General features: G+C 47.9%; 33 protein-coding genes and 1 pseudogene. 12 read left to right on the top strand and 22 right to left on the bottom strand.

From position 1 onward, the window contains the following. A partial coding sequence (locus V6C93_RS13385) for a tetratricopeptide repeat protein (RefSeq protein ID WP_333477153.1) occupies positions 1-341 on the top strand: 341 nt, incomplete at its 5' end. A gap of 126 nt (positions 342-467) precedes the next feature. Here the strand turns inward: V6C93_RS13385 and psb34 are convergent. After that, positions 468-647: a photosystem II assembly protein Psb34 gene (gene psb34 / locus V6C93_RS13380; RefSeq protein WP_333477152.1), complete on the bottom strand. Its 180-nt coding sequence runs from the start codon at positions 645-647 to the stop codon at positions 468-470. A gap of 129 nt (positions 648-776) precedes the next feature. Continuing rightward, a complete protein-coding gene (locus tag V6C93_RS13375) occupies positions 777-1,244 on the bottom strand; it encodes a hypothetical protein (protein WP_333477151.1) in 468 nt (155 codons plus the stop codon). Between the two features lie 255 nt (positions 1,245-1,499). Between V6C93_RS13375 and V6C93_RS13370 the strand changes: the two genes are divergently transcribed. Next, positions 1,500-1,859, top strand: coding sequence for a carbon dioxide-concentrating mechanism protein CcmK (locus V6C93_RS13370; protein WP_333477150.1), 360 nt, complete (start codon positions 1,500-1,502; stop codon positions 1,857-1,859). A 163-nt stretch (positions 1,860-2,022) separates the two neighbouring features. Here the strand turns inward: V6C93_RS13370 and V6C93_RS13365 are convergent, their stop codons facing one another. Both V6C93_RS13365 and V6C93_RS13360 read right to left on the bottom strand, forming a co-directional pair. Beyond that, a complete protein-coding gene (locus V6C93_RS13365; RefSeq protein ID WP_333477149.1) occupies positions 2,023-4,647 on the bottom strand; it encodes a DUF3769 domain-containing protein in 2,625 nt (874 codons plus the stop codon). 195 nt (positions 4,648-4,842) lie between these two features. Then, positions 4,843-4,959 carry a photosystem II reaction center protein I gene (locus V6C93_RS13360; RefSeq protein WP_333477148.1) on the bottom strand — a complete coding sequence of 39 codons (117 nt, stop codon included), beginning with the start codon at positions 4,957-4,959 and terminating at the stop codon, positions 4,843-4,845. 450 nt (positions 4,960-5,409) lie between these two features. Here V6C93_RS13360 and glgP point away from each other — a divergent pair, with 450 nt between their 5' ends. Next, positions 5,410-7,971, top strand: a complete 2,562-nt coding sequence (glgP, locus tag V6C93_RS13355) for an alpha-glucan family phosphorylase (RefSeq protein WP_333477147.1) — start codon at positions 5,410-5,412, stop codon at positions 7,969-7,971. 74 nt (positions 7,972-8,045) lie between these two features. Here glgP and V6C93_RS13350 read toward each other — a convergent pair whose 3' ends face one another. The 3 genes from V6C93_RS13350 to recN form a co-directional block, all read right to left on the bottom strand. Next, on the bottom strand, positions 8,046-10,364 hold the full coding sequence (locus V6C93_RS13350) for a CHASE2 domain-containing serine/threonine-protein kinase (protein ID WP_333477146.1): 2,319 nt from the start codon (positions 10,362-10,364) through the stop codon (positions 8,046-8,048). Between the two features lie 643 nt (positions 10,365-11,007). Further along, entirely contained in the window at positions 11,008-13,635 is a 2,628-nt protein-coding gene (locus V6C93_RS13345; protein WP_333477145.1) for a GAF domain-containing protein, read from the bottom strand. Positions 13,636-14,049: 414 nt separating this feature from the next. After that, positions 14,050-15,852 carry a DNA repair protein RecN gene (gene recN, locus V6C93_RS13340; RefSeq protein WP_333477144.1) on the bottom strand — a complete coding sequence of 601 codons (1,803 nt, stop codon included), beginning with the start codon at positions 15,850-15,852 and terminating at the stop codon, positions 14,050-14,052. A 388-nt stretch (positions 15,853-16,240) separates the two neighbouring features. Here recN and V6C93_RS13335 point away from each other — a divergent pair, with 388 nt between their 5' ends. Further along, the gene (locus V6C93_RS13335) at positions 16,241-18,307 is read left to right on the top strand and encodes an AarF/ABC1/UbiB kinase family protein (RefSeq protein ID WP_333477143.1); all 2,067 of its coding nucleotides are present in this window, start codon (positions 16,241-16,243) and stop codon (positions 18,305-18,307) included. 367 nt (positions 18,308-18,674) lie between these two features. Then, the gene (locus V6C93_RS13330) at positions 18,675-18,893 is read left to right on the top strand and encodes a hypothetical protein (RefSeq protein WP_333477142.1); all 219 of its coding nucleotides are present in this window, start codon (positions 18,675-18,677) and stop codon (positions 18,891-18,893) included. Here V6C93_RS13330 and cobW read toward each other — a convergent pair. Then, positions 18,886-19,929, bottom strand: coding sequence for a cobalamin biosynthesis protein CobW (gene cobW / locus V6C93_RS13325; protein ID WP_333477141.1), 1,044 nt, complete (start codon positions 19,927-19,929; stop codon positions 18,886-18,888). The genes V6C93_RS13330 and cobW overlap by 8 nt on opposite strands. Before the next feature lie 211 nt (positions 19,930-20,140). Next, the gene (pdxH, locus tag V6C93_RS13320; RefSeq protein WP_333477140.1) at positions 20,141-20,785 is read right to left on the bottom strand and encodes a pyridoxamine 5'-phosphate oxidase; all 645 of its coding nucleotides are present in this window, start codon (positions 20,783-20,785) and stop codon (positions 20,141-20,143) included. Between the two features lie 99 nt (positions 20,786-20,884). Between pdxH and V6C93_RS13315 the strand changes: the two genes are divergently transcribed. From V6C93_RS13315 to V6C93_RS13300, 4 genes are all read left to right on the top strand, one after another. Next, a complete protein-coding gene (locus V6C93_RS13315; RefSeq protein WP_414644168.1) occupies positions 20,885-21,985 on the top strand; it encodes an AI-2E family transporter in 1,101 nt (366 codons plus the stop codon). 149 nt (positions 21,986-22,134) lie between these two features. Then, the gene (locus tag V6C93_RS13310; RefSeq protein ID WP_333477138.1) at positions 22,135-22,494 is read left to right on the top strand and encodes a LapA family protein; all 360 of its coding nucleotides are present in this window, start codon (positions 22,135-22,137) and stop codon (positions 22,492-22,494) included. 233 nt (positions 22,495-22,727) lie between these two features. Further along, positions 22,728-23,552: a segregation/condensation protein A gene (locus tag V6C93_RS13305; protein WP_333477137.1), complete on the top strand. Its 825-nt coding sequence runs from the start codon at positions 22,728-22,730 to the stop codon at positions 23,550-23,552. Between the two features lie 598 nt (positions 23,553-24,150). Next, positions 24,151-25,314 carry a sugar phosphate nucleotidyltransferase gene (locus tag V6C93_RS13300; RefSeq protein ID WP_190498520.1) on the top strand — a complete coding sequence of 388 codons (1,164 nt, stop codon included), beginning with the start codon at positions 24,151-24,153 and terminating at the stop codon, positions 25,312-25,314. A gap of 232 nt (positions 25,315-25,546) precedes the next feature. Here V6C93_RS13300 and speA read toward each other — a convergent pair whose 3' ends face one another. Continuing rightward, a complete protein-coding gene (gene speA / locus V6C93_RS13295; RefSeq protein WP_333477136.1) occupies positions 25,547-27,616 on the bottom strand; it encodes a biosynthetic arginine decarboxylase in 2,070 nt (689 codons plus the stop codon). A gap of 70 nt (positions 27,617-27,686) precedes the next feature. Further along, complete coding sequence (locus V6C93_RS13290; RefSeq protein ID WP_333477135.1) at positions 27,687-27,818, bottom strand: hypothetical protein; 132 nt, start codon at positions 27,816-27,818, stop codon at positions 27,687-27,689. 493 nt (positions 27,819-28,311) lie between these two features. Between V6C93_RS13290 and V6C93_RS13285 the strand changes: the two genes are divergently transcribed. Further along, entirely contained in the window at positions 28,312-29,031 is a 720-nt protein-coding gene (locus tag V6C93_RS13285) for a hypothetical protein (RefSeq protein WP_333477134.1), read from the top strand. A 110-nt stretch (positions 29,032-29,141) separates the two neighbouring features. Here V6C93_RS13285 and V6C93_RS13280 read toward each other — a convergent pair whose 3' ends face one another. From V6C93_RS13280 to V6C93_RS13250, 7 genes and pseudogenes are all read right to left on the bottom strand, one after another. Beyond that, positions 29,142-31,634, bottom strand: coding sequence for a CHAT domain-containing protein (locus V6C93_RS13280; RefSeq protein ID WP_333477133.1), 2,493 nt, complete (start codon positions 31,632-31,634; stop codon positions 29,142-29,144). Positions 31,635-32,010: 376 nt separating this feature from the next. Next, a pseudogene (locus V6C93_RS13275) lies at positions 32,011-32,343 on the bottom strand (CHAT domain-containing protein); the annotation flags it as partial. Further along, a complete protein-coding gene (locus V6C93_RS13270; protein WP_333477154.1) occupies positions 32,307-32,489 on the bottom strand; it encodes a hypothetical protein in 183 nt (60 codons plus the stop codon). The gene V6C93_RS13270 and the pseudogene V6C93_RS13275, both read right to left, overlap by 37 nt. A 209-nt stretch (positions 32,490-32,698) precedes the next feature. Beyond that, entirely contained in the window at positions 32,699-33,766 is a 1,068-nt protein-coding gene (locus V6C93_RS13265; RefSeq protein ID WP_333477132.1) for a hypothetical protein, read from the bottom strand. Continuing rightward, complete coding sequence (locus V6C93_RS13260) at positions 33,763-35,259, bottom strand: hypothetical protein (RefSeq protein ID WP_333477131.1); 1,497 nt, start codon at positions 35,257-35,259, stop codon at positions 33,763-33,765. Before V6C93_RS13260 ends, V6C93_RS13265 begins: the two co-directional genes overlap by 4 nt. Positions 35,260-35,363: 104 nt before the next feature. Then, positions 35,364-36,956, bottom strand: coding sequence for a polyprenyl synthetase family protein (locus V6C93_RS13255; protein WP_333477130.1), 1,593 nt, complete (start codon positions 36,954-36,956; stop codon positions 35,364-35,366). Positions 36,957-37,131: 175 nt separating this feature from the next. Then, positions 37,132-38,118, bottom strand: a complete 987-nt coding sequence (locus tag V6C93_RS13250) for an RICIN domain-containing protein (RefSeq protein WP_333477129.1) — start codon at positions 38,116-38,118, stop codon at positions 37,132-37,134. Between the two features lie 443 nt (positions 38,119-38,561). Here V6C93_RS13250 and V6C93_RS13245 point away from each other — a divergent pair, with 443 nt between their 5' ends. After that, a complete protein-coding gene (locus V6C93_RS13245; RefSeq protein WP_333477128.1) occupies positions 38,562-39,884 on the top strand; it encodes a glycosyltransferase in 1,323 nt (440 codons plus the stop codon). Positions 39,885-39,965: 81 nt separating this feature from the next. Here V6C93_RS13245 and V6C93_RS13240 read toward each other — a convergent pair whose 3' ends face one another. The 4 genes from V6C93_RS13240 to V6C93_RS13225 form a co-directional block, all read right to left on the bottom strand. After that, positions 39,966-40,523: a hypothetical protein gene (locus V6C93_RS13240; RefSeq protein WP_333477127.1), complete on the bottom strand. Its 558-nt coding sequence runs from the start codon at positions 40,521-40,523 to the stop codon at positions 39,966-39,968. Positions 40,524-41,174: 651 nt separating this feature from the next. After that, entirely contained in the window at positions 41,175-41,738 is a 564-nt protein-coding gene (locus tag V6C93_RS13235) for a hypothetical protein (RefSeq protein WP_333477126.1), read from the bottom strand. Positions 41,739-41,975: 237 nt separating this feature from the next. Continuing rightward, complete coding sequence (locus V6C93_RS13230; RefSeq protein ID WP_333477125.1) at positions 41,976-42,200, bottom strand: hypothetical protein; 225 nt, start codon at positions 42,198-42,200, stop codon at positions 41,976-41,978. Further along, the gene (locus V6C93_RS13225; protein ID WP_333477124.1) at positions 42,197-43,963 is read right to left on the bottom strand and encodes a S8 family peptidase; all 1,767 of its coding nucleotides are present in this window, start codon (positions 43,961-43,963) and stop codon (positions 42,197-42,199) included. The genes V6C93_RS13230 and V6C93_RS13225 overlap by 4 nt, the downstream gene beginning before the upstream one ends. 176 nt (positions 43,964-44,139) lie before the next feature. Here V6C93_RS13225 and V6C93_RS13220 point away from each other — a divergent pair. After that, positions 44,140-44,480, top strand: a 341-nt coding sequence (locus V6C93_RS13220; RefSeq protein WP_333477123.1) for a hypothetical protein, incomplete at its 3' end; no start/stop codon positions are given.

Genomic DNA, 44,480 nt, shown 5'->3' with positions numbered 1-44,480 from the left:
ATGAACTCGGGAACCATGATGCGGCGTTAGCCGATTATGAGAAAGCCATCTCTCTCAATCCCAACAGTGCTAGAGCGTTTTACAACCGGGGTTTAACGCGTAATCGCCTCAATCAGCATCAATCCGCGATTCAAGATTACTCTGAGGCGATTCGGCTGCAACCCACGTTTGCAGAGGCTTTTTACAACCGAGGGCTTTCTCGCTTCAACCTCAAAAACTACAAGGAAGCGATCGACGACCTGAACAAAGCCGCTGCTCTTTTCAAGCAGAATGGTAGGACTGAAAATTCCCAGAGTGCAATGGATGTGATTAAAACCATACAAGACCTGGGTAAATCGTAACTTCCGCCTATGTTTGCTTTACCTTCAGATACTCTTGTGAGTGTATTGAGCGATCGCCCCATAGCCACAGTTTCTCGAAGCCGCGATCGGCTGGGCTAGTGTACTAGGCGCAATCGCTTCGCTCCATCAGCTTACACCAGAGGCTGAGTAAGCGACGAACAATAAACCTCCAACGAGTGCCAGCGCTGCCATACCCATTACAAGGTAGTTTCTTTTTTGAGTTGCCGTCGGAGGCTCTGCCGTGTAAGTCTTAGTCTCCGGGGCAAAGTTATTGAGCAGACCGCCTTCTTCTTTGGTAAATGGCATGAATAGTAACCTTTTTTTACTTATTAAATATAAATGTAACAGAAATTAAGGATACCTACTCTCCCAAGTGAGTGATAAATCTTTATGACCACACCCCATTAGGCTTCCACTCTCCCCTCCTCTCATCGGTCAAGAGCTAACATTGACGCTATATTTGAGTGTAAACGGTCTGAAACGCGCTCCATTCTTCGCCGTTCCCCTCAGTTCCATCTCGTAAGCCCCAGCTTTAGGAAATACGAGTTCTACCCCTGGAATCCCTCGATACTGTTCCGCTGAAATCGCTCTCAAAGAGGGTGTCAGGAGGGGCTTGGCATTTTGAACACGAGGCTTCAAGTAGACAAAGAGTTGACAGTTACATTGTGATAAAGGAATAGAGCGCCCTCCTTTAAGGGTAAGCGCGAACCAAGCTTGAGTGGATTTTCCAGCTTTGGGATTATGATTCGGTGTAATGTGGAAAGTTGCTGCTACATCATCGGATACCTCAACTGTATGGGCAGCAACGGGGGTGGCAACTAAGGCACAAAGGAGAAGCAATCCCAATTTTTTTCCTGGGGTGAGACGGAGCATAGAACCTCTAAATTCAGTGAAAATAAACATAGCTGAGTAAGGATGGGCGGACTGAGAACTATTAAAGGATTTTTGGGGTTATTTTTCTAAGATTTCAGCCAAGCCAATTTTGAACAATGTGCTCCGACGGTGTCAAACGACAATCCGTCATATCAGGGTGTTTCAAGTTAAATGACTTTGGACGGAAAGGCGAAAATCAAGGGTCATTTCCGTCAGAAGGGGTGGGGAAGATTCGTAGAATAAATTGTTGGCTTCATATACTTCAACAGATTCAGGAGATTGGCAATGTCTATAGTCGCAGTTGGGTCGATTGAAACTAAGGGCTTTCCTGCTGTACTAGCCGCAGCAGATGCAATGGTCAAAGCAGGTAGAGTAACCTTAGTGGGATATATCCGAGTAGGTAGCGCTCGCTTTACAGTCAACATTCGCGGGGATGTTTCGGAGGTAAAAACCGCTATAGACGCTGGAATTGCAGCTGTAGAAAGGGTTTACGGCGGTGCGCTAGAGTCTTGGGTGATCATTCCTCGTCCCCACGAAAATGTTGAAGCTGTTCTGCCCATTGCCTATTCTCCAGAAGTCGAACAGTACCGAGATGCTGTCGAAAATCCGATCATGCACAGACCTGGAAATGGTTTTCCCAGGTAGTCGAACAGAGGTGAAGGGGCTTTAGCTGGTAGTTTCTCTACCAGCTAAGACCGGGAAAATCGATTCCTTGTTGGTGATGTCTGGTGTCTCCAGAAGGAAGTCCCAGGGTTAATTTTTGGAATCCTCTGCTCAATCGTTACTCCGATGAGCTGAGGTGAGGATGTCAACGAGTGACTCCTTGTATCACATTGGACCCATCGAAGGGTTGTGGATTTCCTATCCAGTTAAAGTCATTAATGCGCAAACTAAATGAACCAATTTGCTGAACTGGGTTGAAGCGCAGGAGGAGGCTGTAGGTGCGACGGCTATATTCCAGAAGGTAATCTGTGCTGATTTGTTGACCGGTGTCCAAATTAAAGTAAGTCTGAATCCCAAGTCGAAACGGCCCATAAATCTGCTGAGTGATACCAGCACCGAGAACTTTGGTATCTGCAACTCGGTCAAAGAGGAATGGTGATTTGTTACCTAGCGCCACCTGTGTATAGCTGATATTAAAACCGGTGTAGTCCAGATAAGGTCGGGAAAAATGACCGAATTGCCCGACTAACCCTATTGAACCGCTCAGAGATTCTTGAGTGTCGCCGTTACTGTAGGCACTGATCACACCTGTGGCAGATGTATTGAGGGCGAGGTAAGGAACCACTGGGGTTGGAGTATATCGTAACCCTTCGGTGGGGGTGGGGGGTAAGCCTTGACCCCGCCAGAGGGAAAATCCCTTACTCACAGTGGCGCTGCCTTGGTAACGTCCTAGACTGATTCGAGTATTGGTTGGGTTGGGTCCGAGTAAGTCTAATCTATCCGTATCAGCGGTGATATATTGAGCGCCTGCCTGATAGCTAAGGTTAATACCTGTATTTCCCAAGGGAATGATGGGCGAGGTGAGAACGGCTCCGATGCTACTCCGAACCGTCTGAAAGCCAAGTGAGCCGTTGAAAAGGCGATCGCGATAGCTATACTCCAGATTGAGGGTATGGGGGAGAGTGGTACCGATAATTTGCTGGAGTCGTAGACTACCTCGAAACTTTTCTTCCAAGTCACCGGGATCGAGGGTGGTGAAAACCGCACGACCCCTCAGGTTCGTTCGCGGACCGAGTGTTCCGTCTAATTTAGCTCTTAGCCCAAATACTGATGGGTCAATATAACTCCCATCCGAGATTGCCTTCTGAATAAAATACTGGGGTGTCACACTAAAGCGCAGATTTGACGTATTAAGAACCTCAAATGTGCGCTCAACAAACAGCCCCCCTCGATCACCGCCATCATATCCAAAGTTCAGCAGAGCCGGTTCCCTAGGACGGCGGTCAATTGTGATCCGATTACGCAACAGTGGCACCTCAAAGCCCTGATCGAGAACGAGGCGGGGTCGAGAGGCAACCACTTCATCCACCAACGGCTCTAACCGTGTAAAACGGGCTGTATCGGCTCGTAACTCTAGCTCTGGTGGGGAAAACGGGTCGTTGGTAATCCGTACATTCCGTGCGATCGCATTTGAGCCCTCAAAATCCACTCGTTCAGCCTGATACCGAAAGCGATTAATCGTTCCACCAGATTGCGGTGCAGACAAATTTTCCGCTGTCCTCCCAGCACCAACCACAAAGGCATAACCACCGGGATTACTGATGCCTTGTAACGGTTGATCGGTGGCGATGCGATCGCTTAAGGGTCGCTGAGGGGGTGGGGCAGTACTCCCCGCCGTTGGCGAGAATGAAAGATCGGTTCCGGCTGTGGGTGAATACAACTCACCACTAGCATTTAAAACGACCCCACTATCCTGGACAAAGTAATATTCAAATCGTTGACCCCGCAACACTTGCTGCCCTCGCGTCAGGGCGACATTGCCCTCAGCAACAATAATCCGATTGGGTAAATTCACTTCCACGCGATCGGCATTGAGTAAGGCTTCCCGAAACCGTAACACGACATTGCCTTGTGCGGTGATGACTTTTCGCTGATCGTCATACTCTTGGCGGTCTGACGTCAACTCAATTACACCACCAACGCCGAAAGGATTGCCGGGTACAGCCGTGCTTGGTGCTGGCGCTGAAGAGGGTTGAGGTGTTGGAGCGGGTTGAGGTTTAGCCCCATCTTCACTAGGTGTGGGTGTAACCTTCTCGGTCTGTGAAGTTTGAGCTTCCGACTTGGGGATACTAAAGTCAAACTCTCTGACCTCTCCCCCACGCTCTTGGGTCACTAGACGCTTGACATTTTCTGTTCCTAGCGTAACCCCCAAGGAGTCGGAGGGTAAGGAGTCATTTGATTGTGGATTGTGGATTGTGGATTGTGGATTGACCCTGTTCAGTAAAGCTTTGGGGATCAATCCGGGGGATTGTGCCCATTGTTGGACTGGGTCAGAAGAAGCCGAGGATTGAAGCGTTGGTGCTTCACTCACTAAAACAGGTGAAGAAGTACGGCTTTGTGAAGACGGCGAGGCGGAGGTTGATGTGGCGGAAGCTGCTAGATTTTGGGAGCGATCGCTGACACGATCGCTGCGATTTAAACTTTCCTCTTCTTCGGCTCCACTTGTCGGCGTCGCTTCAGCGGGATGCACAGAGTAACCGATGGAAATCGGAGGACCGAGTAAGGCAGCGCTTTTATACGCCCTCAAGGGGGAAGATTCAGGAGCAAACGCTTCTGGCGAAGTTGGTGTAGGAATTGACCCACTGGGAAGGGAACGACTCAGTCTGGCTCCAGGTGCCTCAATTGAGGATTGATCGAAATTGACTGCATCGTTAGTCCTTACGGATTGGATAATTGCAGGTGTTTCAGGCGGTTGAACTGGTTGGGGCATCTTTCAACAGTAAGAGTCGAAGGGACAGGTCTGAAACGTGACCGTCCACCGCCCTGAATACTGCCAGGGCAAGGCATGCCTCGCCCTTTCAGACTGAGGGATGAAGCGATAAGCTTTCTTCGGCATGCTAGACTGCCAACACCTTTGGTGCCGCAGCCATCCAGAGTACCATGCTACGCTTACCGAATGAGCGAATTACTCCAAATCCCGTCGATTGGGGTTACGAGCCGGATCGTTGGACAAAAAGCCAAACACAAATAGGCCAACAAAGATACTAACAACGATATACACCACAATTTTGAGGGTCACCATATTGATATCTCCCAGAGAGTATGAACAGCAGGATGTCGTAAGCGTTACAAAACGCGATAACTTTCTTAATCATACCCAAAGGTGGCTTCCTTTTTGGCTTGGGATCAAGGAAACGGCGTCGCTCTCAATCAGTCTGTGACTGTATTAGCTCGGCTTTAGCTATCTATGACGCCTCTTGGCTCTCTTGCGTTCCAGCAGACGATCAGTTACAAAAACTAGAGGCTACGGACTAAGATCTGGGTGAAAATCTCTTCTGTTCCTATCTCTGGGTCCCCGCATCTCCCATCTACCCCGTCTACCCTCCATTTTTTAGAGCAAGAAGGTGAGAAGATAGGGCGGTCAGATCAGTTCGTGAGCATTTGTTGACAAAAAGAGTATTAAAAGTCTCTCAATTTCAGCAGAAGTAAGTACACAATATGATCCGAGTAAGACTTGGAACTTTGTCGCTTTATGCAGCCAATTCGCACTTTTAACGTCTCTCCATCCCTGCCCAATCCGCTTGAACCGTTACGCAAGCTGGCTTACAACCTCCACTGGGATTGGAATGTCGAGACCAAGGATTTATTTCGACGCCTAGACCGCGATTTGTGGGAGTCCAGCCGCCACAACCCTGTCTTAATGCTGGGCACCATCAGCCAAGCGCGGCTTCAGGAAGTGGCTGAAGATGAAGGCTTTCTTGCCCAAATGGAAAGGGCATCTCGACAACTGGACGACTACCTTAACGAGCGGACGTGGTACCGTAAACATCGCGACAAAGGTGAGAAAACCGAATGTTATGCCTACTTCTGCGCTGAGTATGGTCTGACGGATTGCCTACCCATCTACTCCGGTGGCTTAGGTGTTCTAGCGGGAGACCACCTCAAATCGGCATCTGACCTAGGTTTACCTCTTGTGGCTGTCGGTTTGCTTTACCAGGAAGGCTATTTTGCCCAGTACCTCAATGCAGATGGATGGCAGCAGGAGCGCTACCCCGTCAACGACTTCTACAATATGCCGCTCCACCTAGAGCGGAACGCCGATGGTTCAGAACTACGGATCGAAGTAGACTATCCAGGTCGCACTGTCTATGCCCGTGTCTGGCGTGTACAAGTGGGAACCGTGCCTTTGTACCTGCTCGATACGAATATTGAACCGAACAATCCCTACGACCATGACATCACAGATGAGTTGTATGGCGGTGACCTGGATATGCGGATTCACCAGGAAATGATGTTGGGGATTGGCGGGGTGCGTGTACTACAGGCTTTGAAATACAAGCCTACGGTGTATCATCTCAACGAAGGTCACTCTGCCTTTTTGATTCTGGAGCGCATTCGCAAGCTGATCCAGGAAGAGGGGCTGAGCTTCGATGACGCCAAACAGGTAGCCCTAGCCACGCAAATTTTTACAACTCATACCCCTGTCTCTGCTGGGTTTGACTTGTTTCCCCCAGATAAGGCCATGTACTACGTTGGGCACTACGCCAACATCTTTGGTTTATCGAGGGAAGAATTTCTAGGTCTGGGACGGGAAAACCCAGTCGATATAGCATCACCCTTTAGCATGGCAGCGCTAGCTCTTAAGACAGCAAGCTATACCAATGGGGTCAGCTCACTGCATGGAGAAGTGTCACGGGTCATGTTCCAGGGGCTGTGGCCAAACCTGCCACTGCCGGAAGTGCCGATTACGTCGATTACCAATGGGGTACATGCTCGGAGCGTTGTGGCGAAGTCTATGCAGGAACTGTATGACCGCTACCTAGGGCCGAGTTGGTCGGATAAAGGGGCAGATGACCCCCTGTGGGATCGCGTGACTTCAATTCCTGATGAAGAGCTGTGGCGTAATCACGAACGTTGTCGCTCGGAATTGGTGGTTTATGTGCGGGAGCGAATGCTAAAACATTTGCGCGATCGCGGCGCACCGCCAACAGAACTTGCTCAAGCCCAGGAAGTTCTCGATCCCAGCGTCTTAACAATTGGCTTTGCCCGTCGGTTTGCCACCTACAAGCGAGCCAACTTGTTCATGCGCGACATAGAGCGGATTAAGAAGATCATGACGGGCAACAAAGACCGACAAGTTCAGTTTGTGATTGCCGGTAAAGCCCATCCCAAGGATATGCCGGGGAAAGAATTAATTCGCCAGATTATCCACCAGATTCGTGAAGCAGGGATTGGTGACCGTGTGGTTTTCGTTCCCGACTACGACATTTATCTAGCGCGGATGATGGTGTCCGGTTGCGATGTCTGGTTGAATACTCCCCGCCGCCCCCGTGAAGCGTCTGGAACCTCTGGAATGAAGGGGTCGATGAATGGTCTGCCCAACCTCAGCATCCTTGATGGCTGGTGGGACGAGGCGGATTATGTCCGCACCGGCTGGCCTATCGGTCATGGGGAAACCTATGATGACCCGGAATACGAGGATCAGGTAGAAGCCAACGCCCTCTACGAATTGTTCGAGGAGGAAGTTGTCCCCTTGTTCTACAATCGCGACAGCGAAGGAATTCCCAGGGGGTGGGTCGCGAAGATGAAAGACGCCATCCGCTTCAATACCCCGGTGTTCAATACAGCCCGGATGCTGCGGGATTACGCCGTACATGGGTATTTCCCAGCGAGCGATCGCAACTTTGCCATGACCGGCGATCATTACCAGCCAGCGAAGGAGTTAGCGAGCTGGAAGCGGCGGCTATTTGAACGTTGGTACGAAATCAAGATTGAAGATGTTGACATCGCTGCTTCCTCTGAGCTTGTGGTTAACCAATCAGTCGCCGTCAAAACCCGTATCAATCTCGCAGGACTAAGTGCTGATGATGTCCAAGTGGAACTCTACCAAGGCGCTGTCAATGCTGATGGGCAAATTGTTAACGGTCTGCCCGTTGTGATGGATTACCAAGGAACCGACGAACACCACTGTAGTATTTATAAAGGTGATGTGGTCTACGGTTCGAGTGGTTTACAGGGTTTGTCCCTGCGCGTGTTGCCTAAACACGACTATCTGTCAAGTCCCTATGAGCCCGGTTTAGTTCTCTGGGCTTAGATCGGGTTGAAGGTTTGAAGGTTTGAAGGTTTGAAGGTTTCAACTTTCAACTTTCAACTTTCAACTTTCAACTTTCAACTCATGATTCGCCGCAAATCCTCCAAAACCTCAGCCGCTGACTGGTATCTTGCCGCGAAGTGGTAGCGCACCATCTTCTCTAAAATGACGGCAAATTCTTCCCGTACAGTGACCAAATGCCGCCAGATGATATCGCCAGAGTCTGAATGTGATAGTTGGTAAGGTGGGATGCCAGTGAGGGCTTGAATCCCAATCATTCCTAACGCGTAAATATCACTGCACAACGCTGGGTGCCCCGCATATTGCTCTGCTGGGGCATAGCCACGAGTGCCAATGGCAACTGTGAAATTTTCTTGGTCAGTTTGCTCTAGGGGTTGAATCTGTTTAACAGCGCCGAAGTCAATTAAGAAAATTTGATTGTCGGATTGACGACGCATGATATTGCTGGGCTTGATATCTCGGTGGATGACTTGGTGTTCGTGGATAAAAGCCAGAATTCCTAAAGTGTCCTTCAGTAACTTGATCACTTGCGCTTCTGGGAGCTTTTTATCCACTGGCAATTCATCGGTGAGAGGATGACCATCCACATATTCTTGAACTAAGTAAAACTCCTGCTTTTGCTCAAAATATGCTAGCAACTGAGGAATCTGAGGATGTTTACCTAGCTTTTCTAAAATTTGTGCCTCAGTTTCAAAGAGCCGTCTGGCAACTTGTAAAAATTTGTCATCGCGACGAGCGGGTTTTAAATGCTTGACCACACAAGTCGGCGTACCGGGTCGATGCATGTCTTCTGCTAGATAAGTGAGACCAAACCCCCCAGCACCCAGAACACGATTAATGTTATAGCGTCCAGCCAGATAGTTACCTGATGCTGGATCTTCCACCTCATCAGTGGTGTGACTGATAAAATCTTCAGGGCTTGCGATCGCTGTTGCATCGGCCTCATCAACAGGTATCCCCGTTGCGCTACTCAGCGCCACACCGGAATCTTCTGTAGATGAACCCTGGAGCCTTTCTCTCAAGAGTTGCTGCAAAAGTGCCAGATTACTCTCTTGCTCACGCGCTTTTTGCTCAATGTAACGGCGCTCTTCCTCAGCTTGGTGCTTCTCTTTCTCAGCCTCGTAGGCATTGTAAGCCAGAACTCCGGTACCCGATAAAATTAAACCTAAAGTGGGGGCGACTACGGGAATCCATCCAGACCCCCAGAACAGGAACGCAGAGGTTCCTAACAATAAACTGAAGGCTCCAATCTCAACGAGTACTTGCTGTCCGGGGTGGCGGACAATTCGCAGAAGGACACCCCCCGTGAGAGCCCAAACCCAAATCCACAAGATTTCTCCCCACTCCGGAAAAAACCAAAACAGCGATCGCCCATCAAGGACAGTACTGAGCAGTTGACTGGCGATTTGAGCGTGGATCACAACTCCTGGTGTTCTCTCAAAGCGCTGCTGACCTGTACTATAGGGGGTATAGAGGAGATCGTTCAGGCTAGGAGCCGTAAGACCAATGAAGACGATACGGTCTTTGACCCAGCTGGAGTCAACTCGGTCTTGGAGAACGTCAGTTAAGGTCACGCTACGGGCAAGGGTACCACCAGAGCGGTAATTCAAGAGAATCTGGTAGCCCCCACTATCTGCCTCTTGGTAGCCTCCATCCTTCGCTCCAAGAGGCTTAAAAACGGTCTTTCCTAACTTAAGGTACTCTTGCGGGGTCAGTTCGGGCTTAATTCCCTTTTTTTCCAGGTAGCGTAGTGCTAGCTGAAAGCTGAAAGAAAATTGGCTCATGCAGCGAGAGTTTGGCGGCGGTTCCCCAAACAATAGAGCCCGCCGGACGACGCTCTTGGCGTCAACCGAAAAGTCACTGAAGCCAACACGCTCGATTGGAACCTTTGCAGGAGGAGGTGTACCCGGATTATCGGAATCGCTCAGCTTACAGACTGGTACGATGCGATCGCTCTTTTGCAGGTGAGTGGATAACTCAGCATGGCCTGGAGGATGAGGAATATCTCGATAGATATCCAAGCCAATAGCTGCCGGTTGATGCTGCTCCAATTTTGTTAAAACCCGCTCAATCAGATCATCTTTCAGTGGGAATCCATAGGACTGAATATCTGCCTCTGTTCCCTCGACAATCAGGATGCGGTTGTCGGGTGGTAATGCCGGCCGCAGCTGCATCATATAGTCAAACGCCGTCAGCTCTAAAGGCTCCAACATACGTAGCTGCCGGCCCGCGAACAGCAACCCGGTTACGGTCAGACTTGCTATCAATGCTGGATGTCCGAACACGGAGCGACTCAAGTGCCAAACACGCGCCCCTAACTTAGAGATTTTTTGAGGAACGGTGGCTGGACTTCCGCCTTGAGCTTGGTTAGTCAAGAGGGACGAAGTTTCTTTTGATTTTTGACTTAACTCCCCACTCGTCACTTTCACGTACCTGATCACTCACAACGAATAAGTAAAAACTAGCAGAATTCACCTTGATACCAAGTTGTTGAGGTTTTTCTGGGCTGCTACTGCTTTTTCAACAACGTTTTGATTGCTCTACACCCAACCCGACTTTTATGGCTGCCGTCGTATTCCCAGCACTTACTCTAACGTTTTGACAGGGGCGCAATCATTAGATTTTGCCGCCTGCCGAGCCGCTCGGATAAGCTTAGTGCGGAAGTTAGTTGCTTGTTAGAGCTATGATCCAGGTTGCTGTAGTTGAGTCAGAATGGGTGCATAGTCTCGACTGCACCCGAACTGTGGTAGCGTCAGTAGACGACAGCGACTAGATAATACATAAGCTCCATTAGAAGAAAACCACCCTTCCCTAGTCTGCACTTACCTGAAGATAGCTAGCTTCTAGCTGAGATTTTACAAGCTAGTCAATACCACTATAGAAGCTGCAACAGCATATTGAACCCAAAGTTCTGATTGAGCTCATCTTTACTCTCCCCACCCTACAGCTAAATAGGAGGATTGAAAAATGAAAAATAAAAAGCCCGCTTCTGCGGGCTGGAAACTTAATACCTTCCTGCTACTTCTCGGTCATTGTGTAGACACCATCCCAGTCATCCTTTGGAGGTTCTGTTAGAAAATTCCGACAGCGCTCCAAGTGTAATAGTGCAGCCTTATCATTTTTGTCAAATTCTTCGAGAATTGTGCCAAACGCACTCATCGCACGGGTAAACTTCCGATTCAGGTAATACTCGCGCCCTTTATGGTAAAGCTCGATTATCTCCTTCTTTTCATCAGAAATTGGCTCAGAACATAGCCCCACAACTTCATAAATCTTAACGGGGTCGTTCTTGCCTTTAACGCGAATCCAGTCAAGTTCCCTGTGCCAAATCAGATCCTTACAGGGTTTGAAGGTATATTCGCTGATGACGATATCACAGCCATATTGCTTACTGGCTCCTTCCAAGCGAGAACCCAGGTTCACACCGTCCCCAATAGCGGTGAACTCCATCCGCTTTGATGAGCCGATGTTGCCACTAATCACGCTATCAGAATTGATTCCAATGCCAATTCGGATCGGTATTTTGTTTTCCGCTTCACGACGAGCATTGAACTCTGCCAGACGCTTACGCATTTCTACTGATGTTTGCACCGCTCTCCAGGCATGGTCTTTCAGGGGTAATGGTGAGCCGAAAACGGCCATAATAGCATCACCGATGTATTTATCGAGCGTGCCTTTGTGTTTAAAAATCACCTCGACCATCGACTCAAAATATTCATTGAGCATACCCACCACCTCTTCTGCCTCTAAGCTTTCCGTTAAGGTGGTGTAGCCGCGAATGTCGGAGAAGAGGATGGAAACCTCCTTGCGATCGCCCCCTAATTTGGTGTCGTCAAGTTTGAGTAATTCCTCCGCCAACTCCTGAGTCATGTAGCGATACATGGTACTCTTGAGCCGCTTCTCATCACTGATGTCTTCCATGACCACCAACGCCCCCCGCACTTTAGTCTCATCGTTGGCATCGGCGATCGTATTCAGCGACAAATTCACACTGCGTTGTTGCTCAGGTCCCCCGGAAATTAATGTGCGATCGGGATAGTATTGCTTGCGCTCTTTGGCGCTCTTTCCCTTTAAAGCGTCCTCTAACCATTGGGCAAATTTGTTCTCGCCCTTTTTTTCTTGGCCTTCAATGCGGAGAATATCCTTGACCCATTCTCCTTCCACACGTCTTTGTGGATCTAATCCCAGCAGGTCTCTCGCCCTCTCATTCACCGCGATAATTTTGCCTTCTTTATCGGTCGAAACCACACCATCTGAGAGACTGCGCAGAATATCGCGCTGCATTCGTTCCTGCTGCTTCACAGTGTCAAACAACTTCGCGTTTTGTAAGGCTACACCCGCTTGGATATTGAACGCCTTCATGAACTCTTGGTCAACGCGATCAAAACTCGATTTCCAGCATTCCGGTGCTGTAGGCCAGTCTTCGGGGTTGTATGCCGGAAATTCACCCTGTTTCTTTTTATTAATTAATTGCGTGACGCCGATCAATTCCCCATCGGCGTTAAACACGGGCATACATAACAAGCTACAGGTACGATAACCCGTTCTCTTGTCCGTTTCTTTCGACGTTTCAGAACCTTCGTGGTCATATAGATCAAACCCTATATTGACGGGTTCACCTGTGAGGGCAACTTGACCCGCAAAGGATTGCTTGGAGATCGGGAGGCGGATTTCTTGTAAAACGCCATTGATGGGAATTTTTGTCCACAAATCATTGCGATCGCTATTTATGAGCCACAGGGTACTGCGATCTGCATTCATCAGTTGCTGCGCTTCATCCATCACCCTCTTGAGGGTTTCTTCCAAATCTAAGCCGCCCTTGCTCAGGGAGTTTGTTGCAGCAATCAACGCTTGAGCTGCTCGTTGTTTTTGGGTTGCCCGCCGTAGTGACCTAGATGATTCCATAATCAGGCGAATTGAGGGGGCAAATTCCTCAAAAACTCTCTCGTCTTCACTACTGAAGCCGTCAAGAGTAATTTTTTCTTCTAAAGGAGCGTTCGGGTCGTACTGGGATTTTAATTTATTCAGGAGTTGAACAACTGCGACTAACTCTCCCTGCTCGTTCAACAGGGGTAGAGCCAGCATCGTGTAAGTGCGGTATCCGGTTCTCTTATATTGCTCTTTGGATGCACCGGAGCGAGGATCGTCAAAGAAATCGTAAGGAATATTAATAACTTTCTTGAAGGTTGCTACCTCACCCGCAATTCCTTGATCGGCGGGAATGCGAATTTCTAGGGAGCCACCGCCTTTATCCTTAGCTACAATCGACCAGAGTTGATTTCGCTCTTCATCCAAGACAAAAATGGTCGTGCGATCGGCAGCCAGGAGTTCCCCCGTTTTTGCCGTAATGGAACGCAACATTTCATCCAGGATTGAGTCAAACCCTTGGGCGTCCAGCAGACTATCCAGCATGGACAAGGTTTGATTGACAACCTCTAGTCTGCCTTCTACTTCCGTAACAACTTCTTTGAAGCTAGCTTGGTTGAGGGGAGCTAGAAAAGCAGAGAACGTGCCCTTATTAGTGGCTAAGGCGCTCACAGATGAGGGTTGCTGTTCTTCTACACTGGGCTCGTCGGACTGAACAGGAACATCAATGGTTATGTCACGGGGTTCTAAAGCAGAGGAACGGGGAGATGCAGCTGTCATATGCTTTTCTCTACTGAAGCTCAAAATAAGAGATCTTTATTATCTGTGTGAGTCTTGATAAATTCCACTCACTCCTGTGCATTGCCCAGTGGCCTTGTCCATAAAGAAGTAAGTATATCCCACTCTAAATCCCAGTTTAGTGTTTCTACAACACTTAAACAGTATCTCAGCTGATGTCGTTGCCAGAACAACGGAAAATTAACCACCTTGCCCATAATCTTGGCATCAAAACAGAAAAGATATGTTGTCAGTTTTACCAAATTTTTAGGGTTTTGGCTGAAGACCTTGTTCAGAAGAGCTAAGAGGGGATTACAGGTTGCAGGTGGGAATGTTTCAGGTGGGAAGGTTTCAGGTTGAGAGGTTAAAATTTTCAGCCTGCTTTTTTTGTCAACCTTTAACCCTTCTACCCCATTCCTAGTTTTGACGGGAGTGACGGGCTTTGGTAAGAAGAGATTCCGCAAAGGTCATTGCTTCTTGAGCCGAGTGTCCACCCGCCAGCTGAGCAATTTCTTCGCGGCGCGTTCCATGAGTATCAAGGAGACTGACGCGGATAACCGTGCGTCGATCAGTCAGTTCATCGCTTAAAAGTGGGTCATTTAGTTCAGGCATTGCTTGACTTTCTGATTTATGGGATGCTTTGGGTTTAGAGGCATGTGATAAAGGTTGGTCGATTACTTGTTTATCAACTCGGAAGTGTCGGTCTGCCATAGCCGCAATTAAAGGTTGGTGAGTTACACAAAGAACTTGGTGTCGCTGACTGAGTTGATGCAGTTTTTCGGCGATCGCTTGTGCCACGCGACCTGACACCCCTACATCAATTTCATCAAAGATTAAGGTTCTCCAAGCCTCGTTCGTCATTGAGAAACAAGCTTTTAAGGCTAGCAGAAAGCGGCTCATTTCGCCACCTGAAGCTGTAGCCGACAGCGGTTGAAGGGGTTCACCTGGGTTGGGAGAGAAGTAAAAGGTCACTTGGTCAGCACCAGCAGCTGTAGCAGGAATCGGCGCAATTTCTACTTGAAACTGTACCTTTTCCATCGCTAGAGGCTTCAGTTCGGCGACTAAGCGCCGCTCCAGTTCTTCTGCGGCTTCCCGGCGAAGCAGGGTTAGATGAGTACAGAGATTTGTTAATTTTTCTTGACTTAAGGTGCAATTTTTCTCCAATTCTTCTAGAGATTGACCCTCACCACTAAGTTCTGCCAACTCGGCCTGGAGTTTTTCATAGTGAGCGATCGCATCGGCGAGGGTTGGCCCATATTTGCGGCAAATTTGTTTTAATGCCTGAATCCGCTCTTCTACAGATTGGAGGCGTTCTGGGTCACTTTCGAGTCCATCCCCATAGGTATTGATTTGATGGGATGCTTCCACCACCTGGGCTAGTGCTGCACTCACCATATCCAACAACGGTTGTAGTTGAGAATCGTAGCGCACCATGTCAATCAAAGTGGCCTCGGCTTCTCCCAACAAATCGGCAGCAGCGGTACCGCTTTCATTTTGATAAAGGGCTTGGTAAACTTCATAGCTCTGCTGCTGGAGGTCTACGACATGGCTCAGACGCTGGCGTTCTTGTTCAAGTTGTTCGAGTTCGTCAGAATCCTTGAGGTTAACGGCTTTAAGCTCTTGTGTTTGATACTCTAGCCAGTCGAGTCGTTGCAATCGCTGTTGTTCCGATTGCCGCCGTCTCTCCAGCGCTTGCTCTGCCTCCTGACAAGCGAGGTAAGCACCAGCTACCCGATCGCGCTGCTGGAGCAGAGAGGAGCCCCCATATAAATCGAGTAAGCCCCGTTGGTGCGCTGGAGCCATCAGATAGACAGTTTGACCTTGAGCCGTAATTTCCACCAAGCGATCGCGCAGGCGATCCATCAGAGAACGGTTGACTAACACGCCATTGACTCGCGATCGCGATCGGAGGTTGCCCTGATTGACCGCAATCTCTCGGCTACAAACTAAATCCGCCTCATCAAGCAAGTCTATCTCCTGTTCGCTCAACCACGCGACTAGAGAAGCATCTGCTCGGAATGTGGCTTCTACCAGCGCCCGTTCTTCCCGTGAGCGAATGATTCGCTGGCTAACCTTTCCACCCAAAGCCACATCAATTGCATCTAAAATAATCGATTTGCCAGCACCGGTTTCGCCAGTCAAGACCGTTAAGCCCACACCGAATTCCAGTTCCAGCCTATCAATCAAAGCAAAGTTTTGAATCCGCAGAGAAAGCAGCATAGCAAGTTTAAACGTTTATTTGGGGAGCTGAGTGTTAAATCGATTTGGATGGGATCGATTCAGATTGAGTCCTACAGCCAAAATCTCGAATTGATCAAGTAGGTAACAAACTTCTCCTAGAGGAAAGAGGCAATCTACGCAAACCCAACCCATACTGGTAAGAAAGCGTCAGTCGATGCAAACGGCATTTCTGCCGATTGGCTAGGGTAGCTACCAAAATTTAAGTGTAAATTTATTGTCAAGCGAACGGCGAAGGCGATTTTTGCCGAGCCAGGAAGATTGTGGGCATTGGAGCGAATCCCAGCCCAGAGCAACTGGGTTGAATCGTGTTCACAGCTGTTGTTGTTACAATACTTTACAGAGTCGCTCCTGTCGGTTCCTATTTAATATGAATCTTAAAACAGTTTCCCCAGCCCCCTCCGAAATAGACTCAAATCTCGTGCCGGAAAAGCAGATTGTGCCAGTGCAAGCTGAACCCATAGCCGTTGAGTATGAAGTCAGTCCAGCGCCCATCCCATCGGAAGCGTTAGCGAATCAACCCCCTGTTTTCGTGACCGAAGCGCTGCGTTACGATCCTGTAGCGATTACGGCTCAATACAGTAAGGCTCCCCTACAAGTGTTAGGGCGGATCTTCAATATTGCCTTCCCCTCTCTCTCTTTCGCCTTGGGTCTATGGTGGGATCGCGTCGTAGGACGCGATCCGATCAACAATCGACAGCGAGCGATTCAGCTGCGGAAAATTTTGACGAATCTAGGACCCGCCTATATCAAGGTAGGACAGGCGCTCTCCACGCGACCAGATTTAGTGCCGCCAATTTTCTTGGAAGAGTTGTCGCGGCTGCAAGACCAACTGCCGCCCTTTCCCAATGAGGTGGCTTATCAATTTATAGAGGAAGAATTAGGCGATCGCCCACAGGAAATTTATGCCGAACTCACACCCGAGCCCGTAGCGGCGGCTTCCCTGGGACAAGTATACAAAGGCAAGCTCAAGACAGGCGAAACCGTAGCGGTGAAGGTGCAGCGACCCGGACTAGCACGGCGCATTGCTCTGGATGTTTATATTCTGCGACGCCTCGCTCAATGGGTGCAAAACAATATCAAGCAGGTGCGGAGCGACTTGGTTGCCATTATGGATGAATTTGGCAGCCGCATCTTTGAGGAAATGGATTATGCCCACGAGGGGCACAATGCTGAGCGTTTTGCCGAGCTTTACGGTCACATTGAGGATGTCTACGTCCCTAAAATTTATTGGCAATACACCGGGCGTCGTGTGCTGACAATGGAGTGGATTACGGGCACGAAGCTAACCAACATGGAAGCGATTAAGGAGCGCGGCATCGATGCGCGGCATCTGATCAATGTAGGGGTTCAGTGTTCCCTGCGGCAGTTGCTGGAACATGGCTTCTTCCATGCTGACCCTCACCCCGGTAATTTGTTGGCGACGCCAGAAGGGAAGTTGGCTTACCTGGACTTTGGCATGATGAGTGAGGTCAAGCCCTATCAGCGTTACGGTTTGATCGAGGCGGTTGTTCACTTGGTGAATCGTGATTTCTCCGGTTTGGCTCACGACTACGTAAAGTTGGAGTTTCTCACGCCGGATACGGACTTAACGCCGATTATTCCCGCGTTGGCGAATGTGTTTAGCGATGCCTTGGGCGCGAGTGTAGCGGAACTGAACTTTAAGAGCATTACTGACCAGTTGTCGGCGCTGATGTATGAGTATCCGTTCCGGGTACCTGCTTACTATGCGCTGATTATCCGCTCATTGGTGACGTTGGAAGGGATTGCGATTAATGTCGATCCAAACTTCAAGGTACTCTCGAAAGCGTATCCTTACATCTCAAAGCGTCTGTTAAGTGACCCGGCACCGGAATTACGAGCTTCTCTGAAGGATTTGCTGTTTAAGGATGGTAGTTTCCGCTGGAACCGTCTGGAAAACTTGCTGCGAAATGCCGCTATCAGCCAGGATTACGACCTGAATAAGGTGTTGAATCAGGCGCTAGAGTTTCTCTTCTCAGAACGCGGTGACTTTATTCGAGAGCAGTTGGTGGATGAGATTGTAAAGGCGATCGATGCCTATGGGCGTCGGACGTTGGATAATGTCAGTTATTCTCTGCTCAAGCGAATTGGGTTGGCAGAAGAGAATCCATCACCAGTGACAACGGGAGCTAATGCTCAGACAGCGGAGCACGTTAAGCGAATTTGGGAAATTTTGCAAGATACACCCGGTTTTGACCCGATGCAGTTGGTTCCGGTGATTCCTCAGTTGTTGATGAAGCCAGAAACGCAGAAGATGGGTCAAAAAATTGCGGGAGGTTTGGCGCAACGGGTAATTGCCCGGATGATTCGCGAGGCTTTACTCCAGGATGCACCGCCGGAAGAGGCCCCAAAGGGTCGGAAACCAGCACCCGCACCTAAGTTAGTTCGACCTCAGGCTGCGATCGTTCAACACTAGGGAGAGTCTTTCGCTTCGGCTGCATTCCTTACATGTAAATTTTTGTGGAGCGGGCTGTCTTGCCCGCTTTTGGTTTTATGTAGGTTTTTTCAGTTGCATCACTGGTAAACTTTGTGCGATCGCTTCAATCTCTCCAAAAATCGCTGCACTACATCATCGGGGTATTTAAAGCATTCATTCGAGTCGAAGTGATGAACCCAGACACCGTGGTCTAGAAAAAAGCTATCTCGTTTGTGGTCTTCTGCGGCGACATAGCAGCACCCATTGTTAGTCGTAGTCTAAGCTGCTTCGCCTCTAGTTTACACTAGTGCTGTTGACAAAAATCTTGTGGGATGGGCATTTCGCCCGTCCCGACTATGTAATTTAAATGTGGAATAGCTTATTACCTAAGAAGACAGGTAAAGCAATAGCTGCTAAAAATCCAAACACGGGTGTCAGTCTGCGATCGCCTATGGTATCTTCCTGCGTCTTACCTCACATCACTAGGAGAGTCGGTTCAATTCATAGTAGGGGCAATCACAAGGGGATTGCCCCGTCAGGGTTAGGCGTAACCCTAACCCACCCGATACCTAAACAGGTCAATTAAGACTACCCACAATTACACGCTCAATTTGTGACTGATCGAGCGCACGACCAATCAGCACCAAGCGAGTCTGACGCGGTTCTGTTGCTTGCCAAGGACGGTCAAAGAAAGACTCTAAGCGATCGCCTACACCTTGCACAACCATCCGCATGGGTTTGTTGGGAATACTGACAAACCCTTTAATGCGGTAAATTTCTTCGTCTTGCACCAATTGTTTCAACGTTGCTGTTAATGCTTTCGGCTCGAAGGCTTGGTCTAAAATGATGTGAATTGAGTTGATATCATCATCATGGTCGTGGTCTTCCTCGGCGTCGTGATGACTGGGACGAGCCTCTAAGTTATCTTCCACCGCCGCATTGAATCCCAGCAACAAATCAGGGTTAATCTCACCATTACGGCAGGAAACCACCTTCACCCTCTCAGGCAATTGCTGGCGCAACCAGTCCTGTACCTTGGTTTGAGTCTCAGCATCCACCCGATCAACCTTCGTTAGTAGCACCAAATCAGCACAAGCCAACTGGTCTTCAAACAGTTCCTCAATGGGTGTTTCATGCTCTAGATTGGGGTCAGCCTCCCGTTGTGCTTGTAAGGCATCGAGGTCACCGACCAGAGTACCCGATGCGATCGCTTCACAATCTACAACCGTCACGACGCCATCCACCGTAGCACCCGTGCGAATCTCAGGCCAACGGAAGGCTTGAACAAGGGGTTTAGGCAAGGCTAGCCCAGACGTTTCAATCAGCATACAGTCAAGCTGTTCGCGACGATTGAGCAGTTCTTGCATGGTGGGAAGAAATTCTTCCTGGACGGTGCAACACAGGCAACCATTCGTCAGTTCCACAATGTTGTTAGCCGCTTCTTCTTCTTCACACACTTGACAAGAGCGCAACAGCTCTCCATCAATTCCAATTTCGCCAAACTCATTAACAATAACGGCGATTCGTCGTCCCTGGTTGTTTTGGAGTAAGTGGCGAAGCAACGTTGTTTTGCCGCTACCGAGAAAGCCAGTCACAACCGTAACGGGAATTTTGGCACCCATTGAGAACTCCTGCTGAAAGTTACCAAACTTACCATATTAGGCACCCTGAGCAGAAGCTTACAACGAAGGAATGAAAATTCTTAACTTACCCCTACCCTACCCCTTCGGGGAACGCTTTCGCGAACGGGTTCTCCTTGGGAGTACGGGGAACGCTACGCGAACAACCGTCTAACCTTCAACTCATTTTTCAGACAGACGTTTCCCACACCCTCTAAGGCGCTAAGCGTTGAATTGTCCAACTACCATCTTCACTCCGTCGATACAGTAAGCGATCGTGCAGGCGGCTGGGACGCCCTTGCCAAAACTCAATCTCGTCTGGAATCACTCTAAAACCTCCCCAGTGAGGCGGGCGCGGCACCGGCTTATTCTCGTATTCATCCTTGAGTTGCTCTAATCGTTGCTCCAGCACCTCCCGGCTTTCGAGTACTTGACTTTGATAGGACGCCCAAGCACCCAGCTGAGAACCTTTTGGACGGCTGTGAAAATACCGATCCGACTCAGCCTCTGATACCTTCTCAACCCGACCCTGAATGCGTACCTGTCGCTCTAACTCTGCCCACCAAAAAACGATCGCTCCCCAAGGATTCTCCTCCAACTGCTTCCCTTTGTAGCTCGTATAGTTTGTAAAGAATGCAAAACCCCGCTGATCGTACTCCTTGAGCAGCACCATCCGAGCAGAAGGTTTACCATCCAATGTAGCGGTAGCAATTGTCATTGCATTCGGTTCTGGTAACTCAGCTGTCAGTGCTTGGTCAAACCAGACTTTAAACTGCTCAAATGGATTAGGCTTTGCTTCCCTTTCCCTTAACCCTTGGAAGGTGTACTCTTTGCGCAAATTCGCTATTGTTGTTTCCATCTTTCGTTCCCTGCCGTTTTTTTTTACTCTAGTCAGTTGAAAAGCAAGTTTTGGTTATAAAATTTAACCCCAATGAGCCGCTACCCCAAGTTATTTTCCATGCACCGTTGGACCTACTTGCAACGCCTCCTGTTTTTTGGGCTTTCAGGTCCACTTTTGGCGCTCAATCTCTGGATTTTGTCTCAAATTTTCCGCTATTTCGAGCATCTGATTGCCCTGTTAACCATTTCAGCCATTCTTGCTTTTTTGCTCAACTATCCTGTCCAGTTCATAGCGCGGTTCTATCGAAGCCGATCACAGGCTGTGATTGTTGTTTTATTGTTAACCTTGGCAATCTTGGTCATTCTCGGAATCACTCTAGTCCCCGTTGTGATTGACCAATTCACCCAACTGTTAAACAATATCCCAGCTTGGTTAGAAGCCAGTAATGATAATCTTGAGAAATTGGATACTTGGGCAAAACAACGTCATTTGCCGCTCAACCTCAAATCTTTCGGCACTCAAGTCTATACTCGCATCGAAAGCCAAGTCCAAGTCCTAGCTACTCAGGTCGTTGGATTGGCTATAGGGACACTATCGGGACTATTCGACACGGTCTTGGTTATTGTCCTAGCCTTTTATATGCTGCTGTACGGCGCAGACCTTTGGCGAGGTCTAATTAACTTACTACCCCCTAAAATCGGGTTACCTTTTAGCGAATCCCTACGCCTGAATTTTCAGAATTTTTTTATCAGCCAAATCCTCCTGGGATTATTTATGGTTGCTACTCTGACCCCAATATTTTTGGTTTTAAGGGTGCCCTTTGCCCTGCTGTTTGCCCTGCTCATTGGCATGGCTGAACTGATTCCTTTCATCGGGGCCACTTTGGGTATTGGCCTAGTGACAATTTTGGTCATGCTCAACAGCTTTTGGCTAGGAGTTCGGGTGGCAGGTGCCGCTCTGCTCATGCAGCAAATCAAAGACAATATCCTTGCCCCTCGATTAATGGGTGAGTTTATTGGACTCAATCCCATCTTAATTTTCATCGCTTTATTAGTCGGAGCTCAGAGCGCTGGAGTCTTTGGCGTAATCGTTGCTGTCCCCATTGCTGGAACGATTAAAGGTACTCTCGATGCGCTCCGCCTACTGCATCAGCCCAAAGTAGTACCCACCGACATGGTGCCCACTAAACCCTCGATCCGAGTGAGCACAGAGGAGTGAAGTAGAGGGCAGGAGCAGAAAATAGGGAGATGGGGAGGGGCAGAGGGAGACAAGTTAAAATTCCAAAGTTACAACTGTAAAGAGGACGGATTCTCCATTTTCCCTCTTGTAAAATTAGCAAGCAATTGCAAGATTCAAGGATTCAGCTGATGCGACAGATTAATTTTTTGATTATTTTTGCTATGTGTTTGGCTTTGGTTTTATTTAGTTTGCAAAATACCGAGCCTGCTGTCATTCGCATTATCAATGGCGTTCAGGTACAAGCACCCCTTGCGATTGAACTGATTTTGGCAATGGGTCTGGGTGCTATCCTAGCTTGGCTTTTCAGCATCTGGGCGCGGTTGCAGCAGCAGCTAGACTCCCTGAAATCTAAACGCCAAATTCGTACCAAAGAACAGAAAATTGAGCAATTGGAGCAAGACATTGAACGCTACAAAGCAGAACTCGAACAGCTACAGTTACCTGCTCTATCGGCCTCTACATCCCTGACAGAAGAAGTGGCAGGTTGAAGAAGGTTAGAAGGTTAGAAGGTTGGCAGATTAGCAGGTTGTGAAGGTTGTCTGTTCACGTTCCAACTGACGCTATGGCTGCTAGGTTACTGTTCCACTTTCTAACCTTCCAACCTTCAACTTGCCAACCTTCCAACCTCCAACTTGTACAACCTTCCAACCTTCAACTTGCCAACTCTCCAACCTCCAACTTGCCAACCTTCCAACCTTCAACCCTCTAACAGCAGTTCGCCATGACTGGAACACCCGCTAATGAAGCGATCGCGCTCCTCATCGATTTGGCACAGCGAGGGGAAATTGACCCTTGGGATGTCCAAGTGATTGAGGTGATTGACCGCTATTTAAGTACTTTGACACTAGGGAATGATGCGGAACCCGGACGGCGTGATGCCGATTTATCTCAGTCGGGGCAAGCTTTTTTGTGGGCATCCATGCTCGTTTTATTAAAAGCTGATACTTTGATGCGTCTAGGGGAACCAGAAGAGCCAGAACTTACCGAACTACAGGAGGACCTCGACGCCTCAAACGAATCTCGGTTACCGCTACATCTCGAACGTCATCTGCGCCGTCGGAGAGCGGCCCCACCTCCCAAAAGACGACCAGTTACACTCTCTGAGCTGATTGAGCAATTGCAGCAGATGGCTACACAGCTGGGGGAAGCCCCTGTGCGCCAGAGAACTCTTCGCCCCCGCCCTCAATCTCGGACTCAAGCCGAAGCAGCGATCGCTCATTTGGCTCATGATGAAAATCTAACCGAACTTGCCATGCACCTAGAAGGATTTCTCTCCTCCCATTGGCAAGAAGTCTCAGCTGGAAAAGATTGGCTAAATTTAGAACAACTGCTAGAGTGGTGGACGTTGTCATCAGCCACGTCGGGTACTGCCGATTCCCTTCGGGATAGCTTGGCTTCCCACGAAGTGGTGATGGAGACAACTGAACCAAAAGCCAGTGACCGGGTTGGAGTCTTTTGGGCGCTGCTACTCTTGTCCGCTCAGTCCAAAGTGGAGTTATTTCAAGAGGAGTTCTACCAAGACCTACAAATCCGTGCGCTGAGGTAAATCACTTAGGGTTGCTCTCTTTGACTGGGGATTAGAAACTGGGTCAGCAGAAACATGAAGTATGAAGTACAACAATTGGACGCAAGGGTTGGGCGACTTACCTTTAATCTCGTTTAACTTTCATCCTTCAGGCTTCAGCCTTGTTTTCATCTTCAATTCCCTTTTTGATCAGGGTTTGAAGCTTGGTTAAGCTATATTTCAAGGGAGAAACTGTTTTCCGTTTCATAAAAGATAGAATTACCCGTTGCCGTCACTTTCTCTGAGGGAGTACGGTGGAAGTAAACTCGGTGAAAATGAGTTCAAAGACCTGTAAACTTCCTAATCAGGAAGGAACAGGGTTGTCAGTTTGGCCTTGGCTGCCGACAGCGCGGACTTTCAGAAGCTTCCCTTGGTGGCTCCCTAAAAGTGTCATTCTCTGCCGATAGTCGGTAAGCGTATAGCATAGTCTATCGTTTTGTTAACTGAGTGCTGTCACTTTTCCTAGTCAATAGGAACAAGCCTACAGACGAAAGTCCAACGTGTCAGCGACGGACTGGTTAAAATCAGACTCAATTCACCAAACTAAAAATTTGTGGCCTAGGTTGAGGAAGAAAAATTCATGAAAGCCATGATTCTGGCGGCTGGTAAGGGGACGCGGGTTCGTCCCATTACTTACACTATTCCCAAACCCTTGATTCCCATCCTGCAAAAACCAGTGATGGAATTTTTACTAGAACTGCTACGACGGCATGGCTGTGACCAAGTCGTCGTTAACGTCAGTCATCTAGCTAACGAAATTGAAAGTTATTTCCGCGACGGACAACGCTTCGGCGTCCAGATTGCCTACTCCTTTGAGGGTCGAATTGTAGATGGTCAATTGGTTGGAGAAGCCCTCGGATCGGCTGGCGGAATGCGGCGTATCCATGACTTTTATCCTTTTTTCGATGATACGTTTGTGGTTCTGTGTGGCGATGCCCTGATTGACCTCGACTTGACGGCAGCCGTGAAGTGGCACAAAGAAAAGGGTGCAATTGCTACCATCGTGACAAAATCTGTGCCCCTAGAGCAGGTACCTAGCTACGGTGTCGTTGTCACGGACGAAACCGGTCGGGTAAAAGCTTTTCAGGAAAAGCCCTCCGTGGAGGAAGCGCTCAGTACCAATATCAACACCGGTATTTATATTTTTGAGCCAGAAGTTTTAGATTATATACCCTCTGGTCAAGAATATGACATTGGTGGAGAGTTATTTCCGAAGTTAGTGGAAATGGGCGCTCCGTTTTATGCGGTGCCGATGGATTTTGAGTGGGTGGATATCGGCAAAGTTCCCGACTACTGGCACGCCATTCGCAGCGTCCTCCGGGGCGATATTAAGAACGTGCAGATTCCAGGCAAAGAAGTATTTCCAGGCATCTACGCCGGATTGAATGTGGCGGTTAATTGGGACAAGGTGGATATCCAAGGCCCGGTTTATATCGGTGGTATGACCCATATAGAAGATGGGGCCAAGATTATTGGGCCGACGATGATTGGTCCCAATTGCTGGATCTGTAGCGGGGCAACCGTTGATAACAGCGTGATTTTTGAATACTCTCGTCTGGGAGCAGGAGTACGCTTGGTCGATAAACTGGTGTTTGGACGTTACTGTGTGGACAAAACAGGTGCAACCATTGACGTTCAGGCCGCAGCCCTGGATTGGTTGATTACCGACACTCGTCGAACTCTACCATCCCAGGAACCCGCAGAACGACAAGCGATCGCAGAACTCCTGGGAACAGATGGGTAGTTTGAAAGCGATGCGATTGAGTGAGTTCCAAGCGGGCTAAACACTCGCCATTAAGCAGCCCCCATCTGGGACTGACTCCTATACAGCTACAGCTGAATTGACGATAGATGAGTTGGCGACTCATCGGGCTCTTCATGGATCAGCTACCGGATGGTCATGCTGTCTTGGCACTTAACCTTAACGCTATGTAATCAACCTTGCCTTCCTGAGTAGGACTCGTACACATCCGAAGTTAACTACTCAGATAAGTGTAACGGCTCAGGCTTTTCTCATAGTTTTGTAGCAGTAGTTGAGATTCTTCCAGCGTAATTCGATTCTCTTGCAGAGCTTGCTCGGTGCGGCGGCGGATACTCTCGACCAAGTCTTCGGCGTCGTACTGCACGTAACCTAGGACTTCTGTCATGGTGTCGCCTTTAACCACATGTTCAATTTCATACCCCCTAGGGGTTAATTGGATGTGGACGGCGTTAGTATCTCCAAACAGGTTGTGTAGGTTGCCCATAATCTCCTGGTAGGCACCGGCAAGGAATAAACCCAAGTAATAGGGTTCTTTGGATGTTGGCTTGGAGGGATTAGGGCTTGGGGATGAAGCCCTTTCCCCTCCCTCCCGGAGAGGGTGTAGTTCCAACACCGATTTCACATCTCGCAGGTCAATAAATTGAGCGATCTTGCCATCGCTGTCACAAGTGAGGTCAGCCAAAATCCCCCGGTGCGTCGGTTCTTCATCGAGTCGGTGGATAGGCAGAATCGGGAACAACTGGTCAATCGCCCAAGAATCCGGTACCGATTGAAAGACGGAGAGGTTGACGTAGTAAATCGACGCCATCGTTTTTTCCAGGTCTTCCAAGTCATCGGGGACGTAGTCCTGAGTTCTGGCAATTTCGAGAATCTTGTGGCAGCAAGCCCAATATAGCTGCTCAGCTCTGGCCCGCTGGGTGAGGCTGAGATAACCGAGACTAAAGAGGCTCTTCGCTTCTTCGTTGAACTGGAGAGCATCGTGGTAGGCTTCTTGGTAATTCTCGACGTTGATGGTACTGTAAGTCTCCCAAAGGTTGCGGATAATCAGATGCTCTTTTTCCCGCAGTGGTGCAGGTGTTTCTGAAGGGACATCGCTAGTACCCAGAACATCGAAGACGAGCACGGATTGGTGGGAGGCGATCGCGCGTCCACTCTCACTGACCAATACTGGCACGGTCAACTGACGCGCCTCACAAGCTTCCTTTACCTCGGCAACAATATCATTGGCATAATTTTGCATGTTGTAGTTTTTCGAGGCATAGAAGTTTGTTTTGGAGCCGTCGTAGTCGATCGCTAAGCCACCACCCACATCGAGGTACTGCATATTAGCCCCCAAAGCGCTCAGCTCAACATAAATTTGACTAGCCTCTCGGATGGCGTCTTTGATGACCCCAATGGCAGAAATTTGAGATCCAATATGGAAATGTAACAACTGTAAGGAACTAAGCATCCCAGCTGTTCGCAGTTGCTCCACGCAACTCAGGATTTCAGGAAGTGTCAGACCAAATTTTGCGCGATCGCCAGTTGATTCTCCCCAACGTCCTGTGCCTTTTGTACTCAGCTTAGCCCGAACCCCCAATACCGGTTCGATCCCTAACCGATGCGCTGCCTCAATAACCAACGGCACTTCTTCGAGCTGTTCTAGAACAATCACAGGTTTATGCCCAATGCGTATCGCTAATAGGGCTGTTTCAATATATTCCCGGTCTTTGTAACCATTACAAATGAGTAGGGAATTGGGCGTCTTCAACGTTGCCAGGGCAATCATCAATTCGGGTTTAGAACCCGCTTCTAGACCGAATTGATACGGTTGACCAAATCGCACCAAATCTTCAACCAGATGCCGTTGCTGGTTACATTTGACGGGAAAGACGCCTTGGTAAGTGCCGGGGTACTTGTAACGGGCGATCGCTTTGGCGAAACAAGCATTCAACCGCTCGATCCGGTCTTCCAAGATATCTGAAAAGCGAATTAATAGGGGCAGCCCTAGGTTGCGCTGTCGCAGGGACTCCACGAGTTCAAATAAATCGAGAGAACCGCCTCGATCGCCTTTGGGAGAAACTGTAACATGACCGGCTGCGTTGATCGAAAAGTATGGCTCACCCCACCCCTGAATCCGATAAAGCTTCTCACTGTCCTCTATAGTCCAGGATTTAGAGGGAGATGGCGGATGAGATTGATGGGTTTCAACACCAGCAGTGGATTTACTTTTGACTGGCGTCTCATCACCGTTAGCGCTGGCGTCTACGATGTTGCCGATTTTGGGCGTCAGCTTTGCCCCCATTCTCTTGAGTCCCTTACCAATTACTGTCTGCGATCGCCACTCTAGCGCATTTGCTGGTGAGCGAAGAATTTTAACTTAGCTTAGTTGAAAATCGTCTAAGTGCGATCGGGTTGTACACGATGCCGGAGGCAATCACACCTTTGGGCGGGGCTTCAGAGGCAAATGCCTCAGAAATAAGGAGATAGGTAGAAGGGAAAGCCATGCTAAAATTCCCAAAGTATGCGACCTGCACCCTGTCAAAGTACTATCTATCCCCCAAACACGGAACAAAGCTGAATATCAGCCCTGTTGAGTGGAAAGATAGCCAATTTAAGTTCCAACAGAACTAAATTATTTAGGTCACCACATCTGGGAGGGCTTTCCACCTTCAAGCTCTGTGTTGGGGCTCAAACAAGCTGATTGGGTCACCTTAGTGTCTCAAACCAGAAAAGCTTAGATAACATTGACAAGAGGACATTCTCCATTGGGAGAGTTAGGGAACAATCCTTGTTAGCTAGCTCACCCCGAGGGTCGAAATCAGTAACATAAGCCTTAAATCTAGAGTGCGACTAGGTTATGTCACAAAGTTGTTCCACTTTCAAGGCGAAAAAGGAAATTTGCTTTTTGGCATTATTATTTTAGGAATGTTCAGTCAATCTATGATTAGAGTGCCACTGAACGCCTCTCAAAGATTATCCTGACTGTTAAGGGCGTCAATGCTCAACTCATCTAATAATCCTTCTGAACTACAACACCGCTTACAGTCTTTCAAACTGTTACTCTACAAACATCCGTTTGTCTTTTGCGGTGGACTGTGGCTAGTACTAGTCTTGCTGGGTGGAGTAGCTACTTTGGGTCTTGTCAACGCAGGGCCAATGGAGGATGGGGGGTCTCGACGATTACCCTCTCTCACGACCTTTGAGAAGGTTACAGCAAAACCTCACACCCTCAAAATCTGGAAATCATCTACGCCAGCGCCAACTCCTCTTACGACTCAGAAGGAATCTACGCCAGAACAAGTCCCTTTTACGAGCCTTGAGGAATCCGCGCCGAAACAAGATTTACCCCTGTCGCTGTTTGCTGCAATTGCTTTGGGATGTGCAGGAGGTTCCTTATTGCTGACTCAAATTCTGAAATACTCCGCTCAGAGTGAACAAAATTCAAAGCGGCTAAAACCCACAGGAGCAATCCGCAGAAAACGGCGAACGCCACCGACAAAAAGCGGCTCTATTCCTAGGACGCCACAGCCCGTTAGTTCACAATCAAACGTGCAGGCTCTCAACCAGCCAATAACAACAACTAATAGGCACCTGGCTCAGATAACTGTGTTGCCCCCCGAACAGAGCCATCCTCTCGATGGGGGAAAAGAGAGCCTTGCTGACATGATGGATTTACGCAAGCGACACTCGCTTTCGTCGCTGATGCACCATAAATAAGTTATAAGTCCGAATAGGCCTGGAACGTTAACAGGTTAGGACGTTGGTCGATTGCCAAAAAGCTAGGAGTACAACCTTCTGCCTCCAACGTTCAACCCTTGAACCACTGCTTACTTTGCTCCTAAAAGCGATCGCCATTCTTGAATCGTTTTCTCTGTCCACAACCAGTTTTTGCTCAGGGCGTCGGGATTAAAGTTAACCGGGTCATTGCTCATGACGTATTGGCGCATATTCAGCGATTTACTCAACAGACTTGCCCGCTTATCCGCTGGCTGCTTTTGAGCCTCTTGCCGCAATCCTAGGGCAAACCCAGCATAGATAGTCAGCGTTTCTCCCTGGGGATTATCTTTTGCTAGAGTTGCCCCAGCTTGTGATTCTTTGAGCGCTTGCAGTGCCTCAAACCAAGCATTATTGGCACGAGCATAATTGCCTTCAGCGTAGTAGGCGAATCCTAGTGCGGTGAGGTATTTTACCGATTTCGGCTGCCCTTTCCGCGCGGTTTCCCAATAACGTCGGGCATCGCTCAAATCGTAATCCTTGCTCCCCTTTTTGATAGACTGCCATGCCAAGCGGCCTCTTAAGAAACTGACAGCTGGGTCATCCAGTCGCGATTTGGGCACAACAGCTAAGGCGGCATCGGCTGATTGTAAGGCTTCCCGGTTCAGCAATTCCTCTACGTTGTTTTGTCCTTGAGCAATGTTTCCCTGACTAAGTTGTTCGATCGCCATAGCTGTAACCTTAGAGGTATCAGCTTTTGTTGCATCGCCCGTTTTATCGGTTAAGGGTTGAGTTGGAGAGGGGGTTGGCTGTATCCCTCCGATTTGCGGATTACGGCTTTGGAACACCCAAAAACCCAACAGAGCGATCGCTAAAGCTCCAGTTGCCCCTAAAATCATCCACAACCGAGGGACAGCCTGTAACTTTTGCCACCAGATCTGGATACCTGTTGCCTTTGGGCGCTCAACCACTTGGGTGGTATTGGCAGAAGCCAAAGCTTGGGTAGCTGATGTCTCTGTTCTCCCAGGCGATGAACTGGTTGCTGATTCCTTCCTCGAAGAAGGTGTTGCCTCAGAGGAATGGGCTGGTAATTCCCAGCTAGCGGCCTGGGACCGCTCTCTTGAACCATTCTCTGCGTCAACATTTGGCGACGCCACTTCAGGGTTCGGTGGCAATGGATCCATCTGACTGAGTAAGCCCCTAATAAAGGCAGCGGGGTCATCCGCGTCTGGCTCGTCAGAGTCTAAGTCCCTAGGAAATCCGTCTAACTCCTCCTCATCCTCTGAAGGAAGGGGAGGTCTTGCAGAACGTGTGAAAATTACATCATCCGCTTTAGGAAGTAAGGACGTATCCGGCGGTTCAGGGATGAAAAACAACCCTTCCCGTTTCTCTGGATTGTCATTCGGTAGGAAACCATCGAACTCGGGATGGAGATAAAGAACAGGCAGAGCCCAATACAACTGGTTTGAGCCGTAAGCAGAAATCAATCCCTGCCGCGCCCGACTGAGGCTCAGATCGATGGGATAACCTTGATTCAGGTTACGGTACAGCAGTCGCGTTAGGGTCAGTGCGACTTCATCAGGAATGCGCTCAGCCATTGCCAAAACACCGGGAATCCCCCGCTTCACCACGGCTTCTGCCAGATTCCGCTCTTTTCCATTTTCCAGGACATTGGATGCGGCTGTATAGGCACCGCGACAGGAGTTAAAGACGGCTAGCTGGACGCCATTATTCACCAGTAATCCCGCTAAGTCATCACCGTTTAGAGTTTCTGTGAGACCTGTTCTGTTACTGACTAGGTAGACATCCCCACCGGAATCACCTAGGTTACTGTGACCCGCGTAATGGAAAACTTGATAATGGCCTTGTTCTAGGGCTTGAGTGAGCTGTTCGCGTCCTGGCTGTTCCAGAACAGTCAGTTGAATTGCGGGGGGACCATTGGGAGTACGCCTCTGAAGTTCTTCTTGTAGGTGGCTGGCCTCTTGCGCCAGTTCTAACATTTCCTGGTCACTCGGACCGGAAATCACCATGAGAATTTTCAGGGGTTGATTCGGTGAAGAGGGAAATGTCTGCCTAGGGTTCCAAACTCCTGGCCCCAACTGGTAGCGGGAGAAGGCGACATCGATACCTGTAGCCAGGGGGCGATCGCCAGCGTGCATCACTTCCCAAGGTAAGCGAGGTAAGCGTGTACCTTTGAGTCCCAAGCGCAACCGTAAAACCTGGCGTTGATTTTGAGCGATCGCTTGTGCCATCATCCAGCTATCTCTCAGGCTTCCTTGAAACAGAGCATTGTACAGTTCATGACCTAGCTCTACCAGGTTTCGCGTGGATGGATTAGCGGGTTCATCCCATTCCGACAAGAAAAAGACATCTTCAGTAAACGCCCCACCCCCCTGCAACAATCCCAAGAGCGGGTCATTCATCAATTGACGCGCCTGAGCTAACCAGTTCTCCATCGGCCAACGCACTTGTTCTTCTGCCAATGGGACTCCTGGGGCGACGCGTTCAATTCGCACCAAATACTCGTCTTCTCCTAAGGGAGTCACAGAGATGTGAAATTCCTGTGCCACTGCTACTTGGTCAATCCTGCTTAATTTCGAGGACATTTAGCTGAATCATGAAAAGGCTTGAGGATGCAATACCCCTATCTATATGTTAGATACCTTCAATTGTCTGAAAGTTTCCCACCTTTAAGTTGGGGTTTCCTGACAAACAACAGCCATTTGAGACTTTGAGGATTAGGGAGCAACTTTTCCAATTTTTCCGGATGACTACTGCCCATCTCGGAAGAGTGGAATGGTAGATGCACCCTGATTGACATTCCCTGGCTCACCGGTTTGAGTCGGGGATTTTTTTTTGAGAAAGCGGGAGGTAAGAACTGAGGGATTAAACTGAAAACGGTTATGGGTTTTTCGCCTAACACCTCGTTCACCATTGTAGGACGCAAAGAGGAAGCTGTCTGAGTGTACTTTGTCAAGTCGTCTACTCGGCTTCCCCAATCAGCGTGAATGCCGAGTCTTTGGGCATGGAGTATTGTTTTCGGGTGCTTAGCATAGCTTGATATAAGGCTTGAGCTTTGTCGGGGTATTGTTGCAGATTTTGAGCAAAATTGGTCATCAAAGAGGCTGTCGGGGCATCTGGCACTGCCTAAAGGGATACAATCACACTGGGTACACCCGCATTAATTCAGGCGCGAGACAGTCCAATAACGCCATCTCCGGTAGTGCGATCGCGTCCGGTGTCACACGCACTCAAAACGACTAATTCAGCATTCAATTTTAAATCAAGGATTTCTTCAGCGGTGAGAAGGCCATTAACCCCAGTTGACGATAGTAGTTGTCTTGTGCGGTGATGGCTGGTGTGAGTAACGCTTCTAGTTGAGATGCAAGTACTTCATCTTCCAGCATTGGTCTGGTCGTCTTTTTGGCGTTGTCTCGGTTCTTTTCTCGGCTGACACTCACGGTTAGTTGCCCACAATCGGTCAATTACTGAGTGGAACTGTCCCCACTTCGGATTAACCTGTCTGTATCCAATCATCTAGGTGGGTCAATGACCACTACAAGTGTAGCCAGATTATCACGCTCTGAACAAGGGGACTGAACGCAATTCATCTCAATGCTGACTCTTGCGAGTACAGCGTTGAGATGAATTGCGGATGAAGCTAAATCGGTCAAAGCACATATTCTCCATAAATAAATCCTTTTGCTCGCAGAGTTTCTCCGTGGAGAAAAAGGCTAACTTCAACACTGCCTGTAACTTCTTCAATAAAACTGTATTGACGGTCTTGATTATCAGGCACGACTAGCTCCATCGTTGTTTCAAAGTTGACGTTGACTAACAATCGATCGCGTTCATCGGCGGCTTCTACCTTCAAGCTAGAAGGGACTTTTAAGGTGCGATCGGCAAACAGGGAAGCCATAATTCCAGGCAGACGCACAGGCATGACTGGAGAGGACGACCAATCCCAATGAATAGCTAAAGTAGAGCCGAGGAAAATTTTGTGTATCTGATTATCCACATATACAAAAATATAGGGTAAGTACTTGATAGAATGGTCTTTGTTGGTACGTTGGTCTAAAACCAGAGTAATTTGCCTGCCGTCATCACAGGTGGCAAAAGCGACAAACCATTCCCAAGCAATATCTTCACCCCAACGAAAACGACCAAAGTTGTGATCGTGATAGACAAACCAATCGCGATCAATACTGAAGTTCTGTTCGCCGACAGATAACTCTCCCATTACTTGTAAACCGGGCACCAAACCCCAACCGATGAAACCACTGCCAAAAGGCGAATCCTCGCTTACTAACAAAGGCATGGCTTGCGCCTCTCCTTGGCAACGAATGGATAACTGCGCCCTTTCGTCTTGGACTTGCAGTATCGAGTGCTTGCCATCGAGTTCCAGCAAGACGCCGTTTCCCTCGATACGAAAGGGGTTTCGACGCACCATATCGGATTGCCATTCCAAGTTGCAAGTAGTGCCTAATGTCGCCATAGGCATATCCACCTGCTCCTCTGGCAGCAGGTGAGTGCTGGCTAAGTTTACCAGGAAGCTTACTTGAATCTCACCGTGCCCTGGTCTGCCCATCAAGTTTATGTTGACCAGTATCCGCACTTTTCCTTGTCTATCCAGGAGAATGAAGTGATACCAATCTTTCCAGTCAATGGGGGAGGCGGGGTCATCCAAGGGAATGCGTAGGGCTTCAATACGGGCTAGCAGTTGTTCGTCAATGATCATCGCTGTAGCGAACCTGCCTCGCAGAAAACATCGTTGACTATTGTCTGCCGGAACGGCGTTGGGAGGATAGAGGATACACCAATGCTTGAGGCGATCGCATCCCAGGTGGTGGCAATTCTTGGCAATACCAACGCCAGTCCCAGAACAAGGTAACTAAACCAGCGTTCTGCATCCATTCCCAGAGATGCTTTGAGCGCGTCTACCGCCTCAGCCGATACGGAAATGTCACTATTAGGCTGGCCTTCATTCAAGTCTGTTGCACCTAAACTCCACAACCACTGTGAGGCAAGGGTTAGCAAACCACCTTGGTTCTTGTCACCACCAACAAAATTCTGATAAGCAGAGGCGGCTTCCTGAGTGATAACTAACCAACGGGGGGCTTCTGCTGCGGCAAAAGCGAGTACCCCATTCTGATAGAAACGGGTGCTACTCAACTGAGTCAGTAATTCTCTACCAGCTTCGGTGCGACCGTATTTGTCACCTTCTTGGCATAGGAGGAGCAACAATTCTATAACTAGCCAACGAGCCGGAAGTGTATCTAAACCGGGTAGTACAGCAAGCAAACTTTTAGTTGCCTCGGTAGCGCGATCGCTAAGCGGGATGCGTTGCCACGCATCGCTATCTAACGTTGCTTCTTTTGAGGCGATATCTTGCAATTTTTTAGCAATGACTGGGGATATCTGCGCCAGTCCCAAGAGGATGCCAGCGAACCAGCGATCGGCAGAGCCTCCTAGTTTGGCAACGAATTTTTCTGCTAAAAAACCCGGAACTGAAGTTTCTCTTTTTTTCTCTAGAGTTTCTTGATCAGCGGGAACCAAGTTTAACAGCCATTTTTCCCAAATAGCTAGCAAACTCTGACCCCCTAAAATTGTATTCTCACTTTTGATGCTATCGCTTATCCAGGTGGGAATTTGTGCGGAGGCCAAAGCGATAACTCCATTTTGAAAGAAGCTAGTTGATTTAATTTGATTGAGTAACTGTGTGCCTGGTTCAGTTTGGACGTATTCCTCCCCTTTCTTACTTAAACTGGCTAAAAGTTCAGCTACTAGCCAGCGAGATGGTATTTTATCTAGGTCTATCAAACCTGATATCAAACCAAACATTCCGGCTGTTGATTGGTCTAGGGCATTCGAGAACAAGTTTCCGTCACGAGAAGGGAAAGGCAAAGTAACTGGCAAGGAAACTTCGACAACCTGATTTTGATTTTTTTCGGTCTCTGGCAATACAATTTCCAGTTGGATAGGAATAGCTTCTTCCTGAATTGCTGGAAAGCGTAACCAACTTTTAACTTTCTGTCCTATTTGCAGTATAGAAGGAATTGAAATTGTAATTTTTTGGCTGAATTGGCTTCCCTGAACTACATAAAGATAAGAGGGAGAAATACTACTAGATATAGAGATAACTTGACCGTTATCTACTAACCAATCATCTAATGTAGGACGGAATAATAAATTTTCAGCTATCCAGCTATCAATTACTAAATGTAGAACCAAGATTGAACCTGGATAAACTTTTATATTTTTATATATAAAGCTTTTGATAATTTCTGGCCTTTCACTCATTTAATTTTTCTAGCTCTTTTCCTACTGATGCAGGCTTACGCATTTCTGTAAATCACGTAGTTGATTATTTCTTTGATAAATCGATGATCGTGGACGGGACATCCCCATTTTTCTTCTGAGCGTAGCGGAGTTTCTGGCTGAAGAAAATCTAGGCTATCAAAAATTTCTGCTGCTTTGTTGGCAAGCGATCGCGCAACTTTCCAGCCGTGTTCGATGCTGCCGCAAAGCTCCATTTGTTCCCTAATAAAAGCGACATCCTCTGGTGTTTTTTTATCGCGAGGTAAGGCAAGAATTTTCAATATATTCTCAGATGCTTTGCCACTATGTGACAAAACATGATTCAGCATTAAGGTGCGTTTTCCTTCGTAAATATCACCGTCAATCTCTTTTCCATAATCTTTGAGTTGACCTTGTAAATTCAATAAATCGTCTTGGATTTGAAAGGCAATTCCTAATATCATACCAAATCGAGATATACCTGCCAAATGGTTAACCAGTTCCTTATTACTTGCTGATGGATGTCCGACGATCAAACCAATTCGGCAGGGAGTAATAAACGAATACCAACAGGTTTTTTTGACGCACATTTTAAAATAATCTTGGTCAGTTAGGTGGGAAGCATTGGTAGCCACCCAATCTAATTCCATTGCCTGTCCTTCGACAGATTGCTGCGCCATAAACTCGATTTCATGTAAAACATTGAGAGCTTTGGAAACTCCAATAACTGACATATTCTCTAACAATAAACCTACAGCCAAGACGTTGGTGGCATCTCCTACATTAATAGCGCGGGGAATTCCAATCATTTGGTGCAAAGTTCCCTTACCCCGTCGAGATTCGGAACCGTCTTCGATATCGTCGTGAATTAGAAAGGCATTGTGATAAAGTTCAAGAGCTGCTGCTGATGTCAAGGCATCGTGTCCCTTACCTCCTATTGCTCTGGCAACACTAATACACAGAGTTGGTCGTAGCATTTTGCCGAGACGGAAGGGGTAATCAGTTAACAATTCATATAATGGTTTATAAGCCCCTTTAATATCACTTTTAGTTGCAACAAATTCTTTGATTGCTTCGCTCACTGCTAACCGGGATTGGTGTACTGCTTGATTGATAATGTTTTTGTCATACATTAACTGCTCTTCGGCAGTGTTTGTGACTTCCTCAACTTTATAGTTTTCTACGAGAGCTTCACTCGATCCATTGGTAGCGATGTTAACTGCTGAGGCGATCGCGTAGTGGTGTGGATGCGTGTTCGCCACTCCCCTTTCAGCTGCTAATGGCACGTTTGTAAGGTGTTGAGCAAACGTGGGCAGCGCTGTCGAGGAATTTTCCGCGTATTCCTCTGTGTTTATCTTCTTATTGGCATTCTCTTCAAAATCTGGTCTATAAGCAGGCAGAGGGAACTGCTGCTCGTTTGTAAAGTTGTTTTTAATACTGTTGCCTAGATTGACTTCTACTGCGAGTACGGGTTTATTTTTCTGTTGTTCCTTTGGTGTTGCCGTGGTAATTTTAATAAAATTTTTTTTATGTGAATCTTCTTGGAGTTGAATTCCTACTTTCTGTTTATGGCCGTAGATTAACCAAGCATAAAAGCAAAAGTACAACATTAGTAGAAAAATTGCAAGCATTAATTTTTCCTTATATTCACAATAACAATCATTATAAATTAATCGAGTCAGTTTTTTCTCCTGTCGAGCAGATTTTTAGGTGGGGCTTATCGACAAGATTATCTCTATTTTTTCTCACCAATTCTTTCAGTCCCCACCACACCGAAATTTTGACTAGGTTACGATCGCGTCTTGTTTATGAAGCGACAGGTCTGATATAAGCACCCAGGCGAACTAACACATCAGTATTACTAACAGGATTAAGGGCATGGGCACCGAAAAACCCGATTATTTCGTGATTTGGAAATGCTTCAAGAGAAAAAGTTGCCGCTTCCTTTTGGCTACTAGAGCCACCAAATATCTGTGATTTATCTCCCTTATACGTTTGAAACTGTAAGGAGATAATGTCCTGCTCTGGATATTCGGGGCCTTCTTTACCCCAGGTTAGTACGATTTTTGTGATATAGTCTCCCGCTTCTATGCTGAATTCATCAGCTTGACCACCGGAAGCACCAGCTGCTATTGACTCGTATGTTTCAGGCGGATTCTTGGCTATATCTTCATATTGCACTTGAATATTGTCGATAGCCCAACCAGACTTAATACGCACGCTTTTAATTCTCGACTGAGGCGTTTTTGGTTGGATGGCAAATTCTTGTGCATCAATAAAGGAACCTCTTGGCCCTAGTGTCAAAAACGACACTGATGCTGGCGAGGATTCTTCCGGAACGGGAACAAGTTCCCATTGCTGGTTTGCTGTACCATTATCACCGTTTACTGGGTACGTAACAACGGGGGTCAACGGCTCTGTACTGCTCCCTAGCACATCTAGCACCAAGCCATTTAGCTTACTTTTTATCAACCCATCTTCAGTAATTGTCCATTGCTGATTTGGCGTTCCATTACTACCGTTTACCGGATAAGTAATAACCGGGGTAAAAGGCTCTGTTCTGCTTTGTGGAATATCCACCACGAAACCATTTAGTCTACTTTCTATAAACCCATCTTCAGTAATCTTCCATTGCTGATTCGGCTCACCATTAGTCCCCTTGACTGGGTAAACAACCAAATGAGTTTTAGCTTCTGCGTTGTTTCCTGCCACATCCAGAACTAAGCCATTGAGCTTGCTTTTTATCAGAAAGTAGCCACTCTTAGAGCCGTTTTTAACGGTATTATCTGCCATCTGTTTTTCTCCTTGCATCATTAAGTTTTTTAACTTTTTGACAATTAATCCTTAGCATATTATTTTTTGTAAGTCAAGAATAATTTTATGTATTTTGTCAAGCAACTACAAATACTCCCTTCCCACCAAAAGAATATGCATGAGGCTAAGTTGTTGAGGCTAATGATTCGCACATCCTTGCATTACTTAACTTTACAAATTCGCTTTTAGCCAAAGGGACTTCCTCTGTGCCAGGATAAGTCCCCTTTAATCATCTATTTTGTAGAAAATTCAATTTTTATGTATATTTATCTGAAAATAGACATACCTAAAAATTATATCGGAAATAACTGCTAGTAAAAGTAGGGAAAGGCAGTTAAAATAAAATTTTTATTTCAATAATAAAAAATAAAAAAATATAATATAAAGTGATATTTTATCGAGTTTCCAAAACGGCTTGGATAATGAGCAAATATGTTGCGATCGCTACCTTTGGCTCTCTTGGGGATGTATATCCCTACATAGCGATCGCTCTTGAGTTGCACAGAAGGGGACATCGTGCCGTCATTGCTGCTGGCGAGATATTTCGCCAGATCATCGAATCCGTTGGAATTGAGTTTTGTGCCATCAGACCGTCAGGGTCAATCAACATAGAAGAAGAGGGGGAGTTTATCGGGTTGCTCTCCTCTTGTGGGCAGGCTATTGACTACGGTATCAGCTATCTAATCGCGCCTCACTTGCGGGCAACCTACGATGACTTGGTGGACGTGGTAGGGGATGCTGATTTGGTGCTGACGCACCACTTGGCTTTTGCTGCTTCTGTGGCAGCTGAAAAAACTGGGACTCCCAGAGTCTCTGGCGTCCTCTCACCTGGGTCGTTTAGGTCTGCTTATGATTCTCCTAACCTTGCGCGCCTAGGGACTGAAGCTAGCGATCGCGCCATGATGCTGCTTGCCAACGATGCTATATATCGAGCTTTCCGGTGGCAGGCACGCTTTTGGAGCGCCCCAGTGCGACAACTGCGGGCTGAACTTGGTTTACCACCTTCAGGCGATCCTTTTTTTGAAGGTCAGTATTCACCCAAACTGGTGCTAGGTTTGTTCTCCCAGCTTTTAGCAACTCCTCAACCCGACTGGCCACCCCAAACTCGCATTACTGGGTTTCCTTTATACAACCTCCAGGAGCGTCAAAGTTTGTCTCCTGAACTGGAGAAGTTTTTGCAAGCGGGAGCGCCGCCGCTCGTGTTCACTTTAGGCTCTTTAGTGGTGTGGATGCCAGGGAACTTTTATTTAGACGGGGCGATAGCCGCCCAGCGCTTAGGCTACAGAGCAGTCTTGCTGATGGGAAAGGCAGCAGATGAAATTGCCCCCGACGAGCTACCAGAAGGAGCGATCGCAGTTAACTACGTCGCCCACTCAGCAATTTTTCCTCGTGCAGCTGCGATCGTCCATCATGCTGGTATAGGAACAACGGCCCAGGCGCTGCGTTCAGGCCGTCCCATGCTAGTGGTTCCCTGCGCCTACGATCAGCCAGATAACGCCGCCCGTTTGGTGAGGTTGGGAGTAGCGCGGACGATCGCACGCCAGCATTGTACCGCTGACGTGATGAGTGCCGAACTTAAACAGCTGCTGTTTGACCCTAGTTATGCGGTTAAAGCAGCAGAAGTCGGTCGTTTGGTACAGGCGGAAAATGGTGCTGCCTCCGCAAGCGATGCGATCGAAGCGTATTTTGAAGTAAGCCACCAAGAGTTTAAACCCGCAGTTGATAGCTCAAGTCCTCTTTCATAACACTCTTGAACAATTAGAGACGCAGGATATTGCGTCTCTACAGCAGCGGATATTTTATCCTACTTGGATATAGCAGGGTAGTTATTTAATCAAGTTAGCCAAGACCCAAACTACAATTGAAAAAAGTGTAACTATCACAAGAATAATAAATGATACTCCTGCTGTGGGTGGTGCGATCTCTGAGGGTTTTGGTGTGGGTTGTTCGTCATCTTTGCGTTGATCCTTCTTTTTTACCGCTAGTGACATACCGTCACGATTGTCTGTATAATTATCATCCTCAAGGGAAAAATTAACTTCCCCATCTGAGTTCAGGGTAAAAGTAACAGAGCCTCTAGTTTTAGCGGCTGCAAGCGCCTCTGTTTTGTCGTTATAGATTTGATCATTCTTGCCAATATTAATTTTTTCAAATTGCGGGGAGTCTATGGTATATGCGTTTAACCATAGAGGGCCAAACTCTTCTGACCAACGACTCCAAGCATCATAGCCTCCCCCTTCGGATGTTCCGATTACGCTTACTTCATAAGTTCCTGCTTTGAAGAACTTAACAACTGGATCTTTGCTTGTGGCATTTATGTTAACAATAGTTACAGAATCAGATGCGATTGATGAACCTTGAGAGGAAGCTTTCTGCCCTGTCATATTTTTTCTGTTTGCCTTGTGCTCTCGTTTTCATGCTAAGCTTAACCGAAATTTTGTACCTGTCCCCTCAGCTAAGACAAGTCAATTTTTGCTTTTGATGATTAAAATTATTTTAACGTTTCAATTTTGCATACTTATATAAGATCTTGTCAATAGATAAAAGCAATAAAACCGATAAAAATAAATCATATATAAGCCTTATTAATTAATATTCCTTGAAATCAATGGTAGACCTTTTGCACATAGTCATAAATCTCCTAGCGATAGGGGAAGGATGAAGGGGAAAAGAGAAATGTGTCGTTTCCTTATCCCTACTTCTGCAAGCGGTCTAGTAGACCTCTTGCGTAAATCTTGGAATGCCCCCTAAATCCCCCAATTCTGGGGGACTTTGAAGCTCCTGCTCCCCCCAAAATTGGGGGGCTGGGGGGGCAAAAATTGACTTTTGCAAGAGACGTTCATGAGCGGTACGCTCACACTCCAGGATGAAAGGAGACTTTCAAAACAGGTCTAGTGTCTAGTGACAACATAGGATATAGCACAGATTCATCCCTCAAACTTAGACTGACCAAAGAAATGGGATACAAGCCTTTCCCCCCAAACTTGGGGAGCTGGGGTTGCGTAAGTCATGTTTAAGATGGAAAAATGATCGCCCTACTCTGTAGCGTCTGTTTCTGGTGAGTAAACATCAATGGCAAGCACATCTTCTGGCACCTGGCGAATCAACTCGCCGTAGGAAGGTTTTTGATGTTCCAGAGAAAGGTAAGGTGGTGGAGAAGAACGACGCAACCACAATTGATCGAATTCTGTCCACAGATGTCGCAACTGCGGGTTAAGGGCACTGTCGGCTAAGATTTCCATTACTACTTGGTGTATAGCCAGCAAATCTTCTAAAGTCCCGCTCAGGTAAATGTGGTCAGCCACCACTGCTGCATCTAAAGTCAACCTGCCAGCAATCACGTCTTGGAGAGTTTCGGCTTTGCTGCGAAAATTTACTGACTCCAGCGCTACCGGATATTCGCTCTCGATTTGCAGTTGTTCTCCTCCCGACGCCCGCAGTCGCAACCTAATTCCATCAAGGTCGAGCGCAGCCGTTTTTCCCGAAACGGTTTGCACCAGAACTTCCCAGGTGGAACCTCCTTGGCTTCGCAGGATTTCCACCAGGCGGTGCAGCCATTGATCTAGCTGGGCTTGGCGTTCAAACAATTGATTTTCCATCAATAAAGCCCTAGCAAAACTCTCAAACTGTGCAAGATTTGAGAATAGTGCAGCACCGCTTGCAAATGCAAGACCACGTCGGAACTTAGACAGATTTCAAGCCCAAATAAAGCCCAAAGCCGCATCCATCACCAAAAGTCCTAGAAAAAACCCGCCCACCCAACAGCTGCTGAGTAGGCGAGTTTTAACAGTCGCGAGTCGCAAATAGCGTGTTTCGTGAGTAGCAATAACTACTAACTAATCCAGCACCTTAAAGGACTTGACTTCCAGAACCGGGCCAATCATGGCGAAGGTCATCACGTCATCTCGTACCTGTCCTTCAACCTTGACTTTAAGGTCAGATTTCTTTAATTCAGCCGGGGCATCCTTAAGTTCATAAGTTTCCCCAGAATCTGTAACCAGTGCCCAAGTCCCTGGCCCTAGTCCTTTGCGTTCGATAACACCTTTTACACTAATACTCATGCCCTTTGCATTTCTCCTTTCGAGGCTAGATAGGCAAGTCCAAAGCATAGGAGAGCATTGGCAACGAGGAAGATGCGAGCAATAATGCCGCTACCGAGCCACAAGAGGCTGGGTGACATCACTGCACTGACCGCCAAACAACTGGCGACACCGAGGGCAGACCCAATAGCCACCCACTTCCATTGTTGATGACCGAGTAGCAACGCGACCAAAATAAATGGAATGAGCACGCTGGCAAAAATTGGGTTGAGCATCGTACTCCCCTGGATAGCGCTACCTAGTTCGGGAATGGAACTTCCCATCACTCGGAACGGCCATTGTGGTAGGTCAAAGATATAAAGACCACGCAGGAAAAATACTCCAGAACTACCTGCAACTAACCCAGTGGCGAGTGACATACTCCAGAAGGGTAAGTAATTGCGCAGGAACCAGGCCAGCAGATAAGAACCCAGCACCATTGCAATTTTTGGCAGTAACATCACGGTTCCGCCATCAATCCAGAAACGAGGATTGAGATAACCGTTATCCCGTAACCAGCGGAAGAAGTCCTTGAAGGTGATTTGTCCTCTCAGAGCCAACTTAACAGCAGCCCCGGCATCCAGATGACCGGCACCAAAGTGATTCAAGGGGTCTTGCTGGATGACTCGTGCCGATTTGGTCAAGACATCTGCAATTTCATCCGGTTCTTGGATACCCGCCGCTTTGATTAACGCCGCCACACCGGCAACGTGGGGAGACGCCATACTGGTTCCCTGGAAGCCTGCGAAAATTGGTTCACCGTTTTCCGGGTCGATGGTCTCTTGTAAAATCTGACCAGCTTCGCTGCCACCCGGTGCGGAGATATCGACACCTGCACCAAAGTTGGAGTAGGGGGCTTTGGTACCAGCGGAATCCAGCGCGGAAACGCCGATAACATGAGGATAGCGGGCAGGGTAAGAAGCTGAATTATCATTAGAATTACCAGCTGCTGCGATGATCACAACTCCTTTTTGGTGAGCGTAGTCGATCGCTTCTTTCATCAACTGGCTCTCACCGCCGCCACCCAAACTCATATTAATCACATGAGCACCGTTGTCAGCGGCAAAGCGAATCGATTCTGCGATATCCGCCACCGTACCGCCACCACCAGCACTCAATACTTTTAAGGGCATGAGGCTGGCTTCGTAAGCAATTCCAGCAACACCATAATTGTTATTTGTGGATTGAGCCACTGTTCCCGCAACGTGGGTACCGTGACCATTGTCATCGAATGCCTCGACGCGATCATTTACGAAGTCGTAGCCGCTGACAAACTTGGTATCTTTCAAATCAGGGACGGGACTAATCCCGGTGTCAATCACCGCAACTGTGACACCACTCCCCTTCGTATCGTCCCACGCCGATTCCACGTTGATTTGCCGCAGGTTCCATTGCTGACCGTAATCTGGGTCGTTGGGCACGTCGAAGGCTTGGTAGATATAGTTAGGTTCAATAAATTCCGTGAGCTTACCGAAGCCTAACTTTTTCAGTTGGGCGATGGTTTGGCGATCGCCTCTAGCAATATACACATGGTCAGGAGCTGAAAATTCACTATTCAGGTGGGGTTCAAGTCCATACTGTCCAGTAAGCAAATTCACTTTCGCCTCAATCTCAGCCGCTGGGACATCTTCCCGAAAGTCCAGCACAATCGACTCAAACTTTCCCTGATTCGCCAACCCCTTAAAGTTAAATGGGGCAAAAAGCAGCCCCAATATAAACAAACACGCTATCAAAAACTTTCTCATGGCAACCCGTCCGCTGTCGCGCCAGTTTAACCACTACCATAGCTCATGTGCCTCCTTGTGGGAGCTGATGTTGCATTATGTTTAACGCTGATTAGCTAGAAGCGAAAGTGCCAATCAAGGGTAGGCTAAAGATAAGTGTAATTACTGTTGCTACAGGGTGGAAAAAATAGCCCAAGATGGAACGCGGTTTACTCTGGTTACCTTTACTTGCTGTATTTATCTGGCTGGCTTGGTCAGGTTGGAACGAATACCAAAAAGTCGAAGCCTATCGTCACTGGGCATCTCAGTTTGAGCGGGCAAAGTACGATATTTATGCAGTACTGGGTCAAAAAGGTAGTGATTTAACTTGGGGAAAACCCACACGTCAAGAACCTGTTGAGTTAGAAACGTTCTCCCTGCAAGATGTACAAGCAATTCACTTGCTGGTAGATAATCAGACTGCTGATTTAGAAACACCGCCTAGTACAGGTCGTGCGATCGCTCTTGAATTTCTCTTTCCAGAACCTGCTGCCTCAAT

Origin of the sequence: Allocoleopsis sp. (genome assembly GCF_036703385.1) — a bacterium.
GTDB lineage: Bacteria > Cyanobacteriota > Cyanobacteriia > Cyanobacteriales > Coleofasciculaceae > Allocoleopsis.
This window is presented reverse-complemented; position numbering and strand designations above follow the sequence as displayed.

Bases quoted from the DNA above. Each gene is read 5' to 3' on its own strand.
- psb34 (WP_333477152.1), bottom strand. From the start codon at position 647: ATGCCATTTACCAAAGAAGAAGGCGGTCTGCTCAATAACTTTGCCCCG.
- V6C93_RS13375 (WP_333477151.1), bottom strand. From the start codon at position 1,244: ATGTTTATTTTCACTGAATTTAGAGGTTCTATGCTCCGTCTCACCCCA.
- V6C93_RS13370 (WP_333477150.1), top strand. From the start codon at position 1,500: ATGTCTATAGTCGCAGTTGGGTCGATTGAAACTAAGGGCTTTCCTGCT.
- V6C93_RS13365 (WP_333477149.1), bottom strand. From the start codon at position 4,647: ATGCCCCAACCAGTTCAACCGCCTGAAACACCTGCAATTATCCAATCC.
- V6C93_RS13360 (WP_333477148.1), bottom strand. From the start codon at position 4,959: ATGGTGACCCTCAAAATTGTGGTGTATATCGTTGTTAGTATCTTTGTT.
- glgP (WP_333477147.1), top strand. From the start codon at position 5,410: ATGCAGCCAATTCGCACTTTTAACGTCTCTCCATCCCTGCCCAATCCG.
- V6C93_RS13345 (WP_333477145.1), bottom strand. From the start codon at position 13,635: ATGACAGCTGCATCTCCCCGTTCCTCTGCTTTAGAACCCCGTGACATA.
- recN (WP_333477144.1), bottom strand. From the start codon at position 15,852: ATGCTGCTTTCTCTGCGGATTCAAAACTTTGCTTTGATTGATAGGCTG.
- V6C93_RS13335 (WP_333477143.1), top strand. From the start codon at position 16,241: ATGAATCTTAAAACAGTTTCCCCAGCCCCCTCCGAAATAGACTCAAAT.
- V6C93_RS13330 (WP_333477142.1), top strand. From the start codon at position 18,675: ATGTGGAATAGCTTATTACCTAAGAAGACAGGTAAAGCAATAGCTGCT.
- cobW (WP_333477141.1), bottom strand. From the start codon at position 19,929: ATGGGTGCCAAAATTCCCGTTACGGTTGTGACTGGCTTTCTCGGTAGC.
- pdxH (WP_333477140.1), bottom strand. From the start codon at position 20,785: ATGGAAACAACAATAGCGAATTTGCGCAAAGAGTACACCTTCCAAGGG.
- V6C93_RS13315 (WP_414644168.1), top strand. From the start codon at position 20,885: ATGCACCGTTGGACCTACTTGCAACGCCTCCTGTTTTTTGGGCTTTCA.
- V6C93_RS13310 (WP_333477138.1), top strand. From the start codon at position 22,135: ATGCGACAGATTAATTTTTTGATTATTTTTGCTATGTGTTTGGCTTTG.
- V6C93_RS13305 (WP_333477137.1), top strand. From the start codon at position 22,728: ATGACTGGAACACCCGCTAATGAAGCGATCGCGCTCCTCATCGATTTG.
- V6C93_RS13300 (WP_190498520.1), top strand. From the start codon at position 24,151: ATGAAAGCCATGATTCTGGCGGCTGGTAAGGGGACGCGGGTTCGTCCC.
- speA (WP_333477136.1), bottom strand. From the start codon at position 27,616: ATGGGGGCAAAGCTGACGCCCAAAATCGGCAACATCGTAGACGCCAGC.
- V6C93_RS13290 (WP_333477135.1), bottom strand. From the start codon at position 27,818: ATGGCTTTCCCTTCTACCTATCTCCTTATTTCTGAGGCATTTGCCTCT.
- V6C93_RS13285 (WP_333477134.1), top strand. From the start codon at position 28,312: ATGCTCAACTCATCTAATAATCCTTCTGAACTACAACACCGCTTACAG.
- V6C93_RS13280 (WP_333477133.1), bottom strand. From the start codon at position 31,634: ATGTCCTCGAAATTAAGCAGGATTGACCAAGTAGCAGTGGCACAGGAA.
- V6C93_RS13265 (WP_333477132.1), bottom strand. From the start codon at position 33,766: ATGATCATTGACGAACAACTGCTAGCCCGTATTGAAGCCCTACGCATT.
- V6C93_RS13255 (WP_333477130.1), bottom strand. From the start codon at position 36,956: ATGCTTGCAATTTTTCTACTAATGTTGTACTTTTGCTTTTATGCTTGG.
- V6C93_RS13250 (WP_333477129.1), bottom strand. From the start codon at position 38,118: ATGGCAGATAATACCGTTAAAAACGGCTCTAAGAGTGGCTACTTTCTG.
- V6C93_RS13245 (WP_333477128.1), top strand. From the start codon at position 38,562: ATGAGCAAATATGTTGCGATCGCTACCTTTGGCTCTCTTGGGGATGTA.
- V6C93_RS13240 (WP_333477127.1), bottom strand. From the start codon at position 40,523: ATGACAGGGCAGAAAGCTTCCTCTCAAGGTTCATCAATCGCATCTGAT.
- V6C93_RS13235 (WP_333477126.1), bottom strand. From the start codon at position 41,738: ATGGAAAATCAATTGTTTGAACGCCAAGCCCAGCTAGATCAATGGCTG.
- V6C93_RS13230 (WP_333477125.1), bottom strand. From the start codon at position 42,200: ATGAGTATTAGTGTAAAAGGTGTTATCGAACGCAAAGGACTAGGGCCA.
- V6C93_RS13225 (WP_333477124.1), bottom strand. From the start codon at position 43,963: ATGAGAAAGTTTTTGATAGCGTGTTTGTTTATATTGGGGCTGCTTTTT.